General features: G+C 39.1%; 57 protein-coding genes, 1 tRNA gene and 1 pseudogene (2 of these 59 running past the window's edge). 48 read left to right on the top strand and 11 right to left on the bottom strand.

Going from position 1 to position 57,671, the window contains the following annotated elements; translation table 11 throughout:
* The 18 genes from ACX9NY_RS31390 to ACX9NY_RS31305 form a co-directional block, all read left to right on the top strand.
* Positions 1 to 1,748 carry the 3' portion of a hypothetical protein gene (locus ACX9NY_RS31390; protein WP_472480292.1) on the top strand. 514 nt of this gene lie to the left of the window's left edge, so only the last 1,748 of its 2,262 coding nucleotides appear in the window; its start codon lies off the left edge, out of view; the stop codon is at positions 1,746 to 1,748.
* A gap of 62 nt (positions 1,749 to 1,810) precedes the next feature.
* The gene (locus ACX9NY_RS31385) at positions 1,811 to 3,664 is read left to right on the top strand and encodes a bifunctional lytic transglycosylase/C40 family peptidase (protein WP_472480290.1); all 1,854 of its coding nucleotides are present in this window, start codon (positions 1,811 to 1,813) and stop codon (positions 3,662 to 3,664) included.
* Positions 3,665 to 3,684: 20 nt separating this feature from the next.
* Entirely contained in the window at positions 3,685 to 4,227 is a 543-nt protein-coding gene (locus tag ACX9NY_RS31380; RefSeq protein WP_472480288.1) for a C40 family peptidase, read from the top strand.
* A 4-nt stretch (positions 4,228 to 4,231) separates the two neighbouring features.
* Positions 4,232 to 4,723, top strand: a complete 492-nt coding sequence (locus ACX9NY_RS31375; RefSeq protein ID WP_472480286.1) for a hypothetical protein — start codon at positions 4,232 to 4,234, stop codon at positions 4,721 to 4,723.
* A gap of 25 nt (positions 4,724 to 4,748) precedes the next feature.
* The gene (locus ACX9NY_RS31370) at positions 4,749 to 5,240 is read left to right on the top strand and encodes a hypothetical protein (protein WP_472480284.1); all 492 of its coding nucleotides are present in this window, start codon (positions 4,749 to 4,751) and stop codon (positions 5,238 to 5,240) included.
* 120 nt (positions 5,241 to 5,360) lie between these two features.
* The gene (locus ACX9NY_RS31365; protein ID WP_472480282.1) at positions 5,361 to 5,990 is read left to right on the top strand and encodes a hypothetical protein; all 630 of its coding nucleotides are present in this window, start codon (positions 5,361 to 5,363) and stop codon (positions 5,988 to 5,990) included.
* 352 nt (positions 5,991 to 6,342) lie between these two features.
* Positions 6,343 to 6,576 carry a hypothetical protein gene (locus ACX9NY_RS31360; protein ID WP_472480280.1) on the top strand — a complete coding sequence of 78 codons (234 nt, stop codon included), beginning with the start codon at positions 6,343 to 6,345 and terminating at the stop codon, positions 6,574 to 6,576.
* Positions 6,577 to 6,579: 3 nt separating this feature from the next.
* Positions 6,580 to 7,227: a hypothetical protein gene (locus ACX9NY_RS31355; protein ID WP_472480278.1), complete on the top strand. Its 648-nt coding sequence runs from the start codon at positions 6,580 to 6,582 to the stop codon at positions 7,225 to 7,227.
* Between the two features lie 208 nt (positions 7,228 to 7,435).
* On the top strand, positions 7,436 to 8,152 hold the full coding sequence (locus ACX9NY_RS31350) for a DsbA family protein (protein ID WP_472480276.1): 717 nt from the start codon (positions 7,436 to 7,438) through the stop codon (positions 8,150 to 8,152).
* Positions 8,149 to 8,571, top strand: a complete 423-nt coding sequence (locus ACX9NY_RS31345) for a disulfide oxidoreductase (protein WP_472480274.1) — start codon at positions 8,149 to 8,151, stop codon at positions 8,569 to 8,571. Before ACX9NY_RS31350 ends, ACX9NY_RS31345 begins: the two co-directional genes overlap by 4 nt.
* 278 nt (positions 8,572 to 8,849) lie before the next feature.
* A complete protein-coding gene (locus tag ACX9NY_RS31340; RefSeq protein ID WP_472480272.1) occupies positions 8,850 to 9,155 on the top strand; it encodes a hypothetical protein in 306 nt (101 codons plus the stop codon).
* Positions 9,156 to 9,203: 48 nt separating this feature from the next.
* Positions 9,204 to 9,650 (top strand): hypothetical protein, encoded by a 447-nt coding sequence (locus ACX9NY_RS31335; RefSeq protein WP_472480270.1) that lies wholly within the window; start codon positions 9,204 to 9,206, stop codon positions 9,648 to 9,650.
* Positions 9,651 to 9,743: 93 nt separating this feature from the next.
* Complete coding sequence (locus tag ACX9NY_RS31330) at positions 9,744 to 9,962, top strand: hypothetical protein (protein ID WP_472480268.1); 219 nt, start codon at positions 9,744 to 9,746, stop codon at positions 9,960 to 9,962.
* A gap of 37 nt (positions 9,963 to 9,999) precedes the next feature.
* On the top strand, positions 10,000 to 10,449 hold the full coding sequence (locus tag ACX9NY_RS31325) for a hypothetical protein (protein WP_472480266.1): 450 nt from the start codon (positions 10,000 to 10,002) through the stop codon (positions 10,447 to 10,449).
* Between the two features lie 214 nt (positions 10,450 to 10,663).
* The gene (locus tag ACX9NY_RS31320) at positions 10,664 to 11,632 is read left to right on the top strand and encodes a DNA cytosine methyltransferase (RefSeq protein WP_472480264.1); all 969 of its coding nucleotides are present in this window, start codon (positions 10,664 to 10,666) and stop codon (positions 11,630 to 11,632) included.
* Between the two features lie 295 nt (positions 11,633 to 11,927).
* Complete coding sequence (locus ACX9NY_RS31315; RefSeq protein ID WP_472480262.1) at positions 11,928 to 13,058, top strand: hypothetical protein; 1,131 nt, start codon at positions 11,928 to 11,930, stop codon at positions 13,056 to 13,058.
* A 234-nt stretch (positions 13,059 to 13,292) separates the two neighbouring features.
* Positions 13,293 to 14,180, top strand: a complete 888-nt coding sequence (locus ACX9NY_RS31310) for an ATP-dependent DNA ligase (RefSeq protein ID WP_472480260.1) — start codon at positions 13,293 to 13,295, stop codon at positions 14,178 to 14,180.
* A gap of 365 nt (positions 14,181 to 14,545) precedes the next feature.
* Entirely contained in the window at positions 14,546 to 15,130 is a 585-nt protein-coding gene (locus ACX9NY_RS31305) for a hypothetical protein (protein ID WP_472480258.1), read from the top strand.
* Between the two features lie 172 nt (positions 15,131 to 15,302).
* Here the strand turns inward: ACX9NY_RS31305 and ACX9NY_RS31300 are convergent, their stop codons facing one another.
* The gene (locus ACX9NY_RS31300; protein ID WP_472480256.1) at positions 15,303 to 15,860 is read right to left on the bottom strand and encodes a hypothetical protein; all 558 of its coding nucleotides are present in this window, start codon (positions 15,858 to 15,860) and stop codon (positions 15,303 to 15,305) included.
* Positions 15,861 to 15,955: 95 nt separating this feature from the next.
* Between ACX9NY_RS31300 and ACX9NY_RS31295 the strand changes: the two genes are divergently transcribed.
* The 7 genes from ACX9NY_RS31295 to ACX9NY_RS31265 all read left to right on the top strand — a co-directional run bounded on the left by ACX9NY_RS31295 (position 15,956) and on the right by ACX9NY_RS31265 (position 20,747).
* A complete protein-coding gene (locus ACX9NY_RS31295) occupies positions 15,956 to 16,579 on the top strand; it encodes a winged helix-turn-helix transcriptional regulator (RefSeq protein ID WP_472480254.1) in 624 nt (207 codons plus the stop codon).
* Positions 16,580 to 16,724: 145 nt separating this feature from the next.
* Positions 16,725 to 17,273, top strand: coding sequence for a hypothetical protein (locus ACX9NY_RS31290; RefSeq protein ID WP_472480252.1), 549 nt, complete (start codon positions 16,725 to 16,727; stop codon positions 17,271 to 17,273).
* Position 17,274: 1 nt separating this feature from the next.
* Positions 17,275 to 17,688 (top strand): hypothetical protein, encoded by a 414-nt coding sequence (locus ACX9NY_RS31285; RefSeq protein ID WP_472480250.1) that lies wholly within the window; start codon positions 17,275 to 17,277, stop codon positions 17,686 to 17,688.
* A 712-nt stretch (positions 17,689 to 18,400) separates the two neighbouring features.
* Complete coding sequence (locus ACX9NY_RS31280) at positions 18,401 to 19,771, top strand: helix-turn-helix domain-containing protein (RefSeq protein ID WP_472480248.1); 1,371 nt, start codon at positions 18,401 to 18,403, stop codon at positions 19,769 to 19,771.
* Positions 19,772 to 19,773: 2 nt separating this feature from the next.
* On the top strand, positions 19,774 to 19,917 hold the full coding sequence (locus ACX9NY_RS31275; protein ID WP_472480246.1) for a hypothetical protein: 144 nt from the start codon (positions 19,774 to 19,776) through the stop codon (positions 19,915 to 19,917).
* A gap of 123 nt (positions 19,918 to 20,040) precedes the next feature.
* Complete coding sequence (locus tag ACX9NY_RS31270; RefSeq protein ID WP_472480244.1) at positions 20,041 to 20,244, top strand: Spo0E family sporulation regulatory protein-aspartic acid phosphatase; 204 nt, start codon at positions 20,041 to 20,043, stop codon at positions 20,242 to 20,244.
* 188 nt (positions 20,245 to 20,432) lie between these two features.
* Positions 20,433 to 20,747 (top strand): SOS response-associated peptidase family protein, encoded by a 315-nt coding sequence (locus tag ACX9NY_RS31265; RefSeq protein ID WP_472480242.1) that lies wholly within the window; start codon positions 20,433 to 20,435, stop codon positions 20,745 to 20,747.
* A 211-nt stretch (positions 20,748 to 20,958) separates the two neighbouring features.
* Here ACX9NY_RS31265 and ACX9NY_RS31260 read toward each other — a convergent pair whose 3' ends face one another.
* Positions 20,959 to 22,008, bottom strand: a complete 1,050-nt coding sequence (locus tag ACX9NY_RS31260) for a flavin-containing monooxygenase (protein ID WP_472480240.1) — start codon at positions 22,006 to 22,008, stop codon at positions 20,959 to 20,961.
* A gap of 133 nt (positions 22,009 to 22,141) precedes the next feature.
* On the opposite strand from ACX9NY_RS31260, the gene ACX9NY_RS31255 reads away from it, so the two are divergent.
* Together ACX9NY_RS31255 and ACX9NY_RS31250 are read left to right on the top strand one after the other, a co-directional pair.
* Entirely contained in the window at positions 22,142 to 22,510 is a 369-nt protein-coding gene (locus tag ACX9NY_RS31255) for an ArsR/SmtB family transcription factor (protein WP_472480238.1), read from the top strand.
* Positions 22,497 to 24,626, top strand: coding sequence for a heavy metal translocating P-type ATPase (locus tag ACX9NY_RS31250; RefSeq protein ID WP_472480236.1), 2,130 nt, complete (start codon positions 22,497 to 22,499; stop codon positions 24,624 to 24,626). The genes ACX9NY_RS31255 and ACX9NY_RS31250 overlap by 14 nt, the downstream gene beginning before the upstream one ends.
* A 250-nt stretch (positions 24,627 to 24,876) precedes the next feature.
* On the opposite strand, the gene ACX9NY_RS31245 is transcribed toward ACX9NY_RS31250, so the two are convergent.
* The 3 genes from ACX9NY_RS31245 to ACX9NY_RS31235 are packed head-to-tail and all read right to left on the bottom strand — an operon-like array spanning position 24,877 to position 28,849.
* The gene (locus ACX9NY_RS31245; protein ID WP_472480234.1) at positions 24,877 to 25,362 is read right to left on the bottom strand and encodes a hypothetical protein; all 486 of its coding nucleotides are present in this window, start codon (positions 25,360 to 25,362) and stop codon (positions 24,877 to 24,879) included.
* Positions 25,274 to 27,502, bottom strand: a complete 2,229-nt coding sequence (locus ACX9NY_RS31240) for a site-specific integrase (protein ID WP_472480232.1) — start codon at positions 27,500 to 27,502, stop codon at positions 25,274 to 25,276. The genes ACX9NY_RS31245 and ACX9NY_RS31240 overlap by 89 nt, the downstream gene beginning before the upstream one ends.
* Complete coding sequence (locus tag ACX9NY_RS31235) at positions 27,503 to 28,849, bottom strand: tyrosine-type recombinase/integrase (protein ID WP_472480230.1); 1,347 nt, start codon at positions 28,847 to 28,849, stop codon at positions 27,503 to 27,505.
* A gap of 136 nt (positions 28,850 to 28,985) precedes the next feature.
* Between ACX9NY_RS31235 and ACX9NY_RS31230 the strand changes: the two are divergent.
* The 7 genes and pseudogenes from ACX9NY_RS31230 to ACX9NY_RS31200 form a co-directional block, all read left to right on the top strand.
* Positions 28,986 to 29,354 (top strand): annotated as a pseudogene (locus ACX9NY_RS31230) (SOS response-associated peptidase); the annotation flags it as partial.
* Between the two features lie 61 nt (positions 29,355 to 29,415).
* Positions 29,416 to 29,877 carry a hypothetical protein gene (locus ACX9NY_RS31225; RefSeq protein ID WP_472480228.1) on the top strand — a complete coding sequence of 154 codons (462 nt, stop codon included), beginning with the start codon at positions 29,416 to 29,418 and terminating at the stop codon, positions 29,875 to 29,877.
* Between the two features lie 218 nt (positions 29,878 to 30,095).
* The gene (locus ACX9NY_RS31220; protein WP_472480226.1) at positions 30,096 to 30,449 is read left to right on the top strand and encodes a hypothetical protein; all 354 of its coding nucleotides are present in this window, start codon (positions 30,096 to 30,098) and stop codon (positions 30,447 to 30,449) included.
* A 1,141-nt stretch (positions 30,450 to 31,590) separates the two neighbouring features.
* Positions 31,591 to 36,129: an S-layer homology domain-containing protein gene (locus ACX9NY_RS31215; RefSeq protein ID WP_472480224.1), complete on the top strand. Its 4,539-nt coding sequence runs from the start codon at positions 31,591 to 31,593 to the stop codon at positions 36,127 to 36,129.
* A 162-nt stretch (positions 36,130 to 36,291) separates the two neighbouring features.
* Positions 36,292 to 37,107 carry a hypothetical protein gene (locus ACX9NY_RS31210; RefSeq protein WP_472480222.1) on the top strand — a complete coding sequence of 272 codons (816 nt, stop codon included), beginning with the start codon at positions 36,292 to 36,294 and terminating at the stop codon, positions 37,105 to 37,107.
* Between the two features lie 475 nt (positions 37,108 to 37,582).
* Positions 37,583 to 41,686, top strand: a complete 4,104-nt coding sequence (locus ACX9NY_RS31205) for an S-layer homology domain-containing protein (protein ID WP_472480220.1) — start codon at positions 37,583 to 37,585, stop codon at positions 41,684 to 41,686.
* 113 nt (positions 41,687 to 41,799) lie between these two features.
* Positions 41,800 to 42,183: a hypothetical protein gene (locus ACX9NY_RS31200; protein ID WP_472480218.1), complete on the top strand. Its 384-nt coding sequence runs from the start codon at positions 41,800 to 41,802 to the stop codon at positions 42,181 to 42,183.
* 344 nt (positions 42,184 to 42,527) lie between these two features.
* On the opposite strand, the gene ACX9NY_RS31195 is transcribed toward ACX9NY_RS31200, so the two are convergent.
* Entirely contained in the window at positions 42,528 to 44,636 is a 2,109-nt protein-coding gene (locus ACX9NY_RS31195) for a hypothetical protein (RefSeq protein ID WP_472480216.1), read from the bottom strand.
* Positions 44,637 to 44,889: 253 nt separating this feature from the next.
* Between ACX9NY_RS31195 and ACX9NY_RS31190 the strand changes: the two genes are divergently transcribed.
* Positions 44,890 to 45,489 (top strand): hypothetical protein, encoded by a 600-nt coding sequence (locus ACX9NY_RS31190; RefSeq protein ID WP_472480214.1) that lies wholly within the window; start codon positions 44,890 to 44,892, stop codon positions 45,487 to 45,489.
* 309 nt (positions 45,490 to 45,798) lie between these two features.
* On the opposite strand, the gene ACX9NY_RS31185 is transcribed toward ACX9NY_RS31190, so the two are convergent.
* Both ACX9NY_RS31185 and ACX9NY_RS31180 read right to left on the bottom strand, forming a co-directional pair.
* The gene (locus ACX9NY_RS31185) at positions 45,799 to 46,329 is read right to left on the bottom strand and encodes a hypothetical protein (RefSeq protein ID WP_472480212.1); all 531 of its coding nucleotides are present in this window, start codon (positions 46,327 to 46,329) and stop codon (positions 45,799 to 45,801) included.
* Between the two features lie 160 nt (positions 46,330 to 46,489).
* Positions 46,490 to 47,050, bottom strand: coding sequence for a zinc-ribbon domain-containing protein (locus ACX9NY_RS31180; protein WP_472480210.1), 561 nt, complete (start codon positions 47,048 to 47,050; stop codon positions 46,490 to 46,492).
* A 548-nt stretch (positions 47,051 to 47,598) separates the two neighbouring features.
* Here ACX9NY_RS31180 and ACX9NY_RS31175 point away from each other — a divergent pair.
* The 8 genes from ACX9NY_RS31175 (at position 47,599) to ACX9NY_RS31140 (ending at position 51,907) form a co-directional block, all read left to right on the top strand.
* On the top strand, positions 47,599 to 48,138 hold the full coding sequence (locus ACX9NY_RS31175; protein ID WP_472480208.1) for a sigma-70 family RNA polymerase sigma factor: 540 nt from the start codon (positions 47,599 to 47,601) through the stop codon (positions 48,136 to 48,138).
* The gene (locus tag ACX9NY_RS31170) at positions 48,116 to 48,403 is read left to right on the top strand and encodes a helix-turn-helix domain-containing protein (protein ID WP_472480206.1); all 288 of its coding nucleotides are present in this window, start codon (positions 48,116 to 48,118) and stop codon (positions 48,401 to 48,403) included. The genes ACX9NY_RS31175 and ACX9NY_RS31170 overlap by 23 nt, the downstream gene beginning before the upstream one ends.
* A 130-nt stretch (positions 48,404 to 48,533) precedes the next feature.
* Positions 48,534 to 49,400, top strand: coding sequence for a S8 family serine peptidase (locus ACX9NY_RS31165; protein WP_472480204.1), 867 nt, complete (start codon positions 48,534 to 48,536; stop codon positions 49,398 to 49,400).
* 72 nt (positions 49,401 to 49,472) lie between these two features.
* Positions 49,473 to 49,543 (top strand) — tRNA-Cys (locus ACX9NY_RS31160).
* Positions 49,544 to 49,575: 32 nt separating this feature from the next.
* Positions 49,576 to 49,812 (top strand): glutaredoxin family protein, encoded by a 237-nt coding sequence (locus tag ACX9NY_RS31155; RefSeq protein ID WP_472480202.1) that lies wholly within the window; start codon positions 49,576 to 49,578, stop codon positions 49,810 to 49,812.
* 32 nt (positions 49,813 to 49,844) lie between these two features.
* The gene (locus ACX9NY_RS31150; protein ID WP_472480200.1) at positions 49,845 to 50,048 is read left to right on the top strand and encodes a hypothetical protein; all 204 of its coding nucleotides are present in this window, start codon (positions 49,845 to 49,847) and stop codon (positions 50,046 to 50,048) included.
* Positions 50,049 to 50,231: 183 nt separating this feature from the next.
* Positions 50,232 to 51,146: a S8 family peptidase gene (locus ACX9NY_RS31145; RefSeq protein WP_472480198.1), complete on the top strand. Its 915-nt coding sequence runs from the start codon at positions 50,232 to 50,234 to the stop codon at positions 51,144 to 51,146.
* A gap of 131 nt (positions 51,147 to 51,277) precedes the next feature.
* Positions 51,278 to 51,907 carry a hypothetical protein gene (locus ACX9NY_RS31140; protein WP_472480196.1) on the top strand — a complete coding sequence of 210 codons (630 nt, stop codon included), beginning with the start codon at positions 51,278 to 51,280 and terminating at the stop codon, positions 51,905 to 51,907.
* 635 nt (positions 51,908 to 52,542) lie between these two features.
* Here the strand turns inward: ACX9NY_RS31140 and ACX9NY_RS31135 are convergent.
* The 3 genes from ACX9NY_RS31135 to ACX9NY_RS31125 form a co-directional block, all read right to left on the bottom strand.
* Positions 52,543 to 52,782, bottom strand: coding sequence for a hypothetical protein (locus ACX9NY_RS31135; protein ID WP_472480194.1), 240 nt, complete (start codon positions 52,780 to 52,782; stop codon positions 52,543 to 52,545).
* Between the two features lie 115 nt (positions 52,783 to 52,897).
* A complete protein-coding gene (locus ACX9NY_RS31130) occupies positions 52,898 to 53,245 on the bottom strand; it encodes a hypothetical protein (protein ID WP_472480192.1) in 348 nt (115 codons plus the stop codon).
* 61 nt (positions 53,246 to 53,306) lie between these two features.
* A complete protein-coding gene (locus ACX9NY_RS31125) occupies positions 53,307 to 53,897 on the bottom strand; it encodes a hypothetical protein (RefSeq protein ID WP_472480191.1) in 591 nt (196 codons plus the stop codon).
* Between the two features lie 521 nt (positions 53,898 to 54,418).
* Here ACX9NY_RS31125 and ACX9NY_RS31120 point away from each other — a divergent pair.
* From ACX9NY_RS31120 to ACX9NY_RS31100, 5 genes are all read left to right on the top strand, one after another.
* Complete coding sequence (locus ACX9NY_RS31120; protein ID WP_472480189.1) at positions 54,419 to 55,012, top strand: hypothetical protein; 594 nt, start codon at positions 54,419 to 54,421, stop codon at positions 55,010 to 55,012.
* 50 nt (positions 55,013 to 55,062) lie between these two features.
* On the top strand, positions 55,063 to 56,358 hold the full coding sequence (locus ACX9NY_RS31115; RefSeq protein ID WP_472480187.1) for an RES family NAD+ phosphorylase: 1,296 nt from the start codon (positions 55,063 to 55,065) through the stop codon (positions 56,356 to 56,358).
* A gap of 46 nt (positions 56,359 to 56,404) precedes the next feature.
* Complete coding sequence (locus ACX9NY_RS31110; RefSeq protein WP_472480185.1) at positions 56,405 to 56,791, top strand: hypothetical protein; 387 nt, start codon at positions 56,405 to 56,407, stop codon at positions 56,789 to 56,791.
* Between the two features lie 83 nt (positions 56,792 to 56,874).
* Positions 56,875 to 57,405 carry a hypothetical protein gene (locus tag ACX9NY_RS31105; RefSeq protein WP_472480183.1) on the top strand — a complete coding sequence of 177 codons (531 nt, stop codon included), beginning with the start codon at positions 56,875 to 56,877 and terminating at the stop codon, positions 57,403 to 57,405.
* A gap of 92 nt (positions 57,406 to 57,497) precedes the next feature.
* Positions 57,498 to 57,671: the 5' portion of a hypothetical protein gene (locus ACX9NY_RS31100; RefSeq protein ID WP_472480181.1), read on the top strand. Its footprint extends 162 nt past the window's final position; the window shows 174 of its 336 coding nt (coding positions 1-174); its start codon is at positions 57,498 to 57,500; its stop codon lies off the right edge, out of view.

The following is a 57,671-nucleotide window of genomic DNA, read 5'->3' as shown; positions in this document are numbered from 1 at the left end:
TCAAAGTAATGATGTCAATTAACGTGAGTCTTGTAATTTCAATTTCGGATCTGTTGAAGTCTAACGGTATAGATACAAACGGTGTATCACTAGTCGCGAGTGCGGGAAATTTCAATGTTAGTAATGCTATCGTTTATCTCTGTGAATTTGGATTAACCTTGTACCTGAATGTCATCTATATTGCACGGAAAGTTATAATAACGTTCCTTGTCGTCCTGGCACCTTTTGCCGCGTACAGTATGCTCTTCGCCAAAACGCGTGCTTTCTTTGGTACCTGGCTCAAAGAGCTTGCAGGAAATATCTTCTTACAATCTATTCACGGAATAGCGATCTATATTCTGACCATGTTCGCTAGCCTTGCTACGGTAAGTGTATTTGGCACCATTTATAAATTAGGACTACTAATCATGTTCATCCCTATCACGGGTATGATGTCTCGGTGGATGAACTTAGGAGATTCCAGCACTAAGATAGGACAAGCTGCTACAGTTGCAGGTGTTGGATCTGTAGCGGGTGCAATGATGCTAGCTAAAGGCGCTGGAGGTATGATGGGTGGCCGAAGAGGTGGAAGTCTCCCTTCAAAAGGTTCGGAAGGCATGTCTCCTGGGCCTGGGGGCTCCACTCCGGATTACGGAAATGATTCTGGAACAACTGCATTATCCAAAGCGGCTTCAGGAGGAAGCGGTTGGCAACGGATGCGCTCAGTTGCAGGTGCCATGGGTGCTGTAGCTGGTGGCGCGATGGGATTAACGATGGGTCCTGCTGGTGTGGCACTCGGTGCTAAAGCGGGCTCAGTCATTGGATCTAAATCTGCGCAAGGTGCAAGGAATGCTTTCGCAGGAATGGCCAACACCTCTAGGACTGCATCATCAACTATGTTCCCTGAGGGAATAAAAGCAGGTTATCAGAAAGCCGACGGTAACGGTTTCTTCGGGAAGGTTCAAAACATGGCCGCAACAGGAGGGAAAAATCTGAAGGATACCTGGGGAAATCTAGGTGAACGTCGTCGGTTCATGGGAAACATGGGAGAGTCCATGGGTACTACCGTGGGAGCTGGAGGATTTGGCCGTCAAATGGGTCACATGTTGTCTGGAGCTAGCAGAGGAAGGGTACAGGGTGCCGGTGCTGCTTCTGGGGGTATGAACAATATGGCACTTCCTCAACTCGCCCAGAAATATGCAGGACAAAACGTATCGTGGGAACAGACCAATAGCGGATCTGCATTTTATGCAGACACTGCTTCCGGTAAGCAACGGATCAGTAATTTCGGAGCAGCTGATCCTAACTTAGCTAAGGGTGAAACCCGAGTTGCGAGTTACCAATTCCCAAGTGCTAACCAGAAGTTTGAGCGTCAGCCAAACGGCTCATACCGACTACCTAGTGCTCAGAGTGGACCGCCTGGAATGGGTGGATTTAATAATAATTCTGAGGGTCCGATGGGATTACCTGGAGGCTCAAACGAACATCTCGTTAGGACATCTGGTGCATTCATACGAGGAACAGATGGAGCTAAGTTTGAAGACAATCGGATGGACGCTTCGAAATTGTCTCCTGATAGCTATTTCTCGCACAATATCCGGGGTGCTGATCGACGAGATTGGTCCGATAAGGGTGCTGACTTCTTATCGAGAAAAACGTCAGCGAACACCCAATATTCACCGCCTTCTAATCATGCTAAAAAGCTTGAGGGTATGGCTAACCAAGTTAAGCATGAAAAAACAAGAACGAAAAACAAAATGATACTTTAATTCTTATGTAAGGATGGTTGGCTACTCTAACCATCCTTTCTTTATAAAGGGTGTGATTTTCATTGAATAGTCAGGATATGGTGAATGATACCGCAGGGAATGCCGGCAAAAAGGTAGCCGGTAAGGGCGCGAGAAAACTGATAGGAAAAGCAGGGAAGTTCGCCAGAAAACTGGCCATGGATTTTATGAAAAAAGTGGGCCTGGCTATCGGGAAATCACTTATTGCATTTTTTAGCACGTATCTTGGATGGGCAATACTCATCATGTTTATCGTTGCCGTAATACTTGCAGCCATTCCATTTGCAGATTGGTTCCTAGGTGGGAATGCCCGAAGTGAGAAGGATCGCGAACGAGATATAAAGTTCGAAACACGGTTCAAAGAGGAAGCAGATAAATCAGTTGCACCGATTATGAACATTGAAGCGGACGCGAAATGGAAAGAACAGTTAATGAATACAGTGAAACCAAGCTGGGGTATACCCACAGCACTCGTTCGCTATCAAATGGTTGTGAAAGAAGAGAAGGTCACTTTAAGTGATTTTAATCCGGTATTAATGGTGGCTCTATTTAAACCAGCTTTCGATTTCACCAAAATTAAGGATGATATAGAGACGACAAAAACCATTACGTATTGTACAAGTACCGATGAAGAGGGGAATACAACGACTACTGGTCCAGAAACGACCATTAATTCATTTAAGCGACCAGCACATGATGTTCTTTCCGGAGTGACACTCAATTATGGGGATATGACCGTTAATAAGTTGAAAAGGTACTATCCAGGAGGATCAGTCACACCAACAGACAAATGGGAAGAGACTGGAACCAGCTCTGGAGGCGACTGCACATCCACGCATTATAGGCAATATGAACATACAACTGTGGATGATCGCTTCGTGCCCCATTTAAATATCAATGTGACGTTGTTCCAGGCTATTTTAACCGCGCAAGGGGTTAAAAAAGATGATATGAAGCTACTCTACGAATTCATTCAGACTGCTGATGAAAACTGGAATCCCTATTTATATGGTGGAGCCGGTGCGATTGGTGGGGGATTATCGATGATCGGAGAGGCTAAGGTATCCGAGGCGGTAATGCGATATGAACCACTGGTCCGTAAGTATGCGATCATTAATGGGATTGAGGATCAGGTTAATTTGATCCTAGCAGTCATCCAACAAGAATCAGGCGGTAATATGTCCTTGGATGTAATGCAATCATCTGAGTCACTCGGCCTTCCACCCAATACCATTACAGACCCAGAGATCTCCATTATGTATGGTGTGAAGCACTTTGCTAATGTCTTCAAAGCAGCGGGTCGTGATACGAAATTAGCTCTACAAGCATACAATTTTGGTGGTGGCTTCATCAGTTATGCGCAAGCACGTGGAGGGTACTCCAAAGAAAATGCAATTGCATTCTCGGAGATGTGGAAAGCTAAAAAAGGTTGGGATAATTATGGAGATGTCAATTACGTTGATAATGTAATGCGATACTATTCAGATTGGACTAATCTCACCGTCACATCCGATGGACAAATTTTCGATGTTCAACAAGCGCTTGACCTTATGAGTCAGTACATGGGCATGCCATATGTCTGGGGTGGCCGTAAACCTTCTCATGGGGGATTTGATTGTTCAGGTATCATCGAATATACCTTTAATAAATTGGGAATTAATCTCTATGGGAATGCTGAAACTCAATATAACAAGACGGCAGCCGTTGATAAATCCAAAGCGCTTCCTGGGGATCTCGTCTTTTGGTCCACATACAAGCCAGCTGCATCACACGTTGGAATGTACCTAGGGAATGACAAGTTTATCAATTCCAACGGAAGTAAAGGTTTAAGTATTTCATCTGTATCACGGTGGAACAGCATTTATCCATTCTTGGGATACAGACGGATCGTGAAGTAAATAGAAAAGGAGTTTTATTTATGAAATCAAGTTCAATTCTTTTCCTAGCATCAACGCTGATTGCAAGTCAGTTCGTAATAACTCAGCTCCCTGTAGCTGGACAAGATGTAATGAAGGCGGAACAAAGTCTACACCAGGAGTTAAAGGTAAAATCACAGGTGAATCCAGATGAATTAAACCAGGTAATAAAAAAACAGATGGGTTTACCCTTCAAATGGGGTGGGAAATCCCCGGAAGCAGGGGGATTCGATAGCTCTGGGTTGGTATCATATGTTTTCAAACAACTAGGTTTTAATCTAGACGGAAATGTTAAAGCGCAATATAAGAAAACAGATGCAGTGGACATAAACAATCTGATCGTAGGGGATCTGTTATTCTGGTCTACGTACAAAGCCGAGTTGAGCCACGTAGGTATTTATATCGGTAAGAATAAGTTCATCACGGTGGGTGCCAACCAAGGCGTTGCTGAGTTCTCCATTACGAAATGGAAAGAAAAATATAAGTTATTGGGAGTAAGACGAGTGAATCAATCCAATCAATCCAATCTTATTATGAAGGAGTAATCCAATGAAAAAATGGTTCTATATTCTGCTCATTTTATCATTAGTTATCAATGTAGCATTGATCTCCAGCAGCATGGGTCTCCGCTCACAAATTAAAGAACAAACAAAGAACGAAGCAGTCGAACTCGCCAATAAGGAGTTTTTAACAAAGTTTTTCACATACAAGACCATTAAAGAAAGGTACGAAGGTATCAAGCCACTTATGACCGAGCAGGGATATAACTCCACATTGCCGGCAGGAATCGAACTACCTGAGGATACGGATGAATCTATGTCGGTATCTTCCCGGTTCGATAAACACATCCCGTTTAAGATAGTAGTCGATGAAAAAAAGGTTGAGTTTTTGAACCAGTTTAGTCTGACAACCTCTTTCAACAAGATCGCCAGTACTCAGGAAGTTATTGTTCGGACCATTATGGTTTATGAGGAAAGTGCTAAGAAGTGGAAGGTTGACGAAGTAGAGTTCATAACTACGTTAGGGGCACCAGACTCATAAATATGAGAAGGAAAGGATCAATAAAATGGAAGACATACTCTCCGGATTTTATGTACTCATACAACAAATAGTTCGCTTATTACAGTTGGTAGGTCTCCCTGTTTTTACAGTATTGTTCATCATCGGATTGCTTTTTCTTTTGACAGCAGGTAAAAATCCAATACGTAAAAGAAGAGGATATATATTTGCTATCATCTTCGGAGTCGGAGCTTTACTTATTGCATATCTCCCTGTAATCACGCATATGTTTGGTAATTCAACGCCAGCTGTTGTAGATAAAAATGATGATATTGTTGGTATGGTCGATAGTGCATCTATCCTTGGGCCGAATCTATTTAAGGGTGTGTGGTATGTTTCGGTACCCGTAGTGTTTACTATGTTTTATATGGGCATGCTTATGCGATCCGTGGCGGGGAAAAATCCGCAACGAAAACGGTTGGGGATAGGAATGATGATCTTCAGTCCCATTGTGTTAGGGTTGGCATACGTTGTGCCGATATTAACGACTATGTTGTAATTGTTTAATGAGAGGTCCGATGTCGGACCTTTTTTTGACTATACTTATTACTCATTTAATGGTAAATTATTCTTGTGCTATTGTGTTTTCTGGCGACATGAACGTGAAGGAGATTATCGTATGACACAATTCCCTATTTTGGAACCATTAAGCTACAAAGAGTACACGGATAAATATGAAGAGATCATGAATGTGTTATGTGAGCCGTTTCCAAGTGGCACAGTTAAGAAAAAAAATGATAGTAATAAAAGCGCGCACATACCGGTTCAGGCATACATTCAAAGATTAAACAAAGCAGCCGGTGGTTTTTATAGTTGGACTGTGACTACGGAAAAACCAATCTATCATCTTGAGCAAATGAAGCTCGAAATGAGAGGCAAGCTGCAAATTATGAATACATCTAATGAAGGTATGGGATTTCAAAATTTCTCTTACATAAAAGATTCTCGGAAAATTCATGATTTTGAGGGTACAGTTAAAGCTGCTGTCAGAAGAGCTTTAGTTGATGCATTGAATACCTTTGAAGCAGGGTGGAAGGATCTGGCCCAATATCGTGAGTGGGGTTATTTAATTGAAAATGAAGGTGAGGAGCATGAGTCGAAAAAAAATCTGACAGAGGGCACGAACATCCCATGTAAATCTTGCAACAGATTATTGACAAATGAAGAGTTAGAACAACTTCAAAAGATCAGTTGGAAGGTTATGTACTGTGACGATCATGTTCCAGATTTCGTCAGAAAAAGATTCTGAGTATGTAATTAGATTGATCTGAAACGTGATTGAGTGCAGTTTACAAATCGAATCACAAACTGAACAGTATTATAACAGCGTAATAAGTCACTTTTATAATATATAAATAGTTACTCATTAATAAAATCGTAATAAGATTAAGTAGGAGAGGGTGAGTTAAAATATGGGGCCATTCACAAAAGAGTGCTCATGCTGCGGTCGTAAAATTAACTTGAAAACCGGCAAAGAAAATGAAGATTTCACTATAGAGAACATGATGGAGAAGAGTGCTTCTTTTGCAAGGAATGTAATCCTTAAAATTCAATGACAATTTGAAAACGAATGAGAAAATAATATATTGGGAGGTAATATAATGAATGCCATTAATCAAAAAAAGATTAGTAATTCTAACAATGTAATACAACTTTTTAAACAAGGGGGTACTCCATCTGACCAGATAAAGACTGATCGTTCTATTTCTGGCCAAAAGTCATATTCCGACCAGAATGAAGGCAATACTATATTGAATCAAAAAAATGCCTCTAAATCTACCCCTCTAAGAAAACAGTTTTGGATGAGTGACACTCCTGTAGAAGTCTGGGATTAAGAGATGAAAAAGGAATTGATTACAAGAATACTTCCATCACTCTGGACTCAGGTCCAAGAACATAGTGAGAGATCTAAAGAAACGATACCTACATTGCTGGATAACTATTGCACGCTTTTGTTGGACGAACCGAGTTGGGACGTCCCGTATGAGATCAATAGGCGTATCACTTCTTATCATCTAAAAGAGAGGTTTGCCTTAGATTTCCCCTTAGTTCGCAAGTCTGTTATGGTCGATCCTGAGCTGCTTACCGATGTGGCTCATTTAGCACAAGCAAAAGTAAAAGCTCGATATAAGAACTCATCTGAGGTTAACTTTCCATCCGTTGTGAGAATGAGTTTTTACATGTTAATCAGAAGTAAAGGTTACGAGATAAAAGAGAGCAACTTCTATTCGGACAGCTATTTTGCAAAGAATTACTCTCTAGACTCGGAAGAAGGTTTTTTAGCAAAAATGGATGTCCTTTATCACAAGAATAAACGTATCCCTACAGCTAGAGAATATGCTCAGTTAGGTGGTAGCGTATCACTTTCATACATAAAGCGACGATTTGGCTCTTACAGCCAGTCGATAAATTTTTATCAACAAAACCGTTCAGTTTTATTACTCGATAATCAGAGCATCCCCTATAATAAGAAAATCACGACTTGAAATTCCTTTTATAAGCGTTCGTTTTATAACGTATACAACCGGAAGCACCGGTGAATGCCCCTAGGGCATCTTCACTGATGCTTCTTTTTTTATAAGGATGATTGTCGCGAGTATTTCAAATGCAAGAAGAGAGTAGGAGGGAAAGTAAGCCAGCCATTCGTTAACCTAGAGTTTAATCTAAATCATCAAAATTATTGGAGGATATAATATGAAAACGACAAAGAAAAAGAAGAAAAATAAGCAAGGGGTTAAACACGCGGTGATGGGTTTTTCAAGTTTAATGGTTCTTGTATTTCTAATCGCATTTGCAACATCCAAAACGGAAGGTGCAGCTAAACCAATCACCCTGAATGAGGCTGCAGTAGAACACTTAACTAAACAGCCAGTTCAAGGTGACGAAAACGCCGCTGTCAGTATCGTTGAATTCGGTGATTTTAAATGTCCAGGGTGTCAGTTCTTTGCAGAAAATATATATCCAATGATTATAAAAGATTTTGTTGAACCAGGTACAGCCAACTTCAAATTTGTAAATTTCCCGTTCCTTGGTCCGGACTCCGTAACTGCTGCAGAAGCATCGGAATATGTACTCGCAAAAAGCCCTTCAGACTACTGGAAGTATTTCGAAACGATTTATCAAAATCAACAATCTGAGTCTACCAATTGGGCAACAATTGATTATCTAGTTGAATTGGCTAAAACGGCCGGTGTTAATGTAGATTATACGGATATGCATACGGCTTTAGAAAATGGAGATTATAGCAAAGTGGTCACGGAGGATCTAGCATTTTCGCGTGAATTGGGAATTAAACAAACCCCGACACTTGTTGTGAATGGTATCGCCATTCAACCAGGAGGACTAACTTATGTCCAGCTCAAAGAGGAGATCCAGAAAGCAATCAATGGCCAAGAAAAAGGGGATTCATGATGAGAGACTTTTTTAGATCATATGGTTTGTTATTTGCTTGGTTTGTTTCAATCATTGCGACATTGGGGAGTCTTTTTTTCAGTGAAATTATGCATTACGAACCGTGTAAACTTTGCTGGCTACAACGGATCTGTATGTATCCCTTAACCATTATTTTGGGGTATGCTGCATTGAAGGAAGACCGTAAATATGCAACACCAGGTGTCTTATTAGCTGTGGTTGGGTTCCTGATTGCTGGTTATCATTATGCCGGTCAGAAGATCGCTAGTATTGGACGTGTACTGCCTTGTGAAGCTGGTGTGCCTTGCAGTGTAGACTATATCAACTGGCTCGGATTTATCACGATTCCTTTACTATCGCTTACTGCATTTGTTCTGATTCTTGCTTTATTATTTTTATCTCGTGATCCCAAGAATTAGGTCTAGGCAAATTTGTAAAGGTCACGGTCTATGAGTCAACGTTATAAGATGAAATTTAATCAATGACTCAACTTTCAGTATTTTTATTCACAGAGATGACAACCGACTAGTTTAGTTCTATAATAAGAAAATACAATTTCTTATACACAAGACTCAACCAAGCGGTACGAGTCATACTTGATATAAAACACACCTTCAGGTGATTTCATTAAGGTCCTCCTTAATTGATTTCCTGTAGGTGTTTTTTTATGTCTAAAAACCATAAGGGAGTGAAAGATATGTCTAAAATTATTGATTTTCCTGCTGAAAAGATTCCAAAAGGTATGCATCCTACTTACCCTGAGATGGGAGATCGACCTGTTAATACACAATTAGAAGCCGATTTTATTGGAAAATACTACTACGTGAGTAGCCCATTCAAACTCCAAACTAATCGGGGTGTTAAATTCCTCTGTATCTTAAGCGGTACCCATGCTCCATTAGACAAGAGACAGACTGGTTGGTATAGCTATCAAGTCACTACGAAAGCAATGGAGAAGTTAAAAGAATCTTATTCAATCGGACGAAAAGTCTTGTTGGATTAACAAAACCTATTATTAGAACACATACTACTAAATGAAAAGAGTGATCTCATGAAGAAATTAATTCAATGTCCTATTTGTGTTAGGAAAACTTTTGATTGTAAAACTTGCAGCGGACTGGGAGTCGTAGACCAGGAGGTTTACGAGCAGCTCACGGCGCTTGCAAATAAACTTCGTACGGAGACACAGATTCCCCATAAATATTTTGCTGTATCAACACTATTTTTAGTTAATGTCTCCTTAACGGAAAATCCAGATCACAATCAGGTATATGCCATCTACAAGTTTGATGAAATCAATAAATATATCAAAGTGGAAACATTGACTGTTAATGTACCTACTGAAAATGCTAAAGATCTGGTTGTGGCCTTATTTGAATTTATCAATCAGCCGATGAGTGAATATGAATCGGAAATACGAGCCTATGATGATCAATTGACAGTCGAAGAACTGGAATTGTTCAAATTACGTTTCTCTCGTTTCGAGGCTAGTTACTAATATCTGAGAATAGATTCACGAAAAAATGCACTTTGGAGCCATAATCGGTTCTTCAGTGCATTTTTATATTTATAGAAGTAGGATGTGATTGATATGACTGAAGTTAGTTTTAATGTTTCCGCAATGAGAGCGCTGATGAAACAAGATCGCTATTTAAAGATGATGTACGACTTGCAAATGAAAAAGGGGAGACAAGAGGACGAAACTCTTGAGCTTCTCTTTTGGGCTCACATCTTCGATGATTCTGTCTATTCCGAACGTTATAACGAGTGCATGAAGGGAGAGGTGTCCCATGGCGAGGCCCCAACCTAAACATGTCCACGTGAACAGTTTTGGGAAGAAGCATCACTTGATGCAACAATTTATTCATGAACCGAGGAAATATTACTACGTATCGTTAAACGGAACGGATAAAACCTTGCTCTATAGCAAGGTTCTATTAGACGGCCGTAAACGACCGGTACCTGTAAGTGAATCGCTTGAATATTGTGATGACGAGTGGGTCTTGGTTTTCCCAAGGTCACTTGTTCCTGCTCAATCGATCCTAAAAGGTGGGTTGTTCATTGGCTGCTTATCTCTAGATAAAACGTACATTATACGTCTATCAGCAGCCAACAAATTTCAATCTCAATACTGTTTTGAGTGCGAAATGCATCAAGTTGAAGGTTGCTATAAGATGTTAGATTACGATTGTGGAGCTGAAGATCGCGAGAGATATCGAGATACCAGTTGGTTTGAGATTCAACACAATATCCGAGAGGCAAGAGAGAAGAAGAAAAACACGGCATTCCCTGTATAACAGGTTGGGGGATTCGCAGACTGTTCCTTGCCACGGTAAGAGATAGAAATATTCTTGAACAGTACTGTCGTTCTTTAGTACCCCACAAAACCTTTGCAACGCCATTCTAGGGCCTTGAACGTATGGCGTAAGTGCAAAATACGTCCCTAACGTATTTCACCGTAGGTTGTCCTCGCTTAAAGCCAGTGAGCTTTAAGTAGATGAGGGCTAATGAATGCCAAATATTGATGGACAATTGACAGTAGCATCTTTTTTCTCAGGTGCTGGATTACTTGATTATAGTTTGATGAATGAGTTGAAAATCATCTGGGCGAATGAAGTCACTCCCGCAGCAGCAGAGAGCTATAGAGCAAATGTGGGAGATCACATTCATGTGGGGGATATAAATCAGATTGTATCAGCTGATATCCCGTACGCAGATATCTACGTGGGATGCCCGCCTTGCCAAGACTATTCATCAATAGGAAACAACGAAGGAGAAGAAGGCGAACGCGGGGCTTTGATCTGGACATATTTTGAGCATATCAAAGTTAATCGTCCTCCCGTTTTTCTCTTTGAGAACGTAATAGGCTTAATGAGACAGCACAAAGTTACCTTTGAAAAAATGTTGTCCATGTTTAAACAATCTGGATACAATGTGAATTGGCAGATACTAAACGCATGTCATTATGATACAGCACAAGACAGACATCGTGTCTTTGTAGTTGGTGTCAGAAAAGATTTAGGATTTACGTTTCGCTTCCCTGGTGAGGTTCTCAGCATAAGTAAAACTGTATATGATGCGATTGGTGATTTACCGCCAGCTTCTGGAGAAATCCCAAATCATCTCGCCACATGGACAAGTCCAAGTCCTGAACGGATCAAAGATGTCATGATGAATCCGCGAAAGCAATTTCGTGGAATGCGAAGATTGGATTGGTATAGGGAATCACCAACACTTACAGCACATATAGCCAAAGATGGTCGCGAGTTTTTGCATCCATCCGAAAACAGACGATTAACGGTCAGGGAGTGTCTTCGTATCATGGGAACGCCTGATAGCTATGTGTTTCCAGATACGGTACCCTTGAGCCATCAATATCGAGCTGTCGGTAATGGAGTGGCACATAATGTTGGCTTAGCATTGGCCAAAGCTATAAAAGAGCAACTTGGACAAGTTAATCTTCAAAACAGCTTATTTTGAATACTTTACACATCACCTATAAGATATTATAATTTTCTTATTAATTAATTTATTATTTCAAGGTGGCATCAAGCGATACTACCAGTTCATGACACCAATCTCAATCAGAGTTTTCTGTTCATTTTGGACAATTAACCCTGTTTGAGTTGGTGTTTTTTTGCTTACTTTTAATTGAACAGGAGATGAGGGCCTAAGTATTTAGAATCTGAAAACGCACATGACTACTCTATTTTTTGCACTTCAGTTAAAATGTTTGTAAGTCACAACCCATTATTCATAGGAAGAGGATGATTACATGATTACTCCAGAGAAATATCCAGATAGATTGATAGTTGATGCATCTGTGATTATGGCAGACGAAGAAAAAGTGGTAAACGGTGAAATAGAAGACATTGATTGGCTGTTCGGCGTAGACTTCTCAAGCGAAAGCTACACACTTGAAAAGTATATGGAACGTCCTTCTAAGTTTAAACATGAGGATCCATCTCAACGTGGAGAAAAAGCATGGTCACTCAGAAAAAAATCTGAAGCGATCTCCTCTATTTGTATGAGTATTGATTTAGGTCCGATCAAAGCACAGAAAAAGTCGATTAATAAAGTCTTATATCGTAATGTAATAGAGGGGAATCAACGAATTACAAGCAACCGAGATTACATAAAGAACCTATGGTCCCTAGAAGAAGAAACTTATATTTTTGGGGAGCATGAAGGTGAACGAGTACTTATCGATATCTCGGGTCTGTATTTTAAAGATCTGCCTAAAATGTTACAAAGAAGGATTCTAGGTTATCAATTCGACGTGTATTTATATGATATAGATGACAATTTAAAAGATGAGCTATATTATCGTTGGAACAACTATGAAGCACATAACAAATCAGAATTGAAGAAACCCCATATGACGAAACAAATCCAACTAACAGTTAACAAGTATTTGAAAATGAACTTCTCCAAAGTAGGTTTTAAGGTATCAAAAACAGATAGATCGGAACATATGGAGCCTGTTTTAGCTGTAATGGCCCTTGTGCAAACGAATAATAACACAAAACTGAACCAAGATACTATTGAAGAAATGCTTTACAAAAATAAGATTTCTGATGATACGTCTTTACTAGTTGAAGGTGCGTCTGACTTTTTAGAGCAAGTCTATGAAGCTGCTCAAAGTCAATATCAACCTAAAATCGTTAAAAAGTTATTCTCTAACAAACTTAAAGTATCTTTGTTGTATTCAGCCGTTTTTGCAGTCGCTGATGGTGTGAGTGTAGATGATTTCTTGCAATGGGCAGCAGATTGGTTCATTGTCGGTATTTCAGAAACCGATTATTTCACATCAGGTGGCGACGCCAATTTAAACAAAATTATCACACGTATAAACATTGTTGCAGACGCTTATAGAGATCAGTTTATGAGTCAAGAACTAAGTTAATTGAAATATTAAGTAAGGATGCATAGACCAAGTCCCTTGAGAACATCAAGGGACTTTTTTTTGCTTAAGCAAAGTTCGCTCTGCTGCTGCATGACCAGATTCCATGAGTTTCATCCATTTAGGTTATCTCCGTTACTGTACGTGAAGAATTGCACATAATTCTCAGATGTTCCAACGGTTCCATATACCTTTTAACTGATCCCCATGTTAAGGTCTTTTATGGAGGGGATTGTCATGTTAAATCAACCGTTAAAACCCATGCTCCTTCATCCGTTGCTTCCCTCTCAGATAGCAAAAAATTTCAAATCAAGTTTAAAATGGGATGGATTTAGAATTATCATACATTATGACCACGGTAAGGTGAGAGCTTTTACAAGGCATGGTACTGAGGTAACATCAAGATTTCCAGAACTGAATACAATTAATCTTCCCGTAAAGACCGCCATATTGGATGGTGAATGTATAGCTTTTGATCTAACACAGGCTAAGGATCAACCTCCAAAACTGTGGTGGGATGACGCGATGACTAGATTTCATACAAAAAAAGAATCGGCTGTTAAACAAATAGCAAAAACCTTACGAGCTCACTTTCCAGTATGGGATATACTATATCTAGACGGGAAACCCACGTTGAATAAATCCTTCATGCAGCGTAGAGAGTTGCTTAAGGCAGTAGTAGTGAATACCGAAGCACTTTCTATTACACCTTTATATGACGATGGAGAAGCGTTGTTTTTGAAAGCCAAGGAGCTTGGACAAGAAGGGATTATTCAGTATAATCCGGATGCGCCAATTAATTTGAACTCACGTTCGTGGAATATGGTTAAGATCAAAGCGTATCAGTCTATAATTTGCCAAGTATCATCCGTAAGGGTTAAAGACGGTTTCGGATGGGGTTTATCTGTAGATGGAAGATATGTAGGGATGTTGGAGTTCCCGCCAAGTACTGAAGTCCTACGGGCGTTTAACCAGGTGTCTAAACAACTCATTAAGCACGAAAATAAAGGTTGGTTGTACATTGAGCCGCTAATAAGTTGTAAAATTAAATTTCAGTGTTTTACTAAAGAAGGGAAATTACGATCACCGAAGTTTGAAGAATTTTGTACATCTATTTCAGTGTAATAAATAAGTTAAGTTCAAAATATCCCTTGATGGATCTAAGGAGATGATTTTGAGCTTTTTTTGTCTCTACGATTTTTTACATATGTCTTATTTTGAGCATTGAAATTAAAATTCCATACTTTTTGAGAGCCAGTAGACACGCTAAATAAGTAACTGAGTGTAGAAAGCCAGCATTGTAGAGGTGTTTTGACTTTGCTACTCGATGTCTGGGAAATATGTTAATCTGACAATTAATAATTCGATTCTACGTAGAGAATGCTTTAGCAGTAGTGCATAGATCTATATATAGACGACATTACAGTTCAGTTAATTTGAATACAAGAATCTATTCAAAAGAAGTCATTTTTTAGGGGTGAGGAATAGACGTGTCAGAAAATATTGAAAAAATTATTATGGATGACAGCTATAGAAAAAAGCAAACAGCAAACAGTTCATTCAGACGGGTGAAAAGTGGCAAACGGGGCATGGTCACTGCCTATCACTTGATGAGCAAGGCAGATCAGAGAGAATACACAAAAACAAATGATGGTCCAAATTATAATGTCTATGAGGAAATTGTTCCAGCCTCATATCTTTCACAATTACCCAAAGATATACGCGTAAAATGCTGGTCCAGGTGGAATGAGTTATTCTTTTTAGAGGACATAATGAAAGTATGGGCCGTTCAAACTTCAAGTGAACTTAATGATATATTGGAACAATTAGAAATCCCACTAAACGATTTGCTGGATGATAACGTAAATCCAACAAAGGAATACCAAAACGATGAATCAGCATTGGTATTGTCTTTAGACGATCTCATAGCAGGTGATAGCAACTCTGCTTATGTCTACAATCTTTCAGGAGTGTATGAAGTAGAACAAGTACTATCTCAATTGAAGACAATCATGGAGGATCTTAAAAAGCATCAGAATAAATGCGAGGTTCAAATACAAATAAAAACAGTGTAGTGCTCTAAAATAACAGCAAAAGCTATTAGACAAGTTATATGTTATTCTCATGGTTGGAGTGTGAAAGATGTATATATGGAGAGAGACTGTGAGCTCATCGATACATTAAGTAAGTATTCAATGAGCTGAATGAGTTAAGTCATAAGCATGAACCAGAATGCAACTAGCCAGGCTATTGTCTATCCTTGAAGTAAGCAAGCATGGTGATAGTCTCATTAGTCCCTTGGGGATCATCAATCCTGGTGCCCAGCAGTCGAAGAGCCAACTCCATGCGCTTATACAAAATTTCATTGATAGATATGGTCCATTGTTTCCTTTCCACTTCTGTAAGGGGATCAATTCCAAGTCGCGCATATTCTCTAGGAGAAAGGGTCTTCTCACCTTGATATCTTATAGCGATGTCCCCCACGCATGATAGTAGGTCTAAGTGAGTGTCTGTCGATCTACTTGCAAAATATATGAAGTAGGGATGTGCTAAGAGTAAATCGTTCACCCAATTGCGTACCTCAGGAATTTCGTATATTTCCTCAGAAGTGTCATTGTACCCATCGAACATGACAATCGTTGAAGCGAATGCATCCGATCCTTGTGACAATAAAAAATCGATACTTTGATTCAAAAATTCAAATGACTTCTGTTCAATTGAACTCCTCGAAACATTTATTAAATACTTAGCACTAAGGCTGTTGTGCGAATCAATATGTACCATAAAATCTTTATCAGTTCTCATCTACTATCACCATCCGTATTTTATATTATAATAATAATATAGAATTCAAAAATCGAGTAATTACTAATAGGAAACACTAGAAAGGACTTGATTATGTGAAAAGCATTGGTATAGTACGACATTTAGATAAATTAGGACGTATTGTCTTACCTAAGGAACTTAGAGACTCATTGGATATACAGGTTAGAGATGACATCGAGTATTTTCATGATACTGATAATTCTCTTGTAGTGCTAAGAAAATTTAGAAGTACCAGTTGTTTATTCTGTGCTGCTGCAGAAGATCTCAGCATGTTTAAAGAACAATTGGTTTGCAAAGATTGTGCGAGATCTCTTGTTTCTGGAGTTGATAATGAAAGCATTCATGAGAAGTCAGAAGATAAAAAAATGACCAGGAAACGAAGCATAAAGTGGGAACAACTTCAACACTTATTAAGAGCGAGTCCGGATATATCCCGTAAGGAAATAGCTGAAGCTTTAGATGTATCCATTGCACGAGTAAGTCAGATGTTCAAGGTATTAGCAGTATCATTCAATGAAGAGACTTTAGAAGGGAAACAAGAACAGAATAAAATGAATATTGCAGCCCCAGTGCTTCTCAAACATAAAATTGTAGAGCTATTAGAGGACAACCCTGCAATGAAGCAAAAGGATATTGCAGAGAAATTGAATATAACTCAAGGGTATGTTTCGCAACTGTTGAAAAAAATAAAGGAGTAGATTTTACACCTGCCCTCGATTTTAATACAATGTTAGTACCAAATTACATAAAACATAAAGCGAGGAAGCACCTCGTACATTCAGAACTATTTCTGTCTGTGCGAGGTGCTTTTTTTTGTACAAATCAACTCTGAGGAGGAGAATTATGAATACTATTGACGTAATAATGGATTATCTATACACAGCTAAATCAATTTACGAAAACTCAATAGAATTATCAGATCAGATCATACAGTTAGTGGAGTCAAAAAATGAGCTCATTTATAGCTTGATCATGTGCTTAGATACAGTGGTTAAATCACAAACCCAAGAACATGTTATGAATTTCTTGAAAGGTAAAGCGAGTCTTAACACATCTGTTCTACGAATTCTCGCAACCGCTCCAAAAATATTACCGTACGAGAAAAAAGAACATTGCAGAGAAACGAAGCCGCAAAGAACGCCGGTGTATGAAATCAACAAAATGAATAACCGATTGTATTCAGCTAAGAATTGTGTTGATGCATTGAGAGCAGCTGCAGATTATTACGGATCTTGGTTCACCGTGATTCAATATGAAAACTACCGAGAAGATGAGCTGAAGGCCAGAAATGATAAAAGACTTCCTTCTAGCAGAACCATAGTAAAGAACCTAGGCTACTGGAAAGCTGCCATGTGCGTAATTCATAACAATTCAAATAGAGAGTGGGGATAGTATGATTAGAACTTACCTTAAAGAAAGAAAAGAGAATTTACAGCTGCATAGAATGACTCGGCTCGGCATGGATATCACTTTAGTAACGGATGAGATAGGGAGAAAAAAATCTACAACTAGCTATCAAATTGGTAGACATATTCAACGCACAAAAGACGCAAAAGAGTCGGTAATTCGAGATTTTATGAAAAACGATGATTTAGAGCCTATGATCATGGCTAAAATCATAGAGCTGCGGGAAATGAAAATTATAACTCTATTAGATTGCAGACTCGCTGGGGAGAAGATTCTTGACTTAGTTTTGCATCCAAAAAACAGATTTGGTTTTATCTTTATCGGTGTTGTCAACCTAACTTTCATGGAACTAATGATTCTAGGCCTTATCCTTACTTTGATTTATTCTATTGTAAGTTGAACATTCTGGTTTCAAGCTAGGTATGTATTCATCGTAATTGGCATATAATAGTGATGTAGAAGCTGCTAGCAAAAAGAATGCTCCCTTGAACTAAAGGTGAGTGTTCTTTTTGCTGTGTTTTTATGTTCATAAGATGTTATGTCTTCGTTATTCTTATACCATTTCGACATACTTCAGATATAGAATTAATTATTAGCTTTATGTTCATCTTTTAATTGAATGGATTTTTTTAAGAGATAAAAATCTTATTCATCTATTGACCGCTGGTTAACTTTTACATATTATTTCTATATAAGAGGTTATATTGAAAATTTTGGGTGAGACGATGTGGATTATATCATCAATTGAGACTAGTTATATCATCAAATGAGACAACTTATAACATAAAATGAGACAACATAATACGCGGAAACCCTGTCAGGACGGGGATAAAGGATAAATATATTCTCAAGTTCTGTTAATCGTCTAATTAAATTCTCTTGTTTTTATACAAATAAAAATCCGCCGATACTTATATCATCAATCGAGACTAGTTATATCATCGAATGAGACAACCTATATTATCAAATGAGACAGACTAAATATTCATAAATCCAGTTTCTTCGGTTGTAACATTAATTGAGACTACTTTTACCAACATGAGACAAAGTCTTACCTGGAAACCAAGATAGAATGGTTTAGGGTAAATTTCCGATTTGGAGGATGATTTATTTTGGAACAGAAATCCAAAACGATCCGATCAGAACTGTTCGATTACATACATCACAATGACATTGTACTTTCGCATTTTGCTGAAACCGCCGGGATTAACTCTGGGACCTTAAGTAAAATAATTAATGGTGTCATTCCAGTGTCCGTCCGTGTTCTAGATGTGATTACGGCAGCTATGAAATTGGAACCTGGGGCGCTATACAATAATTATATTAGTGAATGCATTAGCGAAACTACATCGAATTGGAGAAGGTGGAAACCTTTAATTATCAGATGCGCTGAACTAAACAAATTGGACTGTCTTGATCAGGTGGCCGTCATCGTAACGGACAATCTTGCTTATTCACCGATACTGTTTGAGGTTGCAGAACACCTTGACAATGAGGGATATAAAGAGGCTGCTCTAGTTATGTATAAAAGAATAGCCGAAAGTGAGAGATATCAGCATGCAGAGCGTTTGGCTACCTGTCAGTATAGAATATTTAAATACTCTCTGACAGATAACCAGGAGATGAACTTGGAATTTGCTGCGCTGTTCGAACCTTACATAAAGAGGTTAGGTGAGACTGAACAATTGGATGCGTTAAAGGATTTGATAAACCTGCTCATGTCTCTGCATAAGTGGGACAAAGCAAAGTACTTAGCAGAAGAAATGGAACGGATTGCAACGAATCTGTACGAACATAAACATAAAAAACCTCAGAAAAACCATCAGACATCGAAACCAGCGAAACCCTTATTCGGTTACATTTTATATTCAAATCTAATTCTTGGTACCATAGCTGAAGAGAAAAATGATTTTGAGAGTGCCTTGAATTATGTCTCACGTTACGAGGATCAGGCATGGATAATTGAAACGGATGATATTGCTATTGCTACCAAATCACAATTTTCAGAATGGGCCAAAGCAAACCGCTATTTATACAGACTAATGTCTGGAGAAGTAAGTGTGCTACATGAGTATGTCGCTTATATTGGCTCGAATGAAGCTGAAATATTACGTGCACTTTTCAAGATTGTGAAGGCAGCTCAATTATATAAAATTAATATAGATGAAATTCTCCATCAATTTGAGCAAGTTATTTTCAACCAAATCAACGAAAACGGACACGTAGGGAGCTATACAGCTGAAATCATAGATGATGGTCTGGCTAATTTCTTAGCTGATGTCGCTACTTATTACATTCAAAAGGATGAGTACAGAGTTGGTATTAATTTTATCCTAGAGAGTTTGGCAATATCAGCTAGAATTAACAATACCGCATGTATGGTCAGGAATATATGTATGTTTGAGAAAATTCGTCACACCATAGACGAGACTTCCTTACATCGCTATTCAACTATCATGATGAAATACGAAAGGGGTATATAGACATGAAGAGAAAGATGTCCCTGCTCACCTTGGTTTTCAGTTTGGTTATCATGGCACTACCGATTACAGCCTTTGCTTCAGAAGAAGTTCCACCACCGCCACCAATCATAAACACTACAAATAGTCATGGTTCAGGCGGCTGGTAAAAACTCGCTAAACTATCGAAGGCACCCATAGGGTGTCTTTTTATATTGAAATTATGATTTACATTTGAATTTCTAAACTTTTTCATAAATAGATAAAATATTACAGTATGGGAGTGTGATACTGTGAATAATCATTCTAATGAGAATAAAATCTTAGAGACAGAGCGACAAAAATTACATAATTTATATGAAACCCATGGTTTAGGACATCCGTTAGTCATAAAGCAATCCGAGCGTCTGGATAGAATTATTAATGAGTATAATGATCAGACGAAGAAAAGTGGGCACCCTCAGGTGAATTACGGATTAAAGAATCCCAAACGGTAAGCTGTCGCTGTTTACCAGTTAAATTACATACAAATTAATAGGGCATTTCATAACATGAAAATGGCACCTGAAGATGGAACACTAAGTTTTATTACCAATATTTTATGTGTAAAATATAGCTTTGAATCCAATATGGTAAAATTAGATGAAGTACCAGAACAAAGAGACTAATAAAGGGAGATGATCGTATGTGTGGGCGCTTTACACTGGCAGCAGATTTTGAAGAAATCCTTAATGGTTACAAGCTGAACAAAATCTTGTATGAACATAAACCCCGATACAATATCGCTCCGACTCAAACCATTGCTGGAGTTAAATCTGAAGGATCAGAACGAATACTGGATGGGTTTTATTGGGGACTATTACCTTCTTGGACCAAGTCTAAAAAAATGGCATATAGCACGTTTAATGCCCGATCAGAGACCATACAAACCAAACCGGCATTTCGCGCCGCGTTTAGCACTCAAAGGATGGTTGTGTTATCTGTTGGTTTTTTTTATTAAATGTCAACAAAATCTATAAAAGAAGATAAGTGATCTATCAATCTATAAGATGTATAACATTTTATAACTATAAATCCGCGAAGTAAAAAACTCTCCAAACGGAGAGTTCTTACTAAGCATTAACGTAGTCATCACAGTTGAAATAGCAAAACTCCGTTTATACAACAGAGATAATTCCATACATATACATCTCCACAAACAGTAGCATTTTCTAATTAGAATTTACATTTAGATGTACAATTCTTTGCGCATCATATTTTACCCAACCCAATAAGGCTGAACCCCTAGAAGTTTGCCATGGTAAGCCCACATAGTATAACCCTGTTACCGGGGAAACACCTTCATTATGTTGAATTTGACCGAGCGAATCAAATGCATCCTGAATATCAATCCAATGGTCATTTCGCTTGAATCCAGTAGCCCAGATAACATTGTTTACCTGTATCTGGGTCCCATCCTCAAATATTATATGGTTGCCACTAGCGTTCATTGCACGAGAAGAAACTTGTACTTTCCCCTTTTTAATCAGTTGTTTCAGTTCAAATCCATATACTTGCTCAGGCTGATTTTTTATCCATCTTCCAATCGGACCTTGAGTATTGGCACGAAGAAACCCAAGTTTTTCAAAGTACCAGAAAATGCTCCGATTCATGATATATAAGGGCTTGAACGTAATATCACGTGCTACGGATATGTATACAGATTTGTTTTTATCTCGATCTTTTGCCAACTCCACTGCTATTTGAGCACCCGAATTGCCACCACCAACAACTACCGTATTTCCTGGGCTCAATTGATCTGGGTTTAAGTATTCTGAAGAGTGTAACTGGGTAACATTCTCTGATAATGAATTGGAAAAGGACGGAGTATTTTTCACTTGGAATGGGCCTGTTGCAACGATGATGTTACGAGCCTCAAAAATACCTTCTGTTGATTCTACTTTAAAGTTACCATCCTTCCAAAGTCGTTTAATAGTGCATTTCAGTTTTAAGGGGAGATCCATTTTTTTTGCATAGGAGTCAAGATAGTTTGCAATCTCATCTTTACTCGGCAGTCCATTCTGATCACCATCTATCGGCATGCCAGGTAACCCATCATACATACGTGGTGTAAAGAGATGCAGCGAGTCGTAGCGGCGTCGCCAAGAATCCCCTATTGATGATGCAGAGTCCAGAATCATAAAGCTTAAACCGGTTTGTTTTAAGTAATACCCTGCGGCTAATCCTGCTTGTCCTGCACCAATAACTAACACATCGTACATAGTTATCCTCCTTCAATTGAGTTAATGTAGGCCATTCTTTGCAACGTCAATCAAACTTCCGTTTGATTGAATAATCATAATATGATATGGTAACAATAATCAAACACGAATTTGATTGAGGGGAGGGTGCTACATGAAGGATAGCTGTGAAATTTACTGTTATGACGAACCGAAAGTTCGTAAAGTGCAAAATGCATTAAAAAACCAAGATATACAGGGCATGGCCAAGATGTTTAAAGTGCTGGCCGATGAAACCCGAATGAAAATCGCGTTTGCTTTATGTGAGGAAGATGAACTTTGTGTATGTGACGTGGCCAACATTACGGGGTCTTCGCTTGCAACCGCATCTCACCATTTACGGTCGCTAAAACAACTTGGAGTAGCTAAATACAGGAAGGAAGGAAAATTGGCGTTTTATTCACTTGAAGATGATTATGTACGCCAATTAGTTCATTTAGCTTCAACACATAGTAAGGAGTTGATGACGCATGCAACAACATGAGGAAGAAAAAAGTAACAAAGAGGTTTATCGTGTACAAGGGTTTACCTGTACAAACTGTGCCGGTAAATTTGAAAATAACGTAAAAAATCTCCCTGGTGTCACAGACGCACAGGTTAATTTTGGGGCAGCCAAAATAACCGTTATGGGGAATGCAACCGTAGAAGAGTTGGAAAAGGCAGGTGCTTTTGAAAACTTAAAGATAACGCCTGAAAAACAACGAGTAATAGAAAAGAAAGAGCCTTTTTGGAAAGAGAATTGGAACGTGCTTCTCTCACTTTTATTGATGGCGGTAGGTTACTTCTTGGCCTCGTACTATGGTGAAGAAGCATTGGTTTCTGCATTGGCATTCGGTGCCGCTATTATTATTGGCGGGTATGAACTGTTTAAAAAAGGGATCAAGAACTTGTTTCAGCTGCAATTTGATATGAACACACTGATGACTGTTGCCATTATTGGAGCAGCGGCTATAGGAGAATGGGGCGAAGGCGCTGTTGTTGTGTTACTCTTTGCCATTAGCGAAGCGTTAGAACGCTACTCTATGCAAAAGGCACGTCAGTCGATCCGTTCACTTATGGATATTGCGCCCAAAGAAGCTCTGATTCGACGTGGTACTGCTGAAATGACCATAAGTGTTGATGATATCCAAGTTGGAGACGTAATGATCGTCAAGCCAGGTCAAAAGTTGGCTATGGATGGAGTTGTAATAAAAGGAACGTCGACGCTTAATCAGGCAGCGATTACGGGGGAATCTGTCCCGGTTGCTAAAACAGTTGACGATGAAGTGTTTGCCGGAACGTTAAACGAGGAAGGGTTGCTCGAAGTCAGAGTTACCAAGCATGTAGAAGATACGACAATCTCCAAGATCATTCATCTTGTGGAAGAGGCGCAGGCCGAACGAGCACCATCTCAGGCTTTTGTGGACCGGTTCGCTAAATACTACACGCCTGCAATTATGGTGCTGGCTTTGGGAATCGCCATTATTCCGCCTTTGTTGGGTGGGGACTGGGGAGATTGGATATATCGTGGTTTATCATTGCTCGTAGTAGGGTGTCCTTGCGCATTGGTCATTTCTACGCCAATTTCTATTGTTACTGCCATTGGGAATGCAGCGAAAAACGGTGTACTGATTAAAGGTGGTATTCATCTTGAAGAGGCTGGGCGCATTTCGGCAGTTGCATTTGATAAAACAGGTACCCTTACTAAAGGATTCCCGGAGGTAACGGACATTGTTGTATTTGGGAAACATAATGAGAGCGAAATGCTCTCCATTGCTGCTGTAATTGAAAAAGGTTCACAACATCCATTAGCATCAGCAATTGTGCGCAAAGCGGAACAAATGGGTGCAGACCTCTCGATTTCGGTTGATTACTTTCAATCAATCACAGGGAAGGGCGTCAAAGCTTCGGTAGGACAACAGCAATATTATATTGGTAGCCCTAAGCTGTTTGATGAATTGGAAGCTGAGGTATCCAGTTCAATACGTGAACAAATTATCATGCTTCAGACTCAAGGGAAAACGGTAATGGTGCTGGGGACGCAACAAGAAGTCATTGCCTTAATTGCGGTGGCCGATGCCGTACGTGATTCGAGTAAGGCTGTTATTAATGAATTGCATTCTATCGGCGTAAAAAAGACAATCATGCTCACTGGTGACAACCAAGCGACAGCTAACGCAATTGGGCAGCAGTTAGGTGTAGCAGAAATTAAAGCGGAACTGTTACCTCAAGACAAATTGGATTACATCAAGAAGCTTCGGGGAGAGTATTCTCATGTAGCGATGGTGGGTGACGGAGTAAATGATGCACCTGCACTCGCGGCTTCAACTGTGGGTATAGCAATGGGTGGCGCAGGTACTGATACTGCGCTTGAGACAGCTGATATCGCACTGATGGCAGATGATTTAAGAAAATTGCCTTACACAATCCGTTTAAGCAAAAAAACACTGGCAATCATTAAACAAAACGTAGCTTTTTCGTTAGGGATTAAGTTGTTAGCGTTAATGCTTATCGTTCCCGGATGGCTAACTCTATGGCTTGCGATTCTTGCCGATATGGGAGCAACTTTGATTGTTACTCTTAACAGCTTGCGACTCTTGAAAGTGAAAGAAAAAAAGTAATACGAAAAGACCGCCAAAAGGCGGTTTTTTTTGTAACTACTATAATCCTTACTTACAATTGAACTAACTGGACGTTAGCTAAATTATGCATCATGAGTCTTTATAAATTTTCCGTAAAGGTATAACCTAAACCGTTTGATTCATCATCTCAGCTGAAACCACCGGTTGAGGCATTTTGCAAATACAGGTGAATAATATCCAGCGAGCCCGGTTTACCCGGCTTGTTTTTTAATGATCAAATGTGATCTGTCTATGGTTTAGGGAAGGATTCAAACTGTTTCACCAACCATGCTTTGGTTGAATGGGCAATATACTGCTCGGCACTTATAAGACGCTCAATCAGTTGATCTTTGGTCATTTGTTGATAACGAAGTCGAACCGTATTTAAATTCCTATCTAATTTGATATGTGAGAAATCCATTTTCAAGCCATCTTCTGTGATATCTTTTTTTCTACGTGTGACATGTGCTTTTTTATATGTTTTACTGTGTTTTTTATAATAATCATATAGTTCTGAATTAGATCGTATACTATTTGGATGAATTCCTTTTCCTTCAGGATCAAGAACTTTTGATGTCCTAGAGATATTTGCAAAAGAAATATCCTGTGATTCAGATCGGAGAAGATCTATCGACTTTATTCCTAAATTAATTGTTCTTATCGCTCTTTTTTCTCTTGCGATTTTGAGCCATGGACGTTGCTGTTGTTTGTAATCCATACTGTATTTCGGGCTCATATAGCTCATCCTTTCTAAACTTCTCAATTAATTCAATTTCATATAGTTCTTTCTCTGCATTTCGTGTTGCAACTTTCATCTTATTGGCTTCAAGAGGCTGTTTTTGATCTTCCCATAACTTCACACTTTGTTCTGCCCATGATTTATACACGTTCAATTCTTGTTTTTTATCAGGATCAGGAACCTTTGCTCCACAGCCTACACAAGCCATTTTCACAGGGCATATTGCATCAATAGAACAACTTCCGCCCAATGCTTGTGTGTAAACGCCCACTTTTTCTTTTGCTTCTTCCAATGCCTCAACTAATTCTTCTGGACCACGTAATACAGAGGAGTTTATCTCAAGATGGGTAGCCATAATTTCTTGAAAATCATGTGTTTTAATTGCCACTTGGGTGTCCGTTGGTTCCGCATAATAGTCCGTAATTTTAAGGTCCTTTTGATGCAAGATGGAAGCAATAATATCTAAAGGGATTTTTTGTACCTGTTGAAGGTGGTTTGCAAATGCATGGCGAAGCAAATGGGGTTTGAGATTTACAGGATTACCAGCTTGATCTTGAAAGACCATCCCATGCGTCAAAAACCTCATACAGGCCGTTACATCTTGTCTATTAAGACCTCTATTATTATATTGAAAGAGATATGGAGATTCGTGATCTAAGAGTTGTCCTGTAATCCCATTGAATTTGATGTAGGGTATCTCACCATTTGGATAATGCCTGGCTAACATGTTTTTCACTTCTACAATGGTCTTTACCGTTTCCTTGGATAAGTAGAAATTCTCAGGTTCCGTACGCCCTTTAGGAATGACTCTAAAAAGATATCTGGTGATACGTTGATCACCATCAATTATATTTTTAACGATAAAGCATTCTTTAGTATTTTGGATTTGCAATACCTCACTAACCCTGGCTCCTGTAGTCGTTATAATATCAAGCACTGCTAGGCCGAAAGTAGTTGCCGAAACGATAGGATCTAATCTAAATATTGAATTTTTAAGTCTTGACTGCATCTTAACAATAAATGTACCTTGTGTTAGTACACCCTTTACCTCTGTTGTAAATGGCCGTGGAATAGAGTTGGTTTTCTGTTTGTCACCATAGCCCCACTGCAAAAGGTATTCTTTTCTAACCCTGCGTTCTTCCATATTTTTTTCAGTGTTTGTCGACCATCCGCCAATCAAACCCAGTTTCAATAAATCTTCAAACCACAAACCGGTAGGCGTAATGGGCGCCACCGTTTCATCACCATTAACCACTTTACACATAACAAATTCGAGAAAATAATCTCCGGATTCAACCCTATTTCTGTATCTTCGTGTGGTATGTGGATCAAATTCATCTTTTTTGGCCAACATGAACGATTTTGTATCCCAAATATAGAATGTAAACTCTTCCGCATAAGAAGCCTTCTCGTTAATGTTATCTAAATATTTGAATTCGAATGGAGGTGAGATGTTGTTATCTTTCATGAAAGATAGTGCCTTCTCATATTGCTTGCGGAGCCGGTTTATTAGATTCCAACGCATGTGCGCTTCAGCTCTAAGTTCTGGATAATATGGTGCTATTGGTTCTGTTTCTGACTTCCTGCCAGCTTCAGCTGCTGTATTTGCATCTCTCCAAACCTTGATCTCCCGGGCAAGATACGAAAATTTTGGAAGCATGAACAGTTTTAATTTTTCTGTTTTTTCATCCGTACATTTAGAACGGACCCACTCATGAGATACACGAACAGAAGAGTTATATATATTTATGAATTTCGCTCTTTTTGCATTGGTATGTTCCTCAAGTACCTTTGAAGTAAGGTATTCATAAATATGTGTATCAGGGATAAACTGGTCCATTCTTGCAAGGCCATAATGGCTGAACAAATCATTAAATCTAGGGTTAAGTTCCCGAATTGTTCCCAAAATCGTATTAGGATCATATTGATATAAAGCTCTAGTTAAAAGTAAGAGTGCAAAGTGATTAGTCCACGGCTTGTTTAAGCAATTTCTTGCAAAATAAGCTAAGGTTTTATGGTGAACGGACTCCCAAGCTGAATTCCCATGGTCATCGGTAATATCTTGGATCTCTTCAGCAATGTTGGGTTGTATAATTTTAAACCATTCATGCCAAGTCTCATTAACATAGTTATGCAATTACTCTTCCAACCCTTCAAAAAAATTAAGAATTTCTCTGTCTTCAATAATCAATTCCCGCAAGTCGTTTTTCTTGCCGGTCTTCAAGAGATTGTCTAAGCCACTACCGCTATATTTTTCTTCATCTATTTTCATTTTTTCGTGTACCTGATCAATAAGCTCTAATTGTTTCTTTTCATCAAAGAAATGTTCATACACGAGTAACGTTTCCTTGCTCCGCCATCTCATGTATCTAACAAATTCCCTTATCCGAACGGTCCGATCACTATCATTAATCGATGTTTCGTAAATTGTTCTCATTACATTCGTTACATACCAATGCCTTATTTTATGTGGATTTATTTTTAAGGAACTGAGCTGCATAGCCTTTTTCCAATGTGCATACCATGCATGATATCGATAGGGTGTTCCTCTAGTGGTGATAAATAATGGAGCATCGTCAGGCAGCTTATCATGGTGCAATCCTAGAGAATCGTATTTAATTCTCTCACTCTTCAAATATCTCATTAACAAAATATAAGTATCGTTACTGAATAACAGAAATTTTGTCCTTCGACCGCTGCTCCCCTTATTAAACGTAGCTATTTCTCTAATTGATCGTCGAGCACGTACGTCACCCATCGTTACTTCAATAACTTCACTGGCTCGAGCACCGGTTTCAAACAACATACGAATGATAATATGATCTCTAAGTGCTAAATTAACTTGATGTGCTGCACTATAAACTTGTGATGGTAATGATGCATCGTCTATTATGATAGGGGACCACTCATTTTGATGCATTTTAAAGTAAGAGTCAGATTGTCCACGAAACGTGCTACGATAAGGTAGTTCCGTACCTGCAGCAGACGGCATTCTCGGGTGTCCATTTCGAAAGCCACTAACAACATGGACATTCTCAGAATTTTGGTCAATAAGTGGGTTTTGATGTGTATAGAATTGAAGTCTAATCATCGCCTTATAAAATGATTTAATCGCAGCAAGATATCTATTGATTGTGTAGGGACTTTTCTGAGTTTGCCGTACTAACTCAAATGAGCTCCAATTGCGGACTTTACAGTACATTTCAGCTACGAGATAGTCCTTTATTGCGACCCTTATCATTTCTGGTGGCATATCCCAAGTCACTCTATTACCGCGATAATTGCTGTTACATTCCAGCCAAGTAAAGAAAGGCATTAGGCTATTAAGATAATTATTGATAGAGGATTCTGCTATCCGACCTTTTTCATCGTGATAATACTCTGTTAATGGAATGAAGGGTGTCCCATTAAAATCAAATACAATTAAACTATACTTACTGTTTGTATTTGGAGGACACCTAAAAAAACGATATTTATTTACCATTTCCCCTCCCTTTAAATCATCCTACACATTTATACTATCGACTTACTTCAATAAAATGTTATACATTTTATTAAGAAATACTGTATACTGTAGTTCTTTTACTGCTTGGACATATTAATCTTACAGTTTCTATGAGTGGCAGAAAATTGGTGAAGAAAAACAACCTTACCGATTCGCTTTGAACTCACGGAAAGTGTTTGGTTTTGCTGGATTATATGATCACTGGACATCTCCAGATGGGGAAGTGATTCAGAGTTGCACAATTATCACAACACTACCGAACAGAGTTACGGAAAAGGTACACGATAGAATGCCGGTCATTCTAGATGATAATGCAATGGAGATTTGGCTTGATCCTAAAATTAGAGATAAAGAGGTACTGCAAAATTTGTTGATCCCGTATGATCCCGAAGACATGTATATGTATCTTGTTAGCAAGGAAGTAGGAAATGTAAGAAATCAGGCGTCAACTCTTATAGAACAAATTCCTCTAAATTCGATCTAGGTTCTGTCTTATTCGCTTGTAAGCCACTATAAACACACCATTGTTGAGAGGTAACAATAGAATGGATGAACAATTTTTTGATCCCCGTAACAAGAGGTATTGTTTCCGTTTAGATGAATATGATTGTTTTTATAGAAAGACGGGAAGATGTTCTTTAACTTTAAACAATCATGAGCTGGAATTTTACGCATCAACTGAAGGTGTTCAAATTAATGATGAAAGTAAATACCACGACTACCCTGAGAATTCTGTTATGTACTGCACCCTTCTTTTGAAGGGTATTCTTAAAGATGGTTTTACAGCTAAAGATGGGATTGTCGTCTCTTCAAATTCTTGTAGCCATTATAGTGTTGATAGGGGACAGCATAGAAGCTGTATCGGTAAAAGAGTAGGTTTAAGTCAGATCCCCCTGGATAGCTATTCAGAAAGTAATAGTCTTTGCAACCATTGTTATGAAGTAGTACACAGTTTTCAATATAGAGTGGAAACTCGGTTGAATAAGTCCCATTGGTTTATTGGATGAAAAACAAACAAATATATATTGGGTTGAAAATTTGATCCAATAGGTTGACAGTAATGGTATTTGACTTGTACTGTAGTTGTTGATGGCAACAAACGTTCTGTTGACCTTATAAGTTTGTTTGGCAAGCAGAGAAACGTAAAGAACTTACATCAAAAGATCGTAAGACCATTCGTTGGAAAGCTGTGGCTGAAGGTTGGATTCAGGGTAAAAATGCTGTTATGTCTGTTGTAGCTGAGTTTCCAGAGGATCGTGTAGCCTCAAAAGATGTTGCTGAGGTTATCCAAGGTATGCTGATACCGAGATCAAGAGGAGCAAGGCTGAGTCTTTCACGCCACAGTATGGTAATTTCGGAGGAAATGATGATTAATCTTACTACGTTGTTTTTATGGATTCTATTTGTTATTGGTGTTTACGCGGCTGTTATGGGGATATTATTTGGAGGGTTATACCTAGCCTTTCCCAAGCTATTCTCCAGTGTGAGAGAGGTTAATAGTGTGAAAATACCTAGCAGATTTAACATTAAGCAGACAAACAAAAAATTAAAACGAAACATAAAATCAAGAGTTTTATAGTCTAAGTTTTATGCCTAGTTTTTAAAAATGGTTTAAATTTGTTTTAAATTAGGATTTTAGTAAACCTAGAAATAAGATGGGACTATCTCATGGAGTCATGAGCAACAGGCTCCATGAGGTACATAATAATAAAGGCAGAGTCTATTAGGAGGAGACAGTTTTTTAGATCAAAAGGTTATTTGGTAGCAGTAGAGGTAGAGAATTAAATGAAACTTTGGTAAGTGAAGAGCATATCACTCTGTATGGTGGTACAGATCGTTCAAAGGCTTTTCTTTTCCGGAGCAGTGCTCTGGGGATGTAAGTTGCTATTACAAGATTCCTGGGAAAAAGTAATGTAGCGACGTACACTCAAGCATTTTGACAGAATCCTAATCTTATTTACAAAGGTTTGTCTGACTTGGAAGACAAGCTTGGTCAGGCTGAGCAGGAAACGGCTGATCCTAGTAAGCGTCGGGATTCTTTGGAGATCCTGAATGCCTTGTATTGGGGTAGATTGGTTTTGAGAGTCAATTGGTTTTTTCTTACGCACGAATTTGCCACTTGGTAGGTAAGATGTTAGTATGAGTTCAATTAAATAATACATTCATTGCGAAGCACGCATTTATCCAATTACGGGACAAATGTGTGCTTTTTTTATTATTTCGTAATAAATAAAAATAAATCATCAAAAAAATTTTGAGGTAGAAGGGAGTTGAGATTCTGAAATTACCTAAAGTAGTAATGGAATATCAATTTATTGATAGTAATGCAGAGACATTCATAACCAAAAAAAGGGCAAGCGAATAACGAGTACTGTGGAAATGGAGAGTTTCTACTAAATATTGAACAAGCTCCTTATTCAAACATGTAATAACTAAAATAGTTTCTGTTCGCTCGTATAACAACAGATGTTTTTGGAAGTTCATGTGAGGAGAGAACACTTTTTCATTTCATATAACTACTAAAGGAAGTTTGCTTTAAAAGAGGTTTTACAGCTTTAACCAACTGGGAAGGCGAAGAATGAAGTGGTAGAGTTATAGACTTATTTGAGGGGGGAAGATTCTCCCTTGAAATGAGTATAGAACTCAATTACATAAGGAAGGAGTAAAGTTGTTTTCTAGAGATTGGGTTAGAAATAAAAATAGACGAGGAGATTTAAGACATGCTTAGGGGTAAGTTTAGTAAGGTGTTGTCCATAGTTTTATCAGCAGGTTTATTGTTAGGTAGTTTACCTCCCGGTACAATCAACCCACAAGTTAGCGCTGCGGAAGCGAGAACTCCTGCTGACGCTAGATTTGGAATAACAACTGTAAAAAGTTACAATACCATATACTTATATTATAGGTCTTCAAGTGGTAACGAGACTTACACTGTTACGCAAGATGGTAAGGTAATTTATGAAGGTAGTGATGGTTCTCAGAATCTTACAAATCTAGAGCCAGACACTTCCTATACTTTCGGAGTGGTAAACCACCTGGACGGAATTTCCAGTGCGGAAACTTTTGTCACATTAAAAACACCGAAAAGAAGCTTGCCGGGTACTACAGATTTAGATTCAGAGTTCCTTGTAGACGGTAGTGTGCACCTGAGTTGGAAAAAGACAAATTCCGCTGTAACTAAATATAATGTTAGTAAATTAGCTCCCTGGGGTTCGACTAATACTGACGGAAGTAAGTCTACCATAACTTATAATCAATTTTTTGATAACAACATTACGGCAGGGCAGAAGTATGTTTACGGCATAGAGGGGTTTAATTCTGCTGGAACTCTCCTCGAATCCGATTGGATTGAAGTGATTGCTCCTGGAGTCAAAAGTTTCGAAGGGGTTAGATTAAAGTTAGGCAACAAAGAAGTTAACCCTCTCACAACTTATGTGCAAATTAACAATAATGTTTGGCGTCTGATAGACAACAACCTTCTTATCACAAGTGAAAGAACTAAAAAGAAAGACGTTGGTTTTGTCTGGGGAACCTGGTACACAGATTATTCATTTAACGCTTCAAAAATCCCGTATGTCAACTCTGGAATGTATGCGTTAATGGTTGCTTGGGCTAATACTATGACAGACACTGAAAGATCTGCTATGGTGGAGAAAGAATTCGAGATCAAAGACTTCAGCAAAACCAATGCTGTAGCTGGTGACTTTTCAGCATTGGCATTGTCGTCTATGGAAGAGTATCAAACCCTAGAAGCTATGTATGGGGTAGTAGCGGATGACAGTAAAATTTTCATGAGAGACCAATTTACGAAGGACCTGGCTATGATGTTTGACAGGTATTATCCTAAAAAACGTACTATAGAAGGTATTAGGGGAAATAGTCAGGAAGATCGTAATGGGGGCACGCATTTGGTGCTAAACATTTCAGAAGGTACCCAGTTTAGTGGTAGTGGTTCCGCCACCAATCCTTACCGTATAACGGGTGTGGTTGAGGTGCCAACTAAGCTATCAGCACCAGCTAATCTGAAAGCTACAACAGAAGCTAGGGCTATTTCGGCAACTTGGGACAAAGTTTCAGGAGCGGAACACTACACTATGAATGTAGATGGTGTTTTAGTTTACAAAGGGACTGACCCTAAGTTTACTTATACTAATGTCACACCAAACACTACGTACAGAGTTGATGTATTCGCCGGCAAAGATGGTGCAGGACCTGGAGAAGTTTCTTCCCTTACTGTGAAAACTCTGGAAGAGCAGTCAAAGCTTCTGGCACCAATAAATTTAACCACTAACGTGGTTAACAAGAATAGTTTGGTAGTTTCTTGGAATCCCGTTGCAGGTGCAGAAAAGTATACTGTTGTATTAAATGGTGAGATTGCACACACTAGCACAGTAGATACTTCTAAAGTGTTTTTCGATTTACTTCCTAACACTACGTACACGGCAGAAGTTTATGCTTCTAAAGGCGGGGTTGACGGAGAAAGAGCTATATCTTCGTCTACCACTCCAGAAGCGGAGATTAAGTTGGAAGCTCCGACCCAACCGGTTGTGGTTAGTTCGGAAGAAGGCAATGTCAAGATCAGCTGGAACGCAACAAGTGGTGCTTTACTTTATAAAGTGTTACGAAATGGTGTAGAAGTAGGTTCTGTTGCTACCCCACTTTACACAGATAAAAGTGCAGTAGAAGGTGAAGCATATCTTTATACTGTAAAATCTTTTGACGGAACCAAAACAAGTGAAGCCTCACCTTTTGTTTTAGTGAGCGTTACTGCTAAAGTGGAAGGTCCAAAAGTACCTTCCAGTCCTATGAATTTTAGAGTCGTATCTGATGAAAATTCAGTTACAGCGAGTTGGGATGCTGGGACAGGAGCAGAAGAGTATGTCGTTGTAATCAATGGTTTGGAAGTTTATAAAGGGTCTAATTTGAGTTACACCTACCTGGGTCTTCCGGAGAAAACTGAGTATCGTGTCGAAATTTATGCTGTAAATGCACAAGGCAAAAGTGGAACACAGCTCATGACCATTTGGACTAAGGACCCGGCTAAGCTTCCAGCCGCCAAAAATCCAAAAGCAACAACAACCCATAACGAAGCAACCATCTCTTGGGATGCTGTGGATGGTGCAACAAGTTATTGGTCAAAAATCAACAATGACTTTGTGTATGAAGGAACAGACACTTTCTACACGGCAAAAGGTTTGGGGGACGACCGTCCTTATACAGTTTACATTTATGCACAATCGGGAACAGTGGCGGGAGAACCTGCCACCCTGTCCATAGTGACAAAGAAAGTTCCTGTAATGCTATACAAACCTGCTAATCTTCTTGCAACTCCTAAAGAGAGTTATATTAAACTAACTTGGGACGCAGTACTTGGTGCAACAGAGTACATTGTGAAACAAGGGCAAGCTATTGTGTATCAAGGGAAGTTAACAACCTTTACACAAACAGATCTTCCAAGTGGTGCAACGTTTAACTACGAAGTGATAGCTGTTAACGGGGACGTACAAAGTGAACCAGCAACAATCATTGCAACAACACTAATCGGACAGTTACCATACCCTACAAATTTCCGTGTGTCAGAACTGAAATGGAATAAAATTGTTTTGGATTGGGATGAGGTAGAAGGGGCCGATGAGTATCTGATCACTCGTGATGGTATGTCAATTGGTGTACCTCAGAATACAGGATGGTCTGAAGGTTCTGATAGTATTTGGCCAGGCGCAACGTATACGTACAAAGTTGCAGCTTATAAAGATGGAGTGCTGGGTAAAACTGCTCAAAAGGTTGTCACTATTCCAGCAGAACCAGTGGTGGGGCAAGCACCGTCTGGGGACTTAGTTATCAAAGCAAACCGTGTCGAACATAACAGAGTGGGACTTAGTTGGTCAACTGTGACGGGTGCTACTTACTATGATGTTTATCAAGACGACACCAACAAAGTTTGGACTGGGTCACTTAACACAATTACTGATCCTAATGTGGGACCACAAGAGCAGCATACGTATAAAGTTGTTGCAAGTAACGAGTGGGGAACGTTAGATTCTAATGTGATTGAGTTAACAACTCCAGCGGTTCCGCAAAGTATTGTAATTACCCCATCCCAACCGATGGAGGGAACCATTACTTTTGATTTCAAAGTCATTGATGGTGCAGTCACTTATGTGGAACGTAATCCACAAACCACCTATACACCATTAGGAGATGGGACGTATCGGAAAACGTATTACAACTCAGCAACCGATGAAAGACGGGACGAAGGAATTGTAACGCCGGTAAACGGTAAGTTGAACTTCAGTGAGACTGGCGTAGATCCGAGCAAAAACTACCACTATGATATCGTTGCTGTGGTGAAGAAGGCTGATGGTACAGAAGAAGTGGTAGCCAAAGAAGAAGTCAGTGTTAATACACCGGCAGATGGAACCGGAGCCACCGTCCCAGGAACGATTGTTGATCCGGGCAATGGTGGAGGCACAGCCCCGACTGATCCAGGAACAGGTGGAGGAAACACACCTACTCCGAATCCAGGTACCGGCAATGGAGGCGACACAACACCCACCAACCCACCAAGACCAGGAACGGGTGGAACAGTTACAAACCCATCGACTGGGGGAAGTGGTTCGAGCGATACTAATGGAGGATCTGAAGGGAATGGAACGGTAACAGTTCCAGGAACGGTTGGTGGAACTGACACTGAAGTCATTACGGAAGAAGAAACAGAGCCAACAACCCCTCGAAGCTTCTCGGATGTTGACGGAAGCTTCGCGAAAGAAGCAATTCTCTCTCTATCATCCAAAGGGATTGTTAAGGGGTATACCGATGGAACTTTCGGAGGCAAGAAAAAAGTTACTCGAGCAGAATTTGCGATTTTCATCAATCGTGCTCTAGGGTACACCTCGTTCTCTTCTTATCTAGGGACGTTTGTTGACTTCAACCAAGAAGCTTGGTACGCAACTGAACTTAATTCTGCACTTCAAAATGGCATTACAAAAGGATTTAACGACAATACCTATCGTCCAAATGCATTTATTCCAAGAGAGCAAGCAGCAATTATGCTGTCTAATGTACTCTTGAATAATGGAGTAGTATTGTCATCAACTGCTCAGTATGAAGATTACGACTCTATCGTAAGCTGGGCAACTGAGAGTGTGGATCTCGTTACCCAAGAGTCAGTTATGGGAGGGTATCCTGGGAACAAATTCTTGCCTAAGCGTGATTTGACGAGAGAAGAAGCAGCGCAACTGATCTATAATCTGATTCAATAAGAATAAAACTTAAAAACATTAGGCCAGCTCTCGATGTTTATGTCGAGCTGGCCTAATGTTTTTAAGCAGCCCTTTTTCCCACTAGATAATTGAAATATTCAGTTAATAAAATGTTCAATGTGGTAAATCCTATCTGTGAAAACACAAACAGGGGTGAAGAACTTGTCAGATACAAAATGGGAAAGTACGATCGTCGGAATTGCGTCAGATCTTGCTCTAAAAACGGGTGCAGACATCATCAAGAATTACTTTCTTCAACAGCAAGAGCTGCAAAACAGTGAAGCAATGGTTAATGAAATATGTACTCGTGTTCAAAAAATTGTAGATCTGGCATTTTTTCGAGAATATAAAGCTCAACTAAGAGCTTTGCAAAAAAATCTTGATGATTATGCCGCAAATCCACATAATACATCAACATTGGATGAATGCCATGTCATGTCTCAGGAATTGTTTCAAAAATTTACTGATTTCCATACCTTAGAAGGAATTGCTGCTGCAATGTATGCAGCAACCTTACACTTGATCACTCTACGCTCTGAAAGTGACCACGATCCAGGAGGGCTTGTTAATCTTCAGAGAAGGGCAAAAGAAATGGCTGAGTGGGTAGTAAGTTCTTCTGCTGAGGTACTAAGCATTTACGAAAAGAGTATTACTCCAATTTCAATAAATAGTAAACTTGTAGCAGAATATGATTCGCACCGAGACAGGTTCGTTAGACTTGAGAAGAGTATAAGTTATTACGATTTCTTTATGAAGGAATGGTATTTTCCAAAAGCAGAGAAAAAACTTGTTGAAGAAGAGGACAGGTATTTATCACAGGATGATTTGAAGAAAAAGTATGAGCCAACCTTAATAAAAGAGTGCAAACACCAGTATGAAGTAATATTTCTTGCAAGAAGGGCAGAAGGAATTGAGATTCAAAATGTAATGTTGACTACAGCTGATAAGTGGAAAAATATTAATTTAATCTCCGTATGATTCCTCTAACGAATAAGCTTTCGATAAATTCACTTCACATGAAATTTCAAAACATAAATATATTTGCCTACTCGCAAGTAAGATGTTACTATTGCAACAATTGAATAAAGAAAATACTTTTGCGAAGCACGCATTGATCCTAACAGGGGTCAATGCGTGCTTTTTTTGTTTTCATAATATTGGATATGAATCGAAGAGGGCAATTTTACAGATGGAGAGTGAACTATGAATCTCTTAAAAGTAACATTTATTCACCAGCAACTATTTAGTAGTAAACACCTTCCTACACCGATCATTTACAGGGAGAATGCTACAAAAAAAGATCTGCAGGGTGTCCCATTTGAGGAGGTATTAAAAATGGTTCTCAAAGGGAACTAGAGCTATGACATTAGTAGTTGATGTGAGCGGAATATTGTTCCTTCACGTGAACTACTAAATCATAGTTCAATGAAATTCAAGATGAAGGGGATAAGAAATGAAGATTAAAAAGTTGTTATCAGTTGTTTTGGCAACAAGCATGTTATTAGGTAGTGTACCTTTATGGGGAGGAAAAGCTGAGGCAGCAGATGCTTATAAAGTGACAGTCAACAATAATCCCATACAGTCAATAGAGTATGGAACAATAGCAGCTAAGAAGGACGGAAACTACACAGCTTGGGGTTACGGATTTGATCATGGTTATGACGGATTTTCATACTTAGGACCCCAAGGAGTAGGAATGATCTACAATAAAATTGAACTGATGGCTGTGGATGATGATACTGTCTATGTTCAAGATGATTCAGGGGATATCTACACCTGGGGAGCCACATGGAATGATCTTGGAGAGAGCTCTTATACCCCCTCTAAATATCCTATAACATTTGAACCACTTCATGGGGTAGACGACATCTATACCTCTTCGAGGAGTGGTGTGGCTGAAAAAGATGGTGAGGTTTATGTTTGGGGTATGAATAGGAACAATGTTCTAGGGGTAATTGGTAAGCAATATACACCTGTTAAATTATCTTTGCCTGAGAAAGTGCTGAAAGTTGCTCTCAACAAAAGCAATCTAATCGTTCTTCTAGAGTCAGGAACACTGGGTTATATGGCTTTAGACGGAAGTGGCTTTGTTAGTGTGGTTTCTGATGTAAAAGATGTGTGGACGAACGGCGGCATCGTTGTTTTGTTAGATAAACAGGGTAATCTTCGCAAAACAAGCAGTGCAAATTTGGCCAATTTTGTTACGATCACTAACACACCTACAGATATTAAACAAATTTCTGTTGGCGCAGATCACCTATTAGTGCTACGTGAAAACGGTGAAGTGTGGTCAAATGGAGCCAACGATAGACAGCAGCTGGGGACTTCTGCTACAACCCTGCCGAATACAGAACTGATCAAAGCTAACCGTGTACCGAAAGACGTAGTTCATGTGTCAGCAGGGTATAAGTCTAACTTTGTTAGAACAATTAACGGGGATACTTACGGCTGGGGATTTAACAATAAAGCTAATATTGGTACGGGAAATGCAGTGGATCAAAATTTCTATAACAATATCGGTAGTCCTGTTTTGATTCCTGGTCTGAAAGACTTTTACTCGGTACCGGTCGTTGATACAAAGCTTCCAGCTCCAATTAATTTGACCACTAATGTAGTTAACAAAACTAGTTTGGTAGTGTCTTTTAACCCTGTAGCGGGAGCTGACAAGTATACTATTGTGATAAATGGAGAGATTGCGTATACCAGCACTGAAGATACTTCTAAGATGTTTTATGACATGCTTCCAAACACAACTTATGTTGTAGAAGTTTATGCATCTAAAGATGGGGTAGATGGTGAAAGAGCTACTTCCTCCTCGACAACTCCTGAAGCTGAAACTAAGTTGGAAGCTCCTGGCCAACCAACTGTAGTTAGTACGGAAGCCGGAAACGTTAAGGTCAGCTGGAATGCTACAAATGGAGCCTTGCTGTATAAAGTACTCCGTAATGGAGTAGAGGTTGGTTCTGTCAGCAACCCTAGCTATACTGATAAAAACACTGTAGAGGGAGAAGCTTACTTGTACTCGGTTACAGCCTTCGATGGCGTTAAGCAAAGTGAAGCTTCGCCATTCGTGTTGGTGAGTGTAACTGCGAAAGTGGAAGTTCCTAAAGCTCCATCGAATCCGACTAACTTTAGAGTTGTATCGGATGAGCATTCTGTTACAGCAAGTTGGGAAGCTTCTGTGGGAGCAGAAACTTATCAAGTTGTAATTAACGGACTAGAGGTATATAACGGTCCTGAGCTAAGTTATACTTACACGGGACTTCCTGAGAAAACGGAATATCGTGTGGAGATCTCTGCAGTAAACTCTGTCGGCAAGAGTGGTAGTCAGCTAATGACTATTTGGACGAAGGACCCACTTAAATTGCCAGCAGCAAAGAACCCAAAAGCAGAAACTACTCATAGTGAGGCAGTCATTTCTTGGGACGCAGTAGAAGGTGCCACAAGTTATTGGGTTCGTATTAATAATGATTTTGTTTATGAAGGGTCAGATACAACCTTCACTGCAAAAGGATTAGGCTCTGATAGACCTTATACTGTATACATCTTTGCTAAAAACGATAAGGTAGAGGGAGAACCAGCAACCTTGTCTATAGTAACTAAGAAAGATCCTGTAGTTTTGGACAAACCTACTAATCTTCTGGCAGTACCCAAGGAAACCTCTATTAAGTTGACTTGGAACGCAGTTGCTGGAGCAACTGAATACACTGTGAAACAAAATCAATCGATTGTATATCAAGGACCATTGACGACATTCACAGATACTGAACTAACTAGTGGTGTGACGTATAACTACACAGTGAACGCAAGTAGTGGAGCTGTGAAAAGTGAAGAAGCCACGGTATCCTCTACGACATTAGTTGGCCAGCTGCCTTATCCAGCTAACCTTCGTATTACTACTCTTAAATATAACAACGTACGCATTGATTGGGATTCGGTAGACGGTGCAGATGAATACCAAGTTACTCGCGATGGTATGCCTGTTGGTATTCCTATGAGTACATGGTGGTCTGACGATGCAAATAGCATATCACCTGGAGCAACTTATACTTATAAAGTTGCCGCAATTAAGAACGGGGTTGTTGGTAAAGAAGCAGTTAAAGTTGTAAACGTTCCTTCTGAACCTATTCAAGGCGTAGCACCTGCCGGCAATTTGACTTTGAAATCTACACGGGTGGCCTATGACAAAATCGGTCTTCAGTGGAATACGGTAACGGGTGCAACCTACTATGAACTTTATCAAGACAATGATGTAAAAGTTTGGACAGGAACGCTGAATGGTGTTACAGATGACAATGTTGGACCAGAAGAATCCCATACGTACAAGGTTGTTGCCGCTAATGAATGGGGAACATTGGATTCTAATGAGATTTCAATCACGACTCCATCGGCACCTCAATCCATTGTAATTACGCCAACTGCTCCGATGGAAGGTACAATTACTTTTGAATTCCGGACGGTGGAAGGAGCTGTTCACTACGTTGAACGCAATCCACAGACAATCTACGAACCACTAGGCAATAACGTCTATAAAGTAACTTATCGTAACGATGCTACCGGAGAAGTTCGAGATGAAGGTACAGTAACCGCTGTAGATGGAAAACTTTCTTTTAGTGAGAGTGGTATTGAGAAAGGCAAAGATTATCACTATGATATTCTCGCTGTAATCAAGAAAGCGGATGGTTCTGAAGAGGTAGTTGGTGAAAGTAAGGTAGATGTTACAGCACCTGCTGATGGTTCTGGAGTTACGGTTCCTGGTACGACACTTCCACCTACAGATCCAGGTACTGGTGGAGGAAACACACCTACTCCGAATCCAGGTACGGGTAATGGAGGTGGCACAACACCTACCAACCCATCAACACCAGGAACGGGTGGATCAGTTACAAACCCATCGACTGGGGGCAGTGCTCCAAGCGTTACCAATGGAGGATCTGAAGGGAATGGAACGGTATCAGTTCCAGGAACGGTTGGTGGAACTGACACTGAAGTCATTACGGAAGAAGAAACAGAGCCAACAACCTCACCAAGCTTCTCGGATGTGGAGGGAAGCTTCGCGAAAGAAGCGATTCTTTCCTTATCATCCGAAGGAATTGTTAAAGGGTATTCCGATGGAACATTCGGCGGTAAGAAAAAAGTAACAAGAGCAGAATTCGCGATCTTCTTGAATCGAGCCCTGGGGTACACGTCATCTTCTCCGTACGCGGGAACGTTTAAAGATTTCGATGAACAAGCTTGGTATGCTTCAGAGCTGAGCTCTGCTCTTGAAAATGGTATCACTAAAGGATTCAACGATAACACTTATCGTCCAAATGACGTTATATCAAGAGAACAGGCAGCAGTCATGCTTTCGAACGTATTACTGAAAAATGGATCGACACTGACGGCTGCATCGCCATACGTTGATCAAGAAAACATTGTAGGTTGGGCAAAAGAGAGTGTAGATCTTGTGACCCAAGAATCCGTGATGAGCGGTTATCCTGGTAACAAGTTCATGCCGAAGCGTGAATTGACGCGAGAAGAGGCAGCGCAACTGATCTATAATCTGATCAAATGATAAAAAACAAATAAATTCAGTTAGGTCAGTTTCGATGATTTCTATCGAGCTGGCCTAATTTTGTACTACAACATTACTTTAAAAAACTACATATTGGAGGGAGTATTGTAATCGTGAATATTGAAGCAATTAGAAATTATACCGTAAATAGAAACCAAGAAGACGTTCGGCTTACTGTTGATGAAAATTATGATTATGAGAATACAGAATATTCAGCCTATGTTCGTGCACAATTAAAGTACTTTATATTGGCCAATGAGGTGGAAGACATATGGATTAGAATCTGCCCTGAGTGGTCTAGCTTTCCGGAGTTGGATGAGTTAAAAGTGCACCATATAAACTGGTTGGATGCTCTACCTGAACCCGAATGTTGTTTGCGTTTTATAGAAGAACATAAGATTCTTGAAAAAGCTAAAAAACATGATCGAGAGCTGTATAGTCATTTTGTAGAAATAGTGGATCTATGGAAGGAGGGGTTTAAGGTTTTTTTATCATGATTCGTATATCGATAGCGCCACGGTGCTTACGTTGGGCGCTATCGACTATCTTATGAACATGCCAGGATATTTACTGTAGGATACCATCATTGTAGAGTTTGACTAGTACTTCAACCTGGCATTTTGTTGCTACTATGCACATGGCTAAAGGTGCGTTTACATGGACATTGCTTTTATGATCATTCATATGTCATTCACTTGTAGTTTTGTCTGGCACATACTTGTCTGCGTATTTCTCCATCCAACTGGGCATAACCCACGTTGGTATGTTTGTACTAGCACTCACGAATGTCATCTCTCCTTAACGTTTCGTAAATATTTTTATTCCACTTAGGAATATAATCTCAATCCTCTTTGTATTTTCTCTCTTCTTCAATCCAGAATCGATGCGGAGTCTGACCGTGTTGTTTGCAAAGTTGAATATATCCAGATTTGCTTAGGTGAAAGAGCACATCAAAGTTTATTTTTGCCCAAGGATTTGTAATTTCCGATTCCATAGGGTCTACACGAGTGGACCAAGAATTACGTGAGGAATATATATTCATCCTCCAGAACTGAAGAATATCAGGTAATTCGAATAGTTTACATCCACACATTAATGCTAAATCATTAGCGTCTTTAGGTGTGAATTTTGCAAATATTGTTGCTTGGCGGCCGTTAATAGGACATAAGTACTTGGATGGAAACTTTTCTTTAGTACCATGTATCTCCAAATCCTTTAAACACGAAGAATTCATTCGACTACTATACTTGTTATCTCCAAACTTTGAAAAAAGACTTAAAATGCTCCGTCTATTGTTTGCTGAGTCAAATTCAGAAACTGCAAGTTTTCCATTGGCTATTGCAGTTAGTAAAAAATCGATATTATTAGTTATAGCATTTGCAAACCATGCTTTTATTTCAGCTTCGCGTTCATGATACTCTTCCAAGGCGGCTTGTTCGATCAACTTTGCTTTGTTGTATCTTGCAGACCATCGTTGGTTTGCAATAACTTCATCGGCTGTCCCAAAATGGGTTGAATCCATTGCTTGGAGCGAAGGAATCGTCTTATTTAATTTATCTCTGTCCCAGAATGGTAGATCATCCAATGTGGATTTTAGCACTTTTAATATTTTCATATTACCAATCACACTAATATTGTGTTTCCCCTTTAATATTCTTCTACCTAATATATTTGATACTTCTTCCTCTTTATTGACCGTATAAAGTAGCGTGGATTCAGTGTTATCATCCATAAGATTAAATAAGCCAGGATCATCCAGTTTATGTTGGTACCGCTCTTCCATCCAGCGGTTCTGATCGGAATCCCCTCCACCCCAATCCACTTTAAATTTACTGTCGTAGGTTAAATCCTGATTTGTTAGGGGAGACGAATGGAGTACTTGATAATTATCTATCATGACAGGTAAGTCTCTAGCAGCCGAAATCAACACATCCTGATTTTTCAACATATCACCTGTGTAAGATAGTTCTTTTGTTTTGAAATTATCCATCCAGAATTTTATGTGAATTTGGCTGAACATCATAGAGATCCATATTATTTCATCAGGGTGCAGTTCAGAAATTCTTTTCATTGGATGAGAGGTAGACTGGTAAGGAGCAACAGCATGAGACTCTTTATGAATAACATAAGCTGAACGCCCCCCTTCAGAGAACTCTAGGCCCATTAAATCATAAGGAAAATGATGCCTCCACTTTCTTTCTGCAAGGTTTCTATCGGGTCTACGCTGCTTAAATTTAGCTAGAGGATATGCTTCTTTATCACGGTCAGTCAGAATGCTCACTGTCCCACCATTTCGGATGCCAAAGACAAAGAAAGAAGATGTCTCATGTGGGTCGCGTATCAGATTTAGGGTGATACCGGATTTAGGGATTTGGGTCATCGATCTGATTAGACTGTTGATATTCCAGAACTCATAAACCATATCGAAGTATACGGGATGCGTATCATCTGACTCTCCTTGAAGGAACTGATGGCATTCTAACGACTCAATAGAACGTAATGCATCTCGCCTTAGGAAACCTAGCGCATGTAAGTCACTAGCGAGAGAAAAGGTTTCTTCATTAGTGACTCCATAATGTTGCAACGAGGCGATGACACTGTCCTTGAATGTTTGCTTTGCTTCTGTGACTTCTTCAGATTTTAGAATATTCAGTAATTCTCGACTTTTCTGAAGATAATCGGTTAAGACATCATATTCTTCTAAGATTGACAGTACACTGAAAGTCCTGTTTGTGAGGTAATCACGAACAAAATAATCTAACATCATCATCGTTGTAATCTTGGAAGGGTCCAGTTTGAGTGATTCTTTTAGTTCCTCATTGATATGTCTTATCTCCCATTCATTCGTGGTAGCCCAACTCTTTGTATTCGGATCAACCCCTGTAATATCAACCCATATTTCAAGGGCACGAACAATGGATTCAAGCCCTCGAATTGGCTCATCAATCATGATATACCTCCTATTATGTATGCCATAAAGCCGGCTTACCTTATATTGATTAGTTTGGCCCTTACTGAAGAGAAGAGGTCTATAATGTGAAACCAGATCTGGTGGTAAAGGTTATTTAAAACCTATCACAATCGATTTCAGTTAACAAAATTGCAAGGTTTTTTTTAGTTGGCATATGCATCCTAGTAAAAGTTCATTACTCGACGTATTATGAAGTTGAACAAAGGTATTATTAATTAAGGAGGGTAACCATATGTCTACCGAGGACAAAGATCAAGCAGCGCGAATCACTGAGGTTATCAGTAATATTTTTGATGAGAATGATCCAATTGTAAATTTGGAGCTACCTACATACAATGAACCCCTTCAGCGAATGGAGGATTTGACGTATGAAGTGGAATATCAAATAAGTAAAATAAATAATACTGGGCACAAGTTAATTCATCAAGCAACGAATCGATACAACGAAGAGGTACTAGTTTTCCAACTTTTCAACAGTAGTACGGAGGAAGAGCATATTCAGCTTAGAATTATGGTCATTACTAAAAATGGCGTGCAAGCACCGTACTCCAATGTATTTCTAAGAATCAAACCAGAGCAAAATAAGATGCATATAAATGACTTCAAGATAGAAGGAGAGCGAGTTAACCGAGGTTATGGCTCTATTGCGATGGAGGCTATTAAGAAACTCGTAAACGAGCTAAAAATTACACTCATCACAGGAAGTATCAAAACGGTTGACTGGGATCATATAGAACGATCGGAACACTTCTATAACAAGCATGGATTCACATGTAGACTTGATGCAGTTAGTGAAGTGGGTACAATTGAATGGAGATTAAGCAATAAATAGAAAAAATAAGATGCTAAGAATTATTAGTTTATTCTGAAGTTTATGCCATAACATATCTTGGCTGATCAAAGAGGTGTGAACAGTACACCATACTCTTAATACGTACACGGTGTAAGTATTATCGGTATCCGGTACACGAGGATGAAGAAGCTTCAGTATATCGTTAAGGAGTAATGGACCAGGGGATAGGAAGTACGGTCCGGTTAATGATCTATCCATATACAACCTCTCCAAGGATGAACTTTACGAGAGAATGAAATATTCGTATCAGAGGAAGAGGAGATTTAAACAGAGTGTTTCTTCAATTTATTATGATGAAGCACTCTGTTTTTCAATATCGATTACGGCAGCTTTAAAATCACGTAAACTTAACGTTTTTTGATCATTTGGCAAAAGTGAATACACCACAAAACATGTTCCTTTACTCCATCCATTTTTTGAATCGTTCTCAAAATCGAATTCACGCTGGTAGCCCCTTTTCTCAAGCCAATCAATAGCATTATGGAGAGTAGCCTCTACTTGGAATAGATGTACACAAAATGGGTCAAGCCCTAGACCGTCCTTTTCAATCATTTCAACATCTAAAGGTAATAATTCAGCTTTCGCGATGAACAATTGCCGAGGACTTGGCTTTCTTTTTTTCCCTGAGACACTTAAATGCCATAAACCATGCTCTCTTGATAGAACGACTGAGCATTTATGTAACCAAGAACCAAGGCTATACACTTGAGTCCCATCTGATAATCTATCGAGTAGTTTACAATGGTATGGGTTCTCATTTAAGTTTTTTCGTTCAAGCTCATTATTTTTTCTATTCCTAAAAGTGCTCTCATCGATCATAGCTTGCTACTAGCCTCCTGACTCACATGCGGGGTGATATTCGTAAATTCAGTGTACTTCATTAATATATTACTCAAAATTCTCTAGTCAGCTGTTAACCTGAAGTTGAGGTGATTGGGTTTGATAGAGCAGCCATACTAAATAGAGATTCGATAGCATATTAATTTTCGACCCAGAATCTCTCGTTTAATAGTTGGTATAATCTATTCTGTGAAGCCGTCCCAAATAACCTTATCTGGCATAATTCCATGTAACTGATATCCATCAACTGTTCGATGGTGTTAATTCTATGGCGCATCAGGCAGAGATACATTCTCTTTTCAAAGGAATGGTCGACGGGGGTTAAGAGCTCCTCAAGATCCAAGTTAAATTCAAAATCATCAGCCAAGTGGAAGATTTCTCTCATACTCAATGAGGGATTATTTTTAAGGTCTTGGATTGTGCCAAAACGTCGTTTCCGGTTTTTCTCTCGTTCAAGTTCTTTTAGAAGAAGATCTTTTTCTCTTTTGATCCGTGCACATTGGGCACAGCCTTTAGTTCGTACTCTAACTTTAACTGGATTGAATTCTTCATGCCCGAGCTCACAAACCCACCAAACTCGCCGGTGTGAATCTGCTGAAACGTCTTCCGGAGTAAAGTTTTTTGTTTTGCTGAAGTTCCAATCGGTAACTAATTGATGATGGGTTTCGAGTAGTGATCTTCTATCCAGGTATTCTAGCATTAATATCACTCCATGATGTTCAGGATCTAAACTTCATCTCATTATAACTTTTTAACTGCCAGATGTGAGAATCGAATTCATGCAAGTTTCAATAACTAACTGATTTAAAAACTTAGCCAAGGATTTGGTTGTTTTATTTCCCTTTCACTTCACTTTATTTAATAGGCTTAGTGAGGAGGAATAAGAATGGACAATCTAATTCAATGGCGAACCAGGCATCATTCATTAAAAATAGAACTACTAAAACTTAGTAACAAAATTCTAGAATCAAGGGAACCTGACGACATGATATTTTATCAGAAACTGTGTGAAAAGTATGCACATCATTTGAAAAAGATAGAAAACGAGTGTTTCCAAGCTGTTGGAGTTAAAATTTGTTCGTGTAACTTTAACCCTGAAAATTGCAGTTAATTGACAAGCCCTTCCTTCACTGGAAGGGTTTTTTTATATGTCTGTTCGTAATATAATAGGAACATAAGTTCCCATTGAGGTTGTTATTCAACCTTCTAACATCACTTTATATATATATAACTGTAGGGAGGCGCTCTATGGATAATTTAAGTAAATTACTAGAAAAGTTTAAGAAGAACGTAATTCTAAAGGAATTTATTGGCGATGAAAATCACAAGAGGCTGCTTTTCGAATACATAAACGATCCAACAATCACTGCTAAGAAGAAACTCGATGAGGAATTCCGTAAGTTCTATTTTGAGATCAGATTTACCGCGTACATCCTTTCATTAATTCGGTTTGCATCTATAGATTTCGACAAGCGGGTTAGACGAGTGAATTTCAGGTCAGCATTGATCCTAGATGAAAATGATAACTCAAGTCTACTAGGCGGATTTGTAAACGGACCAGAAGTGAAATCGACAGAGATAGAAGAGATGTTCTCAAATCCGGTTCTGTTCAAAGCAGTTCAACGATTAACAAAAAGGGAAAAAGAGGTGCTACTGCAAGCATATCTGATGGAGATGTCTGATACTCAAATTGCCCTTAACAATAAAGTGTCCCAACAGGCCGTTTCTAAACTTCGAACAAAAGCGCTAAAAAAAATAAGGGAGTATGCATCCCAACAAAAGGACTGATATCTATATGGATTGTTTAATGACCTTGCTAATACAAGCTAGAGAGAATGATAAAAATGCTATGGAGTCAATTATCGTCAAGTTCAATCCAAAGTTGCAGAAATCACTCTATCAAACAACCCAGCAGGATCGGAATGATCTGAAGCAGGAAATTCATCTAAAGATCATTGAAGCGGTCTACAAATATGATTTGGAAACCGTTCCTGGTTTATGGGAGTTCATTCAAACCAAAGAGGATGAAGATATGCTTCTCCAGCCAAATTGAGTTATGGATCTGATTAACAGCATATTAGATACTTAACAATTAGCCGTTTAGCCAACCTAAACGGTATTTCTCCATTTGATTCTTTGCCAACGGTCATCTGTTCTATCAACATCATATCGGAGGTGGTTATATGTTGGAGAGTGTTTCTTCTAGTCTTCAAAGATCTAGCTGTGGAGGTAAGGAAGGATCAGAAGTCCTTAGTTCTATTAATGCTGAGAAGTTGTGGAGAAAAGATATTAAGGGGAATGGGAGCGTTGTTGCTATCATCGATGGCAGCTGTCAGATTAACAATCCGGAATTGAACGAACGGATTATTGGCGGCATGAACTTTGTGTCTGGAGAGGAGCCATCGGATTATACGGTTACACCGAATCATGATTTTGCACATATCACAGAATCTCCAATGTGCAATGGGGTCATTGGCATTGCCCCACTTGCTAAGTTACTGGTTCTAAAGGTGACGAATGGTCAGGGAACTGCATCTAACAATGATGTCATTAGGGCAATATTTTATGCAATCTATTGGAGAGGCCATGGCGGGGAGCGTGTAGGGATATTGACGATGTCTTTAAGAGGATCTGAGCACGATCCTATGCTCCACAGCGCAATTAAATTAGCAACATCACACCATATTCTGGTTGTTGCCTCCATGGGGATGCTGACACGTGCAGATGCTTCCGGAAATCATCTTGATTATGCTGAGATTGTGTCGGTTGGGGCAATTGATGAGGGGGGTACTTCATATACCGGCAACCTAAACAGTTATGCAGACATTTACGCAGTAGATCAATTCCTATACACCTCTGAACTAGGGCGATGTATGTTCGTATCTGGTCCGGCAGTTGCCACTGCTCACGTAGCAGGTGCAGCTGCTCTACTGTTACAAACACTTAAATCTGAGAATAGGAAACCTTTTACAACAGGTGAGCTGTTAATCGAACTGAAGCGAAATACAGTTACGATAGAACCCAATATACAAAAGCTTTCTTTCACATAGCAAAAGAGTTTGTTTATAGGGTTGTTAAATCCTTCTTTCGCATCACTTTCTTATTATAGTACAAGCAGTTATGGGGGTATCGCCAAGTGGTAAGGCAAAGGTCTGCAAAACCTTTATCCCCGGTTCGATTCCGGGTATCCCCTTGAAAAACCACAAATAGAATGGAGGAAGATTGATGAAAAAGGAAATTACTGTGTATACGAAGTCGAGTTGTGTGCATTGCCTCAGAATGAAAGAATGGCTAAAGGAAAACGTTATTGATTACAAAGAAACGGATGTAACAGAGATCAGCGATCCGAATCTGCTTGAGACGATTAAAGGTGTTCCCCACACCATCATCAAGAATGAAGATGGCACAGAGAACGCGGTTACTGGTTTTAACGTGAAAACGCTTAGTGGAATGCTTCTGTAATTCTTTCTTACCTCTTTGAAAGGGGGATATGTATGAATGCAGAGGAGATCATTTCATTGATAGCAAACGTAGGATTTCCAGTATCGTTATGTGTTATCCTTCTACGTTATATCTTACAGACATTAGGAGAAAAACTAGATAGATTAGATCAGTCCGTGAATCAACTTATTTTAACGATTAAAGATCTAAATATCCAACAAAGTTCAATCGCTAGTAAAGAAGCTCACTCGGATTGATAAGGACTTATTTTCTTTCCCTCCCTGAGGCCCCCCAGTAAGAATGAAATTCCTGTCTGAATATGAAAGAGAGTCTATCAAAGCAACCTAATCAAGGTTGTTTTTTTGTTTTTGTTTTCACTTTTTATTCTAGAGGGATTCTTATGCACTTGATCCCCATGCATTTAAAAGGAGTGATTTATTGTGAAAGATGGCGCTAAGGAAATAGTTCTAATTCCAAATGCTATTGCTTCAATTTATGAGGAAAGTGATGAAATTCCACATGGTGTAAAAATGGTGGGGGCGCTTAATTATTGGAAGCAAGGTTTTACGGGGAAAGATGTTGTCGTTGCAGTTATTGATACGGGATGTCAGATGGATCATCCGGACCTTATGAACAACATTATTGCAGGAAGAAACTTCACTTCTGATTATGGAGGGGACGTTAGTAATTACGGAGACACACTGTTCCATGGTACTCACGTTGCTGGTATTATCGCTGGTTCTCTTAATAATGAAGGTATTGTTGGAGTAGCACCTGATGCCAAACTGCTGATTCTTAAGGCTATTTCTGAGAGCGGTGAGGGGACATATGATTATCTGATTAGGGCGATTGACTACGCTGTACAGTGGAGAGGGGACACTGGCCGAAGGGTACGCATAATTACCATGTCATTAGGAGGCAGTAAGGACCATAGGGGGCTGTATGAAGCTATAATGCGTGCCATTAAGAAGGATATTCTGGTCATTTGTGCTTCAGGTAATTCAGGAGACAATGATTTAGACACGGATGAGTTTATGTACCCGGGTTACTACGAGGAAGTCGTACAGGTCGGTGCAGTGGATTTGGATCGCTTATTGGCCCCATTTTCAAACTCAAACGATCAGATCGATTTATACGCACCTGGGGTTGGTGTGTTATCGACAATTCCAAAATCGCGTTATGCTGAAATGTCTGGGACTTCAATGGCAGCACCTCATGTTGCAGGAGCTGCTGCTCTATTAATCAACAAGTTTGAGCTGCTCACATCAAGAGAGATGTCGGAATCCGAACTATATGAGGCCCTTCAGCAAAATACAGATGATTATGGAAAGTTGAAAATATTAAATCTCCAATAGGTTGTGAAAGGTGCATATAGAGACACTTTATTAGATATAAGGACGCTGACCAGTCAAGACCTGGCAGCAACCTTGGATTAAATTACTGCAGAGTTTAATCCACTAATTCAACTATACTGGAGGAATTAAGGATGAGTACAAATTATAAACGTGAATTGAGCAAAGTGGAGAAAGAATTCTTGGCAAACAGCTTGAAAGTAAATCCAAGTGTGCAAACCATGGTAGATTATTTCACCAAGGAAGGATTCATCGCTGAATCCCAGTTTAACATCACGAAAGCGGTACAACTACAAACGGCCGAACAAGGTGGAACAGTTACTGAAATCGAGCTTGGGGATACGGCATATGTTTGGTACAGCAACTTTACACATGTTGAGCATCCGGAGAACATTGAGCAAGTGATCGGTGTCATTGTTGATGAAGGGAAAGAGAAGCAATACGAGATTGTTAATGGGACTGTGCAACTGATTAACGAAGCCGAGGTTGTTGAGTCAGCTACGCAGGAAGACACGGTTACACCACAAGATAATTGCTTTATTCATGGTAACTGGTGTGGCCCTGGATGTAGTGGTCCAAGCGCCCCGGTTGATGCAACGGACCGTTGCTGCATGAACCATGATAAGTGTTATGAAGCAAACGGGTATTTCGACTGTCAGTGTGATTGGAACGTGCTGGACTGCTTGAGAGGTGTATCTGGTTTTGCAGCTGGGATCGTTAGAGCCTACTTTGTTGCTGCACAAGTGGCCGGCGCGTGTTCTTAAGAGAAATGAAGAAACTCATTACAAGTGATTAGCAAAATGACCGAATCCTCATACAGGGTTCGGTCATTTTATTTTGGTTTATGGACCAAGGATCAAGGTTCCGAAAAACATATACAGCGGGAATAGTAATAGCGCAAATATATTGAGTATGATAAGTGTGGTATCTGTCTTAGTATGATCTTTCTTTTGTGCGAAATAAACGGCCAATAACCCTATGGGCGGGAGAATGAACGTTGATTTAATCCCAATACCGTCAAGAAATTGACCATAGTGAATAAATAAGCCATCAATACAAAACAAGGCTACCGTAACAATGAAGGTTGCACCAGATATAAAGCGTAATTTATTCGGACTCAAGGCTCAACCACATCCATTTCAGTTATTTCCTTTAGAATAAATTGAAGAATCCATTTAATATATATATATTTTACCATTATTCCGAAAGAGATAAAAGGTAGTTTTTGAATACCCTTACATCATTATATCGTTTACATTATTCAACATATTCCAATGCACTTAATATTCGGTATCAGCAATTAAATTACCTATGGAAAAAAACGCATAAACAAAAGGCCAACTCTAAAAGAAAAGAGTCGGCCTTGCATTGTGATCCTGGTTATAAAAATGAAATTTCCTTAGTGTATTTCAATGTTAACATCCGGAACACTTACAACTGTTCCACCGACTTGCTCAGTGTAAATTCCCACTTGAGAAGTACCACCTGGAGCATATTTTTTATAAACCAGATTACCAGCCGTATTTACGCCTACCGCGTAATTGGTCATATAAATAGTTGTATTACCTGGGATGGTTTTTGATACACCATAGGTCTTACCGGATGAATATGTTTTGGCATCTGAAAGTTGAATTCCCATCTCAAGACTCGTACCAGCCAAGAAACCAACTTTTAGTTGTGCAGAATTCTTAATACTGCTTGTTACATTCCAAGTAGCTGTATTGGTCGATTGTTGTGTATATGTTGCTGTTGTATCACAGACTAGTATTTGCTACACGGAATGTCCCCATATTCTGATAACGCCAGTTTTTAGCGACACTGTTTGGGTCATATTTCTCAAAGGAATAGATATAACCATCATTGGGAGGGGCCATGGTTTGAATGCGCTTACTTAATGGTGTAACTTCTACTGTGTTTCCATTCATATCTGTTTCCCAGGCTCTGTTCTCCGGAATTTTAAACTCACTTTGTGAAATGTTCTCATCAATTTTCTTTTGTATTTCGGCGGGAATTCCATCTTGAGCAAAAGCTGCTTGTGGTGTCAACAACGTAAGAGATAGGATTGAAAGGATAGACAATTTCATAAAAGTCTTCTTTTTCATTTAGATACCTACTTTCGTGTTTTTTCTTTCTATCAAAATTTACTATAATATATTAAATATGTCAATGTTTGTTTAAGAAATCCACTATTTCGTGCATTGCATTCCTCATTGTAGGGATACTTGCATCCTTTTCCGTATTTACAAGAATTGAAATAACAAGATTCTTGTAGAGATATGTTGCAACATCGGTTTTGCTAGACAGTTCTGTATTAGTTTCCTCGAATCCCTTAGATGAATCCCAAATAACTAAGTCCTCATCCAGATAATTTTTTGTGAAACCTATTCTAATCTGAATCTGGGTAGATTGATCTTTATTTTCATACATAAGAATTTGCTGAGTGGGTCGCATATCTGTTTTGTTACCTTCCAAAGTTAAGGACTGTTTTTTATCAAAAGTTAGTTCCTCTTCTACGAGGACGAGGCTTTTGATGAGAGGGGTATTTTTAATTTCATAGTTTGGGATCTGGACCTTCTCGGCAAAGTCTTGTATTAACGTTGTGTATTGTTCGTAGCTGAAAACATCTTTACCCTTCGTATCATTGTCTACCACGTTACTTATTGATGGTTCATTCTTTACTTCAGTTGAATTAGACTCACAGCCAATTGCAAAAGTGCATAGTAAAACAAGGCAAAGGATCATTTTCTTATTCATGCGGCAGCTCCTTAGGATTTATTTGGATTTACTTATACAATATATCCAATATATGCGAAATAGTCATGATATTTTCAGTTATATATATATAAACACCGCATTAGTGGAAAGGTTTGGTAAATATTTTTGAAAAAATTTAAAACTCCGTATTCATTCTTTATAAATGCTCCTGACGAGTGTACATGGATCATTCATTTTGAAATAAAATCCAAAAACAGTTGGCTCGTCAAAAGGTGAACTGGTTATTGAGTCATTAACGGTCCTAAGCCTTTTCAGTGAATTCATAAAGAAAAGATTCAATATGAACATATGGATAAGATATAATTTAGTTGAGACATATATCATGAAGGGATTTTATGTGATGGATCATCCAATCTTGAGAATATAATACTGTAAACTATGTCATTGGGATAAATTTGATCAGCACATGAATAATTTTGGGCCATAAGGGTGGCGTAGATTTTTGAAAGTTTCTTGAAGTACATGGTTTATAAAAATTTCCCAGGAGGAGGAATTATGGTATGCATTTACGACAAATAAAATCTACCTTAGAAACCCTATCACGTTATAGTAAGGGTGATAAGATTTCACACGGGGTTATGAGAATCGTTGCTTCCGATATGCTTGAGATTCACAATAAAATCTCGGAGGAGCTGTATGAGCAAGAGCAGGATTACGAAAAATTGTTTCTCAGCACAAATTTATCAGAAGTGAAAGAGAGCAATCCCGCATTTCATTTCAATTATGAGCAACTGCCCATAGATGAAATACTTGTGTATTTTCCACCTGCGGGGGAAGTATGCTTAGAGTTTTTGTTTTTTCTTCAACATGACGGACAGCGTTTTTTTAAAGCATATGAGGAGATGTATGAAAGACATAAAGATGATCTACCGTTGTGTGAGACATATGAGCAATACATAACTAACTACCTTGAACCTTCACTCAGAAAGTATGACACAATCAGGTTGGGTGTTGATCCTTATGATAACAAAACTACTTGGTTAGGGCTGAAAGATGCAGACCAATATACCTTGAATTTTTTGCCACGAGTCAATTATGATTTTTATTTTGGGGCAGCAAAGTATAAATCAAAATATCTACAGTCAAAAACTTGAAGCTTAGAACTGGAGATATAACAAAATGGAATCATGAGAGGAAATAAACTATGCCCAAACCTTCAGAAAAAAATATATTAGAACAAGAGCAATATGAGGGCGATCCAGGACATCTTCCCACCCTAACTTCTCATTCGGCCAACAACCGTTTGATTGATAGCCAGATATCTAAAAAAATCATTACCCCAGTTGATCTATTACCAGATAGCTTGAGCTCAGTTATTGATGGTATGGATACTATTGGTGGGATAATGAATCAAGTTGGTCCATTAGATAATTTCAGGAGTCTAACTGAAAATCATTGGAACGTAAAAGTTGGATTCGATGGTTCAAATCAGCCGTTTTCTGCAATCGAGTCCATAAGTAGTGGGTCAAGTTTATTCGCTAACGAACTTTCGGAAAAAAACCTGTTTGGTGAATCTTTTTCGATTATTGGCGGAGATAATAATGTTATAAAAATAGATGACCCCCTGCGCTCACTCCTGAATACAAGTTGGGGGCCAGGTGACGAGAGTTTTTCAATCTTTGATGTAGGAGAATTTTCTTTTCAATTAGCCAGAGAGAGTATCATTGCTGCAAATCGTGAGTTTGCCTCGTTTATGGATGCTTTTAAAAACAAGGAATACTCTTATGAGACCATTAGAAGTAGCGTTAACGAGGAACAACCCTCACTATTTTTGAGAAGACACAATGATAAGATGCCTGTTGAGCAGTTAAAACGGGCATTTGGTTTAAATACATTATTAGAAATTTCGGAAGAGGAAATGGTTGACTTCGTTGGAAGACTTCAAAGACTTCCAATGCTCGCTCTGGAACATCGTGTAGGGAGACACATTCTCAATTCAATAGATGAGATGTCCGAGATCACTGATGTGAAAGGATTCATTATGTACAGATGTCGAACGAGATTACCTGGGGAAATGGCATGGTCTGAAATGGATATGTGGGAAGCACCAGCAGGAGTAAGTTCTCAAGGCCGGTTTAATGCAGAGGGGCGAGGGTTCCTATACCTAACAGAAGATCCGGAAGTTTCAATGGCAGAAATGAAGCAAACCTCTGTGACCACCTATGACATCATGGAGTTGGAGTGTAACGCTAAGTTCAAAGTCATCGATTTAACGAAACATCCCGACCTAAATTTGTTCAGATATTGTATGTTTGAATCCAAATCCAAAAATAAAAGGGAATATTTAGTCCCCAATTTTCTAGCCCAGTGTTGTGAGCTGAAGGGAATCAAGGCGATTAAATATAAGAGTATATACAAACAAGATAGTCCTAATTATGTTTTCTTTGATTATTTAACTGACTGGTTTAAATATGCAGGTACACGTTTTGTAACAAAATAAGTTGAAAAGTCGTGTTTCAATCCAACATAAATAGGAGCCAGTTGAAATGCCTAAAATAATAACGGACGTTATGATAGAAGTTTCGTATGATCATGCTAAGATGGTGTATCATAATCAGATGGCCATAGTAGATGCTTTGAAGGAAATTGAACAACTCTCGGGAATGAGGCAAAGCTCAGCGAAGGATTACATTGGTAATTTCGCTGACATGATGGCAGGAAGTGCATATACTCGAACAATGAAAAATAAAGCGACCGAGTACTACTTAAACGGCATCAAAAGGGATTATGGGATTGAACAATTGAAACTAGCCGTTTCCTCTGTTAGCAAGCATGCCAAGTATTATGGTGCTTTAGGTAATGGGCAGCTTAGATACATCACAGATTTAGCAAAGCGTATTGAGCGTGAGATTTCAATGGATAAGAACGGTTGATATTATAGACATCTGTACATGTAGAGTGAACCATAATACTCTGCAGATCGGTTAATTATGGATTAGAAGGAAGGGTGTTTGTCTTGAACGATGATCTTATTAATAAACTAGGGTTGCCTACTGTAGAATATGTGGCAACAACTGAAGGACTCACTGTTACTGCTGCTGATGTTCTAATTCTAGGAGTGGCACGTGAGGATGTAATCAAAGGGCGAGTGGAACGTTACGTGAGAGAGTTTGAAAGATTCGGACGGAGAAAGAATATGGGGCAAGTGAGAATCTTATTTGATGGGTGGGAACATGATCCGAGGGAAGTTTACCAAATCAGAGAGATCACAAACTGGGCAGCACGTCTCTTAAAAAATGTGCCACACTTGTTTTATTTCCTTGCACCTGAAGACTATGCGATGAGAGTCTTTTTTATGTGCATTGTTGATGTTAAGTCCCGCGCCGGTGATCAAGTTACTATTAGTAAGGAAGATGGCAAGGCATTAATCGAAAAAGTATCCAAGAGTGCTGTATCGTTTGCGAAGAAATCGAAGGAATCCGTAGAACGGCAGTTTCATCTGGCTGAGAGCATTCTACATGAACTTGGATATGATGAGACAGCTTGACGTGTATCATGTGATTAAGTTTACGGATTAGAGATATTGGGGTGCCATGTTACTTGATAACTTAGGCTGCTTCAAGGAGGAGGGTAAGCACAGTGATTGCTAAAGAGGACCTGGATTCATATTATAAACAAGGGGTCAGCTATAAAATGCTAACTAGAAAATTTGAAGCAGATCTCCCTCGGTTTACTTCACATGATGAAGTGCGAACATTCTTCAAGGGTCTTTTTGCTGAGGATTTTATATTACAAAGCAGTGAAGGCGAGGGT

The organism is Paenibacillus sp. CB74 (assembly GCF_055687625.1).
This window is presented reverse-complemented; position numbering and strand designations above follow the sequence as displayed.

Coding starts and splice junctions, on each gene's coding strand:
- ACX9NY_RS31380 (WP_472480288.1), top strand. CDS start 3,685: ATGAAATCAAGTTCAATTCTTTTCCTAGCATCAACGCTGATTGCAAGT.
- ACX9NY_RS31375 (WP_472480286.1), top strand. CDS start 4,232: ATGAAAAAATGGTTCTATATTCTGCTCATTTTATCATTAGTTATCAAT.
- ACX9NY_RS31370 (WP_472480284.1), top strand. CDS start 4,749: ATGGAAGACATACTCTCCGGATTTTATGTACTCATACAACAAATAGTT.
- ACX9NY_RS31365 (WP_472480282.1), top strand. CDS start 5,361: ATGACACAATTCCCTATTTTGGAACCATTAAGCTACAAAGAGTACACG.
- ACX9NY_RS31360 (WP_472480280.1), top strand. CDS start 6,343: ATGAATGCCATTAATCAAAAAAAGATTAGTAATTCTAACAATGTAATA.
- ACX9NY_RS31355 (WP_472480278.1), top strand. CDS start 6,580: ATGAAAAAGGAATTGATTACAAGAATACTTCCATCACTCTGGACTCAG.
- ACX9NY_RS31350 (WP_472480276.1), top strand. CDS start 7,436: ATGAAAACGACAAAGAAAAAGAAGAAAAATAAGCAAGGGGTTAAACAC.
- ACX9NY_RS31345 (WP_472480274.1), top strand. CDS start 8,149: ATGATGAGAGACTTTTTTAGATCATATGGTTTGTTATTTGCTTGGTTT.
- ACX9NY_RS31340 (WP_472480272.1), top strand. CDS start 8,850: ATGTCTAAAATTATTGATTTTCCTGCTGAAAAGATTCCAAAAGGTATG.
- ACX9NY_RS31335 (WP_472480270.1), top strand. CDS start 9,204: ATGAAGAAATTAATTCAATGTCCTATTTGTGTTAGGAAAACTTTTGAT.
- ACX9NY_RS31330 (WP_472480268.1), top strand. CDS start 9,744: ATGACTGAAGTTAGTTTTAATGTTTCCGCAATGAGAGCGCTGATGAAA.
- ACX9NY_RS31320 (WP_472480264.1), top strand. CDS start 10,664: ATGCCAAATATTGATGGACAATTGACAGTAGCATCTTTTTTCTCAGGT.
- ACX9NY_RS31315 (WP_472480262.1), top strand. CDS start 11,928: ATGATTACTCCAGAGAAATATCCAGATAGATTGATAGTTGATGCATCT.
- ACX9NY_RS31310 (WP_472480260.1), top strand. CDS start 13,293: ATGTTAAATCAACCGTTAAAACCCATGCTCCTTCATCCGTTGCTTCCC.
- ACX9NY_RS31300 (WP_472480256.1), bottom strand. CDS start 15,860: ATGAGAACTGATAAAGATTTTATGGTACATATTGATTCGCACAACAGC.
- ACX9NY_RS31290 (WP_472480252.1), top strand. CDS start 16,725: ATGAATACTATTGACGTAATAATGGATTATCTATACACAGCTAAATCA.
- ACX9NY_RS31285 (WP_472480250.1), top strand. CDS start 17,275: ATGATTAGAACTTACCTTAAAGAAAGAAAAGAGAATTTACAGCTGCAT.
- ACX9NY_RS31275 (WP_472480246.1), top strand. CDS start 19,774: ATGAAGAGAAAGATGTCCCTGCTCACCTTGGTTTTCAGTTTGGTTATC.
- ACX9NY_RS31265 (WP_472480242.1), top strand. CDS start 20,433: ATGTGTGGGCGCTTTACACTGGCAGCAGATTTTGAAGAAATCCTTAAT.
- ACX9NY_RS31260 (WP_472480240.1), bottom strand. CDS start 22,008: ATGTACGATGTGTTAGTTATTGGTGCAGGACAAGCAGGATTAGCCGCA.
- ACX9NY_RS31255 (WP_472480238.1), top strand. CDS start 22,142: ATGAAGGATAGCTGTGAAATTTACTGTTATGACGAACCGAAAGTTCGT.
- ACX9NY_RS31250 (WP_472480236.1), top strand. CDS start 22,497: ATGCAACAACATGAGGAAGAAAAAAGTAACAAAGAGGTTTATCGTGTA.
- ACX9NY_RS31245 (WP_472480234.1), bottom strand. CDS start 25,362: ATGAGCCCGAAATACAGTATGGATTACAAACAACAGCAACGTCCATGG.
- ACX9NY_RS31235 (WP_472480230.1), bottom strand. CDS start 28,849: ATGGTAAATAAATATCGTTTTTTTAGGTGTCCTCCAAATACAAACAGT.
- ACX9NY_RS31225 (WP_472480228.1), top strand. CDS start 29,416: ATGGATGAACAATTTTTTGATCCCCGTAACAAGAGGTATTGTTTCCGT.
- ACX9NY_RS31220 (WP_472480226.1), top strand. CDS start 30,096: ATGTCTGTTGTAGCTGAGTTTCCAGAGGATCGTGTAGCCTCAAAAGAT.
- ACX9NY_RS31215 (WP_472480224.1), top strand. CDS start 31,591: ATGCTTAGGGGTAAGTTTAGTAAGGTGTTGTCCATAGTTTTATCAGCA.
- ACX9NY_RS31205 (WP_472480220.1), top strand. CDS start 37,583: ATGAAGATTAAAAAGTTGTTATCAGTTGTTTTGGCAACAAGCATGTTA.
- ACX9NY_RS31195 (WP_472480216.1), bottom strand. CDS start 44,636: ATGATTGATGAGCCAATTCGAGGGCTTGAATCCATTGTTCGTGCCCTT.
- ACX9NY_RS31190 (WP_472480214.1), top strand. CDS start 44,890: ATGTCTACCGAGGACAAAGATCAAGCAGCGCGAATCACTGAGGTTATC.
- ACX9NY_RS31185 (WP_472480212.1), bottom strand. CDS start 46,329: ATGATCGATGAGAGCACTTTTAGGAATAGAAAAAATAATGAGCTTGAA.
- ACX9NY_RS31180 (WP_472480210.1), bottom strand. CDS start 47,050: ATGCTAGAATACCTGGATAGAAGATCACTACTCGAAACCCATCATCAA.
- ACX9NY_RS31175 (WP_472480208.1), top strand. CDS start 47,599: ATGGATAATTTAAGTAAATTACTAGAAAAGTTTAAGAAGAACGTAATT.
- ACX9NY_RS31170 (WP_472480206.1), top strand. CDS start 48,116: ATGCATCCCAACAAAAGGACTGATATCTATATGGATTGTTTAATGACC.
- ACX9NY_RS31165 (WP_472480204.1), top strand. CDS start 48,534: ATGTTGGAGAGTGTTTCTTCTAGTCTTCAAAGATCTAGCTGTGGAGGT.
- ACX9NY_RS31155 (WP_472480202.1), top strand. CDS start 49,576: ATGAAAAAGGAAATTACTGTGTATACGAAGTCGAGTTGTGTGCATTGC.
- ACX9NY_RS31150 (WP_472480200.1), top strand. CDS start 49,845: ATGAATGCAGAGGAGATCATTTCATTGATAGCAAACGTAGGATTTCCA.
- ACX9NY_RS31140 (WP_472480196.1), top strand. CDS start 51,278: ATGAGTACAAATTATAAACGTGAATTGAGCAAAGTGGAGAAAGAATTC.
- ACX9NY_RS31135 (WP_472480194.1), bottom strand. CDS start 52,782: ATGGGAATTCAACTTTCAGATGCCAAAACATATTCATCCGGTAAGACC.
- ACX9NY_RS31130 (WP_472480192.1), bottom strand. CDS start 53,245: ATGAAAAAGAAGACTTTTATGAAATTGTCTATCCTTTCAATCCTATCT.
- ACX9NY_RS31125 (WP_472480191.1), bottom strand. CDS start 53,897: ATGAATAAGAAAATGATCCTTTGCCTTGTTTTACTATGCACTTTTGCA.
- ACX9NY_RS31120 (WP_472480189.1), top strand. CDS start 54,419: ATGCATTTACGACAAATAAAATCTACCTTAGAAACCCTATCACGTTAT.
- ACX9NY_RS31115 (WP_472480187.1), top strand. CDS start 55,063: ATGCCCAAACCTTCAGAAAAAAATATATTAGAACAAGAGCAATATGAG.
- ACX9NY_RS31110 (WP_472480185.1), top strand. CDS start 56,405: ATGCCTAAAATAATAACGGACGTTATGATAGAAGTTTCGTATGATCAT.